This window comes from Streptomyces sp. Z26, assembly GCF_003665095.1.
Classification (GTDB): domain Bacteria; phylum Actinomycetota; class Actinomycetes; order Streptomycetales; family Streptomycetaceae; genus Streptomyces; species Streptomyces phytohabitans.
In genome coordinates, this window is record NZ_RCHV01000002.1 from 2520687 (window position 1) to 2578357 (window position 57671).

At 73.8% G+C, this 57671-nt stretch carries 46 protein-coding genes, 1 pseudogene and 1 CRISPR repeat array (2 of these 48 cut by a window edge); of the genes and pseudogenes, 24 read left to right on the forward strand and 23 right to left on the reverse strand.

The features are described from left to right. The 3 genes from D7M15_RS11140 to D7M15_RS11150 all read left to right on the forward strand — a co-directional run. A protein-coding gene (locus D7M15_RS11140) for an HlyD family efflux transporter periplasmic adaptor subunit (RefSeq protein WP_121517368.1) crosses the window boundary here: on the forward strand, window positions 1–238 show its 3' end. It extends 569 nt beyond the left edge of the window; 238 of the gene's 807 nt are visible here — the last part of the coding sequence; its start codon lies beyond the left edge, outside the window; its stop codon occupies window positions 236–238. A 215-nt stretch (window positions 239–453) separates the two neighbouring features. Beyond that, window positions 454–2634: an NHLP family bacteriocin export ABC transporter peptidase/permease/ATPase subunit gene (locus D7M15_RS11145; protein ID WP_276314485.1), complete on the forward strand. Its 2181-nt coding sequence runs from the start codon at window positions 454–456 to the stop codon at window positions 2632–2634. A 192-nt stretch (window positions 2635–2826) separates the two neighbouring features. Next, the gene (locus D7M15_RS11150; RefSeq protein WP_121520596.1) at window positions 2827–5748 is read left to right on the forward strand and encodes an NHLP bacteriocin export ABC transporter permease/ATPase subunit; all 2922 of its coding nucleotides are present in this window, start codon (window positions 2827–2829) and stop codon (window positions 5746–5748) included. Between the two features lie 118 nt (window positions 5749–5866). Here the strand turns inward: D7M15_RS11150 and D7M15_RS11155 are convergent, their stop codons facing one another. After that, the gene (locus tag D7M15_RS11155; RefSeq protein WP_121517369.1) at window positions 5867–6721 is read right to left on the reverse strand and encodes a TetR/AcrR family transcriptional regulator; all 855 of its coding nucleotides are present in this window, start codon (window positions 6719–6721) and stop codon (window positions 5867–5869) included. A gap of 137 nt (window positions 6722–6858) precedes the next feature. On the opposite strand from D7M15_RS11155, the gene D7M15_RS11160 reads away from it, so the two are divergent. Continuing rightward, window positions 6859–8082 carry a DUF418 domain-containing protein gene (locus D7M15_RS11160; RefSeq protein WP_121517370.1) on the forward strand — a complete coding sequence of 408 codons (1224 nt, stop codon included), beginning with the start codon at window positions 6859–6861 and terminating at the stop codon, window positions 8080–8082. Window positions 8083–8373: 291 nt separating this feature from the next. Further along, window positions 8374–9921 (forward strand): AMP-binding protein, encoded by a 1548-nt coding sequence (locus D7M15_RS11165; protein ID WP_121517371.1) that lies wholly within the window; start codon window positions 8374–8376, stop codon window positions 9919–9921. 263 nt (window positions 9922–10184) lie between these two features. Here D7M15_RS11165 and D7M15_RS11170 read toward each other — a convergent pair whose 3' ends face one another. After that, entirely contained in the window at window positions 10185–10631 is a 447-nt protein-coding gene (locus tag D7M15_RS11170; protein ID WP_121517372.1) for an ATP-binding protein, read from the reverse strand. 308 nt (window positions 10632–10939) lie between these two features. Here D7M15_RS11170 and D7M15_RS11175 point away from each other — a divergent pair, with 308 nt between their 5' ends. The 5 genes from D7M15_RS11175 (at window position 10940) to D7M15_RS11195 (ending at window position 16308) form a co-directional block, all read left to right on the forward strand. Continuing rightward, window positions 10940–11812, forward strand: a complete 873-nt coding sequence (locus D7M15_RS11175; protein ID WP_121517373.1) for a helix-turn-helix transcriptional regulator — start codon at window positions 10940–10942, stop codon at window positions 11810–11812. Beyond that, window positions 11809–12060, forward strand: coding sequence for a DUF397 domain-containing protein (locus D7M15_RS11180; RefSeq protein WP_121517374.1), 252 nt, complete (start codon window positions 11809–11811; stop codon window positions 12058–12060). Before D7M15_RS11175 ends, D7M15_RS11180 begins: the two co-directional genes overlap by 4 nt. Window positions 12061–12137: 77 nt before the next feature. Beyond that, window positions 12138–12971, forward strand: a complete 834-nt coding sequence (locus tag D7M15_RS11185) for an SAM-dependent methyltransferase (protein ID WP_121517375.1) — start codon at window positions 12138–12140, stop codon at window positions 12969–12971. Between the two features lie 489 nt (window positions 12972–13460). Beyond that, entirely contained in the window at window positions 13461–13781 is a 321-nt protein-coding gene (locus D7M15_RS11190) for a hypothetical protein (protein ID WP_121517376.1), read from the forward strand. Window positions 13782–13950: 169 nt separating this feature from the next. Continuing rightward, entirely contained in the window at window positions 13951–16308 is a 2358-nt protein-coding gene (locus D7M15_RS11195; RefSeq protein WP_121517377.1) for a LuxR C-terminal-related transcriptional regulator, read from the forward strand. Window positions 16309–16753: 445 nt separating this feature from the next. On the opposite strand, the gene D7M15_RS11200 is transcribed toward D7M15_RS11195, so the two are convergent. After that, window positions 16754–17623 (reverse strand): helix-turn-helix transcriptional regulator, encoded by an 870-nt coding sequence (locus D7M15_RS11200; RefSeq protein WP_121517378.1) that lies wholly within the window; start codon window positions 17621–17623, stop codon window positions 16754–16756. Between the two features lie 272 nt (window positions 17624–17895). Here D7M15_RS11200 and D7M15_RS11205 point away from each other — a divergent pair, with 272 nt between their 5' ends. Together D7M15_RS11205 and D7M15_RS11210 are read left to right on the forward strand one after the other, a co-directional pair. Further along, window positions 17896–18696 carry an SDR family oxidoreductase gene (locus D7M15_RS11205; RefSeq protein ID WP_121517379.1) on the forward strand — a complete coding sequence of 267 codons (801 nt, stop codon included), beginning with the start codon at window positions 17896–17898 and terminating at the stop codon, window positions 18694–18696. A gap of 82 nt (window positions 18697–18778) precedes the next feature. Beyond that, complete coding sequence (locus tag D7M15_RS11210; protein WP_121517380.1) at window positions 18779–18994, forward strand: tautomerase family protein; 216 nt, start codon at window positions 18779–18781, stop codon at window positions 18992–18994. 52 nt (window positions 18995–19046) lie between these two features. Here the strand turns inward: D7M15_RS11210 and D7M15_RS11215 are convergent, their stop codons facing one another. The 8 genes from D7M15_RS11215 to D7M15_RS11250 all read right to left on the reverse strand — a co-directional run bounded on the left by D7M15_RS11215 (window position 19047) and on the right by D7M15_RS11250 (window position 26862). Further along, the gene (locus D7M15_RS11215; RefSeq protein WP_121517381.1) at window positions 19047–20006 is read right to left on the reverse strand and encodes a nuclease-related domain-containing protein; all 960 of its coding nucleotides are present in this window, start codon (window positions 20004–20006) and stop codon (window positions 19047–19049) included. Between the two features lie 171 nt (window positions 20007–20177). Further along, entirely contained in the window at window positions 20178–20774 is a 597-nt protein-coding gene (locus tag D7M15_RS11220; protein WP_165906233.1) for an ATP-dependent Clp protease proteolytic subunit, read from the reverse strand. 323 nt (window positions 20775–21097) lie between these two features. Continuing rightward, the gene (locus tag D7M15_RS11225) at window positions 21098–21880 is read right to left on the reverse strand and encodes an FHA domain-containing protein (protein ID WP_121517383.1); all 783 of its coding nucleotides are present in this window, start codon (window positions 21878–21880) and stop codon (window positions 21098–21100) included. Window positions 21881–22242: 362 nt separating this feature from the next. Next, entirely contained in the window at window positions 22243–23022 is a 780-nt protein-coding gene (locus D7M15_RS11230; protein WP_121517384.1) for an ABC transporter permease subunit, read from the reverse strand. Next, a complete protein-coding gene (locus D7M15_RS11235; RefSeq protein ID WP_121520598.1) occupies window positions 23019–24011 on the reverse strand; it encodes an ATP-binding cassette domain-containing protein in 993 nt (330 codons plus the stop codon). The genes D7M15_RS11230 and D7M15_RS11235 overlap by 4 nt, the downstream gene beginning before the upstream one ends. Before the next feature lie 102 nt (window positions 24012–24113). Continuing rightward, the gene (locus D7M15_RS11240) at window positions 24114–24791 is read right to left on the reverse strand and encodes a response regulator transcription factor (protein WP_121517385.1); all 678 of its coding nucleotides are present in this window, start codon (window positions 24789–24791) and stop codon (window positions 24114–24116) included. After that, the gene (locus tag D7M15_RS11245) at window positions 24788–26059 is read right to left on the reverse strand and encodes a sensor histidine kinase (protein ID WP_346428796.1); all 1272 of its coding nucleotides are present in this window, start codon (window positions 26057–26059) and stop codon (window positions 24788–24790) included. The genes D7M15_RS11240 and D7M15_RS11245 overlap by 4 nt, the downstream gene beginning before the upstream one ends. Before the next feature lie 182 nt (window positions 26060–26241). Then, entirely contained in the window at window positions 26242–26862 is a 621-nt protein-coding gene (locus D7M15_RS11250) for an L-threonylcarbamoyladenylate synthase (RefSeq protein WP_121517387.1), read from the reverse strand. 481 nt (window positions 26863–27343) lie between these two features. On the opposite strand from D7M15_RS11250, the gene D7M15_RS28425 reads away from it, so the two are divergent. Beyond that, entirely contained in the window at window positions 27344–27517 is a 174-nt protein-coding gene (locus D7M15_RS28425) for a hypothetical protein (RefSeq protein ID WP_165906234.1), read from the forward strand. A 240-nt stretch (window positions 27518–27757) separates the two neighbouring features. Here the strand turns inward: D7M15_RS28425 and D7M15_RS11255 are convergent, their stop codons facing one another. Next, window positions 27758–27940 carry a hypothetical protein gene (locus D7M15_RS11255; protein WP_121517388.1) on the reverse strand — a complete coding sequence of 61 codons (183 nt, stop codon included), beginning with the start codon at window positions 27938–27940 and terminating at the stop codon, window positions 27758–27760. A gap of 461 nt (window positions 27941–28401) precedes the next feature. Here D7M15_RS11255 and D7M15_RS11260 point away from each other — a divergent pair, with 461 nt between their 5' ends. Both D7M15_RS11260 and D7M15_RS11265 read left to right on the forward strand, forming a co-directional pair. Continuing rightward, window positions 28402–30765: a PEP/pyruvate-binding domain-containing protein gene (locus D7M15_RS11260; RefSeq protein ID WP_240649240.1), complete on the forward strand. Its 2364-nt coding sequence runs from the start codon at window positions 28402–28404 to the stop codon at window positions 30763–30765. Next, entirely contained in the window at window positions 30762–31703 is a 942-nt protein-coding gene (locus D7M15_RS11265; protein ID WP_121517389.1) for a hypothetical protein, read from the forward strand. Before D7M15_RS11260 ends, D7M15_RS11265 begins: the two co-directional genes overlap by 4 nt. 84 nt (window positions 31704–31787) lie before the next feature. Here D7M15_RS11265 and D7M15_RS11270 read toward each other — a convergent pair whose 3' ends face one another. The 3 genes from D7M15_RS11270 to D7M15_RS11280 form a co-directional block, all read right to left on the reverse strand. Then, on the reverse strand, window positions 31788–33047 hold the full coding sequence (locus D7M15_RS11270) for an extracellular solute-binding protein (RefSeq protein WP_240649245.1): 1260 nt from the start codon (window positions 33045–33047) through the stop codon (window positions 31788–31790). Between the two features lie 422 nt (window positions 33048–33469). Next, window positions 33470–34507 carry a PP2C family protein-serine/threonine phosphatase gene (locus D7M15_RS11275; protein ID WP_121520603.1) on the reverse strand — a complete coding sequence of 346 codons (1038 nt, stop codon included), beginning with the start codon at window positions 34505–34507 and terminating at the stop codon, window positions 33470–33472. A 214-nt stretch (window positions 34508–34721) separates the two neighbouring features. After that, window positions 34722–34952, reverse strand: coding sequence for a hypothetical protein (locus D7M15_RS11280; RefSeq protein WP_121517390.1), 231 nt, complete (start codon window positions 34950–34952; stop codon window positions 34722–34724). A gap of 144 nt (window positions 34953–35096) precedes the next feature. Between D7M15_RS11280 and D7M15_RS11285 the strand changes: the two genes are divergently transcribed. Beyond that, window positions 35097–35339 (forward strand): DUF397 domain-containing protein, encoded by a 243-nt coding sequence (locus tag D7M15_RS11285; protein WP_121517391.1) that lies wholly within the window; start codon window positions 35097–35099, stop codon window positions 35337–35339. Window positions 35340–35610: 271 nt separating this feature from the next. Continuing rightward, window positions 35611–36519, forward strand: coding sequence for a helix-turn-helix transcriptional regulator (locus D7M15_RS11290; protein ID WP_121517392.1), 909 nt, complete (start codon window positions 35611–35613; stop codon window positions 36517–36519). A 110-nt stretch (window positions 36520–36629) separates the two neighbouring features. Here the strand turns inward: D7M15_RS11290 and D7M15_RS11295 are convergent, their stop codons facing one another. Further along, window positions 36630–37439: an SAM-dependent methyltransferase gene (locus D7M15_RS11295; protein ID WP_121517393.1), complete on the reverse strand. Its 810-nt coding sequence runs from the start codon at window positions 37437–37439 to the stop codon at window positions 36630–36632. 279 nt (window positions 37440–37718) lie between these two features. On the opposite strand from D7M15_RS11295, the gene D7M15_RS11300 reads away from it, so the two are divergent. Beyond that, entirely contained in the window at window positions 37719–39278 is a 1560-nt protein-coding gene (locus tag D7M15_RS11300) for an ATP-dependent DNA ligase (RefSeq protein ID WP_121517394.1), read from the forward strand. A gap of 60 nt (window positions 39279–39338) precedes the next feature. Here D7M15_RS11300 and D7M15_RS11305 read toward each other — a convergent pair whose 3' ends face one another. After that, window positions 39339–41183, reverse strand: a complete 1845-nt coding sequence (locus D7M15_RS11305) for an MFS transporter (RefSeq protein WP_240649621.1) — start codon at window positions 41181–41183, stop codon at window positions 39339–39341. A gap of 118 nt (window positions 41184–41301) precedes the next feature. Then, window positions 41302–43905: a D-alanyl-D-alanine carboxypeptidase gene (locus tag D7M15_RS11310; protein WP_121517395.1), complete on the reverse strand. Its 2604-nt coding sequence runs from the start codon at window positions 43903–43905 to the stop codon at window positions 41302–41304. Window positions 43906–44115: 210 nt separating this feature from the next. Between D7M15_RS11310 and D7M15_RS11315 the strand changes: the two genes are divergently transcribed. From D7M15_RS11315 to D7M15_RS11325, 3 genes are all read left to right on the forward strand, one after another. Further along, on the forward strand, window positions 44116–44922 hold the full coding sequence (locus tag D7M15_RS11315; RefSeq protein WP_121517396.1) for a GPP34 family phosphoprotein: 807 nt from the start codon (window positions 44116–44118) through the stop codon (window positions 44920–44922). Between the two features lie 305 nt (window positions 44923–45227). Next, window positions 45228–46088, forward strand: coding sequence for a helix-turn-helix transcriptional regulator (locus D7M15_RS11320; protein WP_121517397.1), 861 nt, complete (start codon window positions 45228–45230; stop codon window positions 46086–46088). Window positions 46089–46234: 146 nt separating this feature from the next. Continuing rightward, a complete protein-coding gene (locus tag D7M15_RS11325; RefSeq protein ID WP_121517398.1) occupies window positions 46235–46441 on the forward strand; it encodes a DUF397 domain-containing protein in 207 nt (68 codons plus the stop codon). A 160-nt stretch (window positions 46442–46601) separates the two neighbouring features. Here D7M15_RS11325 and D7M15_RS11330 read toward each other — a convergent pair whose 3' ends face one another. From D7M15_RS11330 to D7M15_RS11340, 3 genes are all read right to left on the reverse strand, one after another. Continuing rightward, on the reverse strand, window positions 46602–47720 hold the full coding sequence (locus tag D7M15_RS11330; protein WP_121517399.1) for an ADP-ribosylglycohydrolase family protein: 1119 nt from the start codon (window positions 47718–47720) through the stop codon (window positions 46602–46604). 238 nt (window positions 47721–47958) lie between these two features. Beyond that, entirely contained in the window at window positions 47959–50586 is a 2628-nt protein-coding gene (locus tag D7M15_RS11335; RefSeq protein ID WP_121517400.1) for a bifunctional FO biosynthesis protein CofGH, read from the reverse strand. A 147-nt stretch (window positions 50587–50733) separates the two neighbouring features. Then, window positions 50734–51213 carry a nitroreductase family deazaflavin-dependent oxidoreductase gene (locus D7M15_RS11340; RefSeq protein ID WP_121517401.1) on the reverse strand — a complete coding sequence of 160 codons (480 nt, stop codon included), beginning with the start codon at window positions 51211–51213 and terminating at the stop codon, window positions 50734–50736. Between the two features lie 357 nt (window positions 51214–51570). Between D7M15_RS11340 and D7M15_RS11345 the strand changes: the two genes are divergently transcribed. The 3 genes from D7M15_RS11345 to D7M15_RS11355 all read left to right on the forward strand — a co-directional run bounded on the left by D7M15_RS11345 (window position 51571) and on the right by D7M15_RS11355 (window position 54652). Next, window positions 51571–53127: a CehA/McbA family metallohydrolase gene (locus D7M15_RS11345; protein ID WP_121517402.1), complete on the forward strand. Its 1557-nt coding sequence runs from the start codon at window positions 51571–51573 to the stop codon at window positions 53125–53127. A gap of 146 nt (window positions 53128–53273) precedes the next feature. Further along, window positions 53274–53912: a dihydrofolate reductase family protein gene (locus tag D7M15_RS11350; RefSeq protein ID WP_121520607.1), complete on the forward strand. Its 639-nt coding sequence runs from the start codon at window positions 53274–53276 to the stop codon at window positions 53910–53912. Window positions 53913–54088: 176 nt separating this feature from the next. Continuing rightward, the gene (locus D7M15_RS11355) at window positions 54089–54652 is read left to right on the forward strand and encodes an EF-hand domain-containing protein (protein WP_121517403.1); all 564 of its coding nucleotides are present in this window, start codon (window positions 54089–54091) and stop codon (window positions 54650–54652) included. Window positions 54653–54860: 208 nt separating this feature from the next. Then, window positions 54861–55499: direct repeats of the CRISPR family, unit length 28 nt; unit sequence GGTCCATCCCCGCGTGCGCGGGGAGCAG. Between the two features lie 330 nt (window positions 55500–55829). Here the strand turns inward: D7M15_RS11355 and D7M15_RS11360 are convergent. Both D7M15_RS11360 and D7M15_RS11365 read right to left on the reverse strand, forming a co-directional pair. Further along, window positions 55830–56563 (reverse strand): annotated as a pseudogene (locus D7M15_RS11360) (alpha/beta hydrolase). A gap of 443 nt (window positions 56564–57006) precedes the next feature. Beyond that, window positions 57007–57671, reverse strand: partial view of a cytochrome P450 gene (locus D7M15_RS11365; RefSeq protein ID WP_121517404.1) — the final stretch only. Its footprint extends 817 nt past the window's final position; only the last 665 of its 1482 coding nucleotides appear in the window; the start codon falls outside the window, past its right edge; the stop codon is at window positions 57007–57009.

Genomic DNA, 57671 nt, shown 5'->3' on the forward strand with positions numbered 1-57671 from the left:
CCCGCGCAGCCGCAAGCAGATCACCGGGTTCCTCGGTGACGAGGAGTTGGCGGAGCAGTTCTCCAAGGACGGGCCGCCGGTGACGGTGGTGGTACGGCTCGACACGTCGGACGCGGGCAAGTCCGGTTACCGCTGGTCGTCGCCGCCCGGCCCGCCGTTCGCCCTCGGTTCCATGACCCTGACCCGTGCGGCGCTACGGCTCCCGGACGAGCACCCCGTCGACTGGCTGCTGCCGTGAGCGCCCCGCCCGGCCCGGAGCAGCCGCCCGCGCAGGGGCAGGCACAGGCGCGGGGGCAGGCACAGGAGAAGGCGGAGACGCGGTCGCGGGCGGACGGACGTTCCCCCGCACCGGAGACGCCGCCCGCGCGCGCGGCGAACGGTCAGCGGGGAAGGCGCCGTTCGCGCGCGCTGTCCGCGGGCGCACGTCCGGGCGGCGGCGCCCCGGCCCGCCATGTGCCGGAGCCGGTCGCGAAGACGCGTCGGCAGAAGACCGTCCGCACGCCCACCGTCCTCCAGATGGAGGCGGTGGAGTGCGGAGCGGCCACGTTGGCCATGGTGCTCGCCCACCACAGGCGGTACGTGCCGCTGGAGGAGCTTCGGATCGCCTGCGGCGTGTCCCGCGACGGTTCCCGCGCCAGCAACATGCTGAAGGCCGCCCGCGGTTACGGCATGCAGGCCAAGGGCATGCAGATGGAACCCGCCGCCCTGGCGGAGGTCCCGGCACCGGCGATCCTGTTCTGGGAGTTCAAGCACTACGTCGTGTACGACGGGATGGGCCGCCGTTTCGGGCGGCAGGGCGTGCACATCAACGACCCCGCGGCGGGCCGCCGTTTCGTGCCGATGGAGGAGTTCGACACCAGCTTCACGGGTGTGGTGCTGACCATGCGGCCCGACGAGGGCTTCCGGCGCGGCGGGCAGAAGCCGGGCGTCCTCGGGATGATGCCGCAACGGCTGCACGCGATGACGGGCACCATGTTCGCCGCGCTGCTCTCCAGTCTGCTGCTCGTCCTGGTGGGGGCGGCGATGCCCGCGCTGAGCCGCACGTACATCGACTCGTTCGTCATCGGGAACCGTACGACCCTCCTCCCCACCCTCTTCGCGTGCATGGCCGCGGGGGTGGCGCTCACCGTCGTTCTGACCGCCCTCCAGCAGATGAACCTGCTGCGGGGACGTGTCATCTCGTCCACCCTCAGCAGCGCGCGTTTCCTGCGGCATCTGCTGCGGCTGCCCGTCGCGTTCTTCTCCCAACGCAGCCCCGCCGACCTCGTGCAGCGCCTCCAGTCCAACGACAGCGTGGCGGAGACCCTTTCGCGGGATCTCGCGACGGCGGGTGTCGACGCCGTGGTGGTGGTGCTGTACGCGGTGCTGCTGTGGACGTACGACCCGCAGCTGACCGGGGTGGGCATCGCGTTGGCGCTGCTGAACGTGGTGGCACTCCGGATCGTCGTCGGCCTGCGGGCGACCCGTACGCAGAAGTTGCGCGCCGACAACGCGCGCCTCACCAACACCTCGTACACCGGCCTCCAGCTCATCGAGACGATGAAGGCGACGGGGGCGGAGAACAGCTACTTCCGGCGCTGGGCCGGGCAGCACGCGGTCACCCTGGAGGAGCAGCAACGGCTGGGTGTGCCCAGCGCCGTGCTGGCGGTGGTGGCGCCGACGCTGGCGACGCTCAACAGCGCCTTCATCCTCCTCATCGGCGGGCTGCGGGCGGCGGAGGGCGCGGTCTCCGTCGGGCTGCTCGTCGCGTTCCAGGCGCTCGTCGTGCGTTTCACCGCGCCCATCACGCGGCTGAACTCCGTCGCGGGCCGCATCCAGGACTTCGCCGCCGACCTGGCGCGGCTGAAGGACGTCGAGACGTTCCCCGAGGACTCCCTCTACACGCGCGACGATCCGGGCGGCGGCACGCGACGGCTGCGGGGGCAGGTGAGTCTGGAGGACGTCGAGTTCGGTTACAGCCCGCTCGACAAGCCGTTGCTGACCGGTTTCTCCCTGACGGTCGGCCCGGGGCAGCAGGTGGCGCTGGTCGGGGCGTCCGGCAGCGGCAAGTCGACCGTGTCGCGGCTGCTGTCGGGGCTGTACGCGCCCTGGCAGGGCACGATCCGCGTCGACGGGCAGCGGCTGGAGGAGGTCTCGCGGGGCACGCTCGCGTCCTCGGTGTCCTTCGTCGACCAGGACATCTTCCTGTTCGAGGGCACCGTCCGCGACAACGTCGCCCTGTGGGACCCGTCGATCACCGACGACAGCGTCACGGCGGCCCTGCGCGACGCCGCCGTGTACGACGTCGTGGCCGCCCGCCCCGGCGGCATCCACAGCAGGGTGGACCAGGACGGCCGCAACTTCTCCGGCGGGCAGCGGCAGCGCCTGGAGATCGCGCGCGCACTGGTGCGGCGGCCCAGCGTCCTCGTCCTGGACGAGGTGACGAGCGCGCTGGACGCCGAGACCGAGCAGTTGGTCATCGACAACCTCCGCCGTCTCGGCTGCGCGCTCGTGGTGATCGCGCACCGGTTGAGCACCGTGCGGGACAGCGACGAGATCGTCGTCCTCGACCGCGGGGCGGTCGTGGAACGCGGACGGCACGAGCAACTGATCGCGGCGGCGGGGCCGTACGCCCGACTGGTCACGGAGCAGTAAGTGATCCCCACTCCCCCGTCCGGCGCGGCCGGGCACGAGAACGCGCACCCTGCGGGCGGGTACGCGGACGGTACGTACCCCGGCGGTACGTACCCGGCAGACACGTACGCGAACGACGGGTACGCGGAAGGCGCGTACCCGGACGGCGCGCCTCCCGCGGACACGTACACAAACGCGCACTGGCAGCAGACGGTGCTCTCGGCGCTGGGCGGACTCGGCACGCCCGTCGACCACTCCGGACGCGGCAGCGTCCCGCTCGAAGGGCCGCACGTGCTGTGGCTCGTGGTGTCGGGCGCCACCGACCTTTTCGCCGTGGACGCGCGGGAGGAGGGCAACTGGCACTTCCTCGGCCGCCTCGGCCCCGGCACCCTCACCCTGGGCCCGCTCCAGGGCCCGCGGCACACGCTGATCACCCGGCCGCTGCGGGGCTGCGAACTACGACGCATCGGCCTGCGGGAACTGCTCACCCCCGCGTACGACACCCAGGGCGGCTTCCCTCCGGGGAACCTCGCGACGGAGGCGTACGGAAACGGGTACGACAGCGGGCAGTACGACCTGAGCGGCCTGGACACCGGTGGCGCCACCGGCACCGCGGGTGCCCCGCTGTCGCCGCTGGAGACCGCGTTCGCGCTCGGTGTCGGGCAGAGCCTGCGCGTCCTGGTCGAAGCCCCCATGGAGGCGATGAACGGCGGGGACGGCTCCGGCGTCGCGGGCGGCTTCGGGCACCCGGGCGACCCGGGGTACCCGGGCACGGCGGACGGCCACGAGGCGCTGAGCATGGAGCTGATGCCGGGGAGCGTGCGCTACGGCGCCGAGTTCGCCCCGGGCGCCGCGGGCGAGCTGCTCATCGACGGCACGACCTGGCAGCGGCTGGTCAACCAGCAGTACCGGCTGCTGGACGCCCTCGACCGCTGGATCGAGCACCGCGAACGCGCCCACGAGGACCGTACGGCGGCGGGCCTGGAAGCGGGCGAGGCCGTACGCGACGAGGCGAACCGGGCACTCGTCGAGTCCGTCCGCTCGTCACGCGGGCCGACCGGCGGCGGCTCCGCCGCGGGGACCGACGCGACCCTCGCGGTCTGCCGCCGGGTCGCGCGCGCGGCGGGCATCACGCTGTCCGCGTCGGAGGGTTCCCTCGGCGGGGACGAACGTACGGACCCGGTGGAACGCGTCGCCCTGTCCTCCCGTATCCGTACGCGCCCCGTCTCGCTCTCCGGCGAGTGGTGGCGCCGGGACTCGGGCCCGCTGGTGGGGCACCGCCGGTCGAGCGGCTCGCCGGTGGCGCTGCTGTGGCGTCGCGGCCGGTACGAGGCGTACGACCCGGACGGCCGCCGTACGCGGCTCAACGCGGCGTCCGCGAGCCGGATCGCCGAACGGGCCGTCATGTTCTACCGACCGCTGCCCGACCGGCCGTTGAGCGCCTGGCGTCTGGCCCGCTTCTGCCTCCAGGGCACCCGCCGGGACCTGCGCGACCTGGCGCTCGGCGGGCTCGTCGCCGTCGCCCTCGGCGCACTCGTGCCCCTCGCCACCGGCCGGGTGCTCGGCGTCTACGTGCCGAACGCCGAGACCGACCTCATCGTGCAGGTGTCCCTCGCGCTGGTGGTCAGCGCCCTGGTGTCCGCCGTCTTCATGCTGCTCCAGAACCTGTCGATCCTGCGCATGGAGGGGCGCATCGAGGCCACCCTGCAACCCGCCGTGTGGGACCGCCTGCTGCGGCTCCCCACCCGGTTCTTCGCGGAACGCTCCACGGGCGAACTCGCCAGCTCCGCCATGGGGATCAGCGCCATGCGCCGTGTGTTGTCAGGCGTCGGCCCCGTGGCCGTGCAGTCCGGCACGGTCGGCACCATGAACCTCGCTCTGCTGCTGTACTGCAGCGTGCCCCTCGCGCTGGCGGCGATCGCGCTGCTGGCCGTGGTCGCCTGCTCGTTCCTCGTCATGGGGCTGTGGCAGGTCCGCTGGCAACGCCGACTGGTGCGGCTGAACAACCAGCTCAACAACCAGGCGTTCCAGACCCTCCGCGGCCTCCCCAAGCTGCGCGTCGCGGCGGCGGAGAGCTTCGCGTACGCGGCGTGGGCGCGGGAGTTCGCCCGCAGCCGGGAGTTGCAGCAGCGGGTGGGGCGCGTCAAGAACCTCACAACCGTGCTGAACGCGGTCTATCTGCCGTTCTGTTCGCTGGGTGTGTTCATGTTGCTGGCCGGCCCGGCGCGCGGCTCGCTGTCCGCGAGCGAGTTCCTCACGTTCAACACCGCCGTGACGATGATGCTCACCTCGGCCACGCAACTGACGGGGGCGCTGGTGTCGGTGGCGGCGGTGCTGCCGATGTACGAGCAGGTGCGGCCCGTGCTGCGCGCGCTGCCCGAGGTGTCGGGACGCAGCACCCTGCCCGCCACGCTGACGGGCCGTGTGGAGGCCCGCGGTCTGACGTTCCGCTACTCCCCGGACGGGCCGCTCGTCATCGACGACGTGTCCCTCCGGGTGGAGCCCGGCGAGTTCGTGGCCGTCGTCGGGGAGAGCGGGTGCGGCAAGTCCACCCTGCTGCGGCTGCTCATCGGCTTCGACGCCCCGGTGTCCGGCAACGTCCTCTACGACGGGCAGGACCTGTCCGCGCTGGACCAGGCGGCCGTACGGCGGCAGTGCGGCGTGGTGCTCCAGAACGCGCAGCCGTTCACGGGCTCGATCATGGACTGCATCCGCGGCACGGAGTCGTACACCGCCGAGGAGGTGTGGGCGGCCGCCGCGATGGCGGGGCTGGCGGAGGACATCAAGCGCATGCCGATGGGGATGCAGACGATGCTGTCCGACGGCAGCGCCGTGTCGGGAGGGCAGCGTCAGCGCCTGATGATCGCGCAGGCGCTCATCCGCCGCCCCCGCGTGCTCTTCTTCGACGAGGCCACCAGCGCCCTCGACAACGAGGCGCAGCGGGTCGTGATCCGCAGCACCCAGGAGCTGCGTGCGTCACGTGTCGTGATCGCGCACCGCCTGTCGACGATCATGGACGCGGACCGGGTGCTCGTCATGTCGGAGGGCCGGATCGTCCAACAGGGCACCCCCGCCGAACTGCTGGCGGACCCCGCAGGCCGCTTCCGCGAGCTGGTACGGCGCCAGCTGCGCTGACCGGCGTACGGGAGGGGCGGCGGCCCGTACGGTGCCTCCCTCCGCGTCCGGTGTCGTGTCTCTCCGCGGCTGCCTCGCCGGGGGTCTCGCCGTGCCCACTGTTTCCGCTGTCCTCGCGCTACCCGTCCGCGTCCCGCGCGTCGGCCACGGCGACGGCGATGCCGTCGAGGAGCCGTTCGAGGCCGAAGAGGAAGTCGGGGTCGCTCGCGGGGTCGTCGTACGCGCCGTCCCGGACCGCCTCGAAGAGGCCCGACGCCAGCAGCCGCGCCATCTGCGGGAAGCGGTCCGGGGCGATCAGGCGGGAGAGGGCGCGGGCGTGGACGCGCTCGGCCTCCGCCTGGTCCATGTCCGTACCGCTGCGGCCCTCGGCCTGCTCCTGGGACAGCAGCGAGGTGTGCCGTACGTAGCCGCTGACCAGGGTCAGCGCGCCGACCTTCGCCCCCCAGTCCAGTCCGGTGCCGCCGAGCGCGCTCAGCCCTGCCTCCATCCACGCGACCTCGTGGGGGCCCGACGGCGGGCCCGTGAGGGGCAGCCGCGGGAGCCAGGGGCGCCGGTGGTTGACGAGGCGCTGGGCGACGGCCCAGCGGCGCAGGTCGCGGCGCCACGGGGGCCGTCCGGTGGACGGGTCCGCGGGGGCCGCGTCCGGGTCCGGCGTGTCAGCGGTCTCCACGGGGGAGGGGGTCGCGGCGCTCAGGGCGTCGGGTGGGTCGCCGAGGGCGAAGTCACGCATGAGGGCGAGGAGTTCGTCCTTGGAGCCGACGTGCCGGTAGAGGGACATCGGGGAGACGCCCAGCTGCTTGGCGATCTTCGGCAGTGTCGCGGCGCCGAGCCCGTCGCGGTCCGCGAGGGCCACGCCCGCGCGGACGACCCGTTCGGTGTCGAGGGCGGCGGGCCTGCCGAGGCCCGAACCCGTGGCCGGGAGCCGCCACAACCGTACGAGGGCGGCGGGCGCCCTCTCCTCGTCGGCAGGCATCGCTCTCCGTTCCTCGGTGTCCCGACTCCCCCGATTCCTGCGGGACATCATGGCGCACTTCTTAGTTTCTCTCATATAGTTTATAAGATACATTAAGTGAGCCCGGCACATCCGCCGCTCCGCACCCGGAGGCCCCGATGCCCCTGTCCGCCCCTGCCCGTACGGAGCACCTCGTGCGCGGGCCCGTCCGCCGTACGGAGCGCGCTCTCGCGCCCGATCTCGCCCGTGGCTCGATGCTGCTGTTCATCGCCCTGGCGAACGCGGCGGTGTTCACCTTCGCCAGCCAGCCGGGCGCCGAGCCGTCACCGCACGGGTGGGAACGCCCGTTCAACCTCGCCATGTTCGTCTTCGTCCACGCCCGCGCCTTCCCGATGTTCGCCGTCATGTTCGGCTACGGGCTGGTGCAGCTCGCCCGGCGCCAGGAGGCCGCGGGAGCCTCTCCCGCCTCCGCGCGCGCGGTGCTGCTCCGGCGGAACGGGTGGCTGCTCGCGTTCGGCCTCGCGCACGCCGCGCTGCTCAACTTCGGTGACTTCCTGGGCGCCTACGGCATCGTCGGCGTCCTCGTCACCCTGCTGATCCTGCGCCGCGGGGAACGCGTCCAGCGCGTCGTGCTGTGGCTGTGGTCACTCTCCGCGGTGTACGCGGCCGCGCTCGCCGCCCTCGCCGGGTACCGCGCCGCGCAGAGCGGCCCGGGGGCGGCCACCGTCCCGGAGGGCGCCGTCGACTCGCTCTCCGCGCCGGACTACGCCACGTCGGTGGCCGACCGGCTCGCCGAGTGGCCGGTGCACACGCTGACCGTCCTGCCGATCCTCGTCATCGTCTGGCTGGGTGCCTGGGCGGCGCGTCAGCGCGTGCTGGAGGAGCCGGCCCGGCACCGGCGCCTGCTGCTCGGCACCGCCGTGGCCGGGCTCGGTGTCGCCTTCGCGGGCGGTGTCCCCCTCGGCCTGGTCTCCGCCGGGTACGCGCACGTGGACGAGGCCACCGCGGAGTCCTTCACCCGGCTCTACGAGGTGTCGGGCCAGTTCGCGGGTCCGGGTTACGTGGCGCTGTTCGGACTGCTCGCCCTCCGCCTGACCCGCACCCGTACGGCCGGGGAGCAGCCGCGCGCCGTACGGGCCGTCGCGGCCCTCGGCCAGCGGTCGCTGAGCGGCTACCTCTGCCAGTCGCTGGCCTGGGTGCTGCTCCTGTCGCCCTTCGCCCTCGCACTCGGCGAGCGCACCGGGGAGCCGACCCTGGCCGCCGCGCTGAGCGCCGTGCTGGTCTGGCTCGCCACGGTCGCCGGGGCGGACGCGCTGGGGCGCCGCTCCCTGCCGGGCCCCGCCGAGAAGCTGCTGCGGCGGCTGACCTACGGGCGGAGGTGAGCCGTCGCCACGGGCGGCCACCCCGGTCCGCCGCCCCGAGCCGTCTTTCCGGAGCCGCCACCCCGGAGCCCCCGGACCGTCGCCCGTACGGACGTGAAGCACGTACCGCGCGCGCGGTGCGGGCGAAGTGCCCGACGGACGGCGGAACGCACGCCCGTACGGACGCCACCGTGGGCCGCACCCCCCGAAGCCGCACCTCCCGACGCCTCCACCTCTCCGGTGTCCTGTGCGAAGGTGGCCGGGATACGCGACTGCCCGCCCGTACGACGAACCGCGCCAGCCGGAGGTCCCGTGTTCGTGCCGTTGAGCGTCCCCGACTTCATCGACCGCGCCGTGCAGGTCTACGGCGACCGCACGGGTGTGGTGGACGAGCCCGACCAGCCGGCGCCCTCGCTCGGAGAGCTGACGTACGCCCAGCTCGGCTCCCTCGCCCGGCGCCAGGCCGCCCGCCTGGACGAGCTGGGCGTGCGCCACGGCGAGCGGGTCGCGGTGGTCAGCCACAACAGCGCGCGGCTGCTCACGTCGTTCTTCGGCGTCGCCGGGCACGGACGGGTGCTGGTCCCGGTCAACTTCCGGCTGAGTCCGGACGAGGTCGCGTACATCGTCGAGCACTCCGGCGCCCGCGTGCTGGTCGTCGACCCGGAGCTGCGGGACGCGCTGAAGGACGTACGGGCGGAGCACGCGATCGTCCTCGGTGACGACGACGCGCTGTACGCGCCCGAGGGTGTCGAGCCGGAGCCCTGGGAGCCGGACGAGTCCGCGACCGCCTGCATCAACTACACGTCGGGCACGACCGCCCGCCCCAAGGGCGTCCAGATCACCCACCGCAACATCTGGACGAACGCGGTCACCTTCGCACTGCACACGACGGTGAGCGACCGGGACGTGTATCTGCACACCCTCCCGATGTTCCACGCCAACGGTTGGGGCATGCCGTTCGCGATGACCGGTCTGGGCGTCCCGCAGATCGTCATCCGGAAGATCGACGGGACGGAGATCCTCCGCCGGATCGAGCGGCACGGCGTCACCGTCCTGTGCGCGGCCCCGGCCGTGGCGGCGGCCGTGCTGGAGGCGGCGCGGAGCTGGCGGGGCGAGATCCCCGGCCGCGACCGGGTGCGGATCATCATGGCGGGGGCGCCGCCGCCCACGCAGACGGTGGTGCGCGTGGAGCGGGAGCTGGGCTGGGAGTTCATCCAGATCTACGGTCTGACCGAGACGTCGCCGCTGCTGACGGTGAACCGTTCGCGGGCGGAGTACGACGGCCTGTCGCCCGAGGAGCGCGCCACGAGGCTGACGCGGGCGGGCGCGCCCGCGCTCGGCGTACGGCTCTCCGTCGACGCGCCGGACGAGAGCGGCACGGGCGAGGTGCTGGCCCGCTCGAACGTCGTGCTGGAGGGCTACTGGCAGCAGCCCGAGGAGACCGAACGGGCGCTCCGCGACGGCTGGTTCCACACCGGGGACGGCGGAGCGGTCGAGGGGGACGGCTATCTCACGATCAGCGACCGCAAGAAGGACGTCATCATCACCGGCGGCGAGAACGTGTCGTCGATCGAGGTCGAGGACACGCTGTTCTCCCACCCCGCCGTCTCCGAGGTCGCCGTCATCGGTGTGCCCAGCGAGAAGTGGGGCGAGACGGTCAAGGCGCTCGTCGTGCTGGCGCCGGACACGTCCGCCTCGGAGGCCGAGCTGATCGCCTGGTGCAAGGCCAGGGCGGCGGGCTACAAGGCGCCGACGTCCGTCGAGTTCCGTACGGAGCTGGCCCGTACGGCGACGGGGAAGCTCCAGAAGTTCAAGCTGCGGGCGCCGTACTGGGAGGGCTACGACCGCCAGGTGCACTGACCGGCACACCGAACGGGAACGGCGTGCCCGCGCGCGGGCACGACTTTCGCGCGGACGGGCCTCACATGGGCACGCCTGACCATGGGCACGCCTGACACGGGCACACCTCACGCGGACACTTCTGCGGAAGACCGCGTGCCGGAACGCGACCTCCGTAAGGTGCGCGTTCGTACGGCGCGCGTTTCTCCGGCGGCACACGGCGTGGCCGCGTTCCGTGCGGCCGCGCCATGTGTGTGCGTCCGTGCCGTCCGCCGTCGCCGCGTTCAGTACGAGGTCGTCAGCGTCGCCCACACGGCGTTCCCGCCGGTGAGCGCCGACCTGTCGACCCCCCACGAGTCCGCGATCTCCTGGACGAGCAGGAGCCCTCGGCCGCCCTCGTCGTCCGGCCCCGGCGCGCACCGGGAGAGGGAGCCGCTGGAGTAGTCGTGGTCGTGCACCTCCACCCGGAGGCAGCGGTCGTTGACGAGTCCGACGCCGCACAGGAAGTGCGCGCTGGGCGTGTGCCGTACCGCGTTGGTGGCCAGCTCGGAGACGAGCAGGACGGCGTCCTCGCGCAACTCACCGGGCAGGCACCAGGCGGTCAGGGGTGCGGTCAGCGAACGACGGGCGACCCCGACGCTGGAGCGGTGTGCCGGTAGCTTCAGCCAGTGGGTTCGTTCCGTGTTCCCGACGTCTAACAGCTGGGGGAGGGAAGTCGTGTGGGATGACACCGTTGTCGCCTTCAATCGGGGGGCGCAGTCAGGAGACAGGGCAGGTGAGCCACGGGCCTACCGGACGGGGGGTGTACCGGTGCGGGCCCGTTCACCGATCACGAGAGCACGCCAACTCGACGCGGATCGCGACAGGTTGGCGTGTACGCGCTCACGCAGGGCGTGGTCACTCACAGAAGTCACTATGCTCGTAGCCCAGTTCATACTGCAACCGTCTCCCTGATAATTTCAGCAGGACGGTATCCTTCTAGCAGCATCATCAAGTCGCTGTCAGACTCGTACGGGTGACGGCCCCTCAGGAGGTAGGCGTGAACGAATCTCGTTCGGGCACGGGCGGCAGCGCACCCACCGTCCTCCGGATGATCCTCGGACGCCGCCTCCACGACATGCGACAGGCCGCGGACGTGTCCCTGGAGGACGCGGCCAAGACACTCCGCGTGAAGCCCCTGACCATCCGTCGGCTGGAGAAGGCGGAGGTCGGCCTCAAGCCCCTCTACGTCGAGAAGCTGCTGGAGACCTACGGGGCGGAACAGCAGGAGATCGACGAGTTCGTCGACCTGGCCGAGCGCGCCAACGAGCCCGGCTGGTGGCACGCGTACCGGGACGTGGTGCCCAACTGGTTCACCGCCTACGTCAGCCTGGAGACGGGCGCCAAGACGCTGCGCACCTACGAGCCGCACTACGTCACCGGGTTGCTCCAGACCTACCCGTACGCGCGTGCCGTGCTCGGCGGCGGCTTCCCCAACGAGAACGACGAGGACCTCGAACGCCGCGTCGATCTGCGGTTACGCCGCCAGGGACTGTTGGAGAAGTCCGACGCCCCGACGCTGTGGGTCGTGATGGAGGAGGCCGTGCTGCACCGCGCGGTCGGTGGTCCGGAGGTCATGCGGGAGCAGATAGACCGGCTCCTGGAGGTCTCGGAACTGGACCATGTGAGCGTCGACGTCGTGCCGTTCTCCGCGGGCGCGCACGTCGGGGCGTGCGCCCCCTTCACCTACTTCCGGTTCGAGGAACCGGAACTTCCCGACGTCGTCTACAGCGAGATCCTCACCGGCTCCATGTACCTGGATCAGCGCTCCGACGTCGTCGCTCATCTGGAAGCGCACAACCGCATGTCCCTGCTGACCTCGTCCGCGGACAGCAGGGCGGTCCTGAACCGCATGCGCAAGGAGTACTCATGACCATCATGGACGGCCATGTCTACAACGGGATGCCTGCGCTGCTCCTGGGCGAGCAGGGCTGGGAGTGCCCGTGGAGCGGTCCCAACGGGGGCCAGTGCGTGGAGACGAAACAACTCGCGGACGGGCGTGTGGCGTTGCGCCAGTCGACCGATCCCACCGGTCCCGCGCTCATCTACACGCCGCAGGAACTCGCCGCGTTCGTCGCGGGGGTCAAGAGAGGGCTGGCCGACCATCTGACGGCCGGCTGAACCACCGACGAGCGGGAAGGAACCGGCCCCGGCCGCGGCCTCCCCGGCGCACCACGCACACCGCTGAAGGGGATGAGATGACCAACCGCCAGGCCGCCCGGGACATCGACACGAGCAGGCCGCACTCCGCCCGCATGTACGACTACTACCTCGAGGGCAAGGACCACTTCGAGGTGGACAAGCAGGCCGCCGAGGCCGTCGCCGTCGCGTACCCGGGGATCTTCGTGTGCGCCCGCGAGAACCGCGCGTTCATGCACCGCGCGACCCGGGTCCTGGCCCGCGAGCACGGCATCCGGCAGTGGCTGGACATCGGCACCGGCATCCCCACGGAGCCGAACCTGCACCAGGTCGCGCAGTCCGTGGTGCCCGAGGCCCGGGTGGTGTACGCCGACAACGACCCGCTGGTGCTCAAGTACGCGGAGCGCCTGATGCGCAGCACGCGTCAGGGCCGCACCACGTACATAGAGGCGGACGTCAACGACCCGCAGACGCTCCTCGACGCCCCCGAGCTGGGCGAGATACTGGACACGCGGCAGCCGGTGGCGCTGTCCCTGAACGCCCTCATGCACTTCGTCACCGACGACCAGGACCCGTACGGCATCGTCGAACGGTTGCTCGCCGTGCTCCCGTCGGGCAGCGCGCTGGCCCTGAGCCACTGCACGCCGGACTTCGACCCGGACACCTGGGCGAAGGTCACCGACATCTACACCGGCTCCGGTACGCCCGTGCGGTTCCGCCCGCAGAGGGACGTCGCGCGGTTCTTCGACGGCCTCGACCTGCTCGACCCCGGGATAACCGTCGGTCACCGCTGGCGCCCGGACGCCGTGGACGGCGCCGCCGCCGAGAACGCCGCACCCGCGCCCTCGGACGCCGAGGTCAGCCTGTGGGTCGGCGTGGGCATCAAGCCGTAACGCCCCTGCGGAGTCGTTACGGTCGTCCGCGCGCGCGGTGGGCACGAAGTACGCGAGGGGTCAGCGCACGCGCAGCACGGTCTTGCCACGCGGACCGGTCACCGCCCGTACGTCTCCGCCGAGGGCGCGCGCGGTGCCTCGTCCAGGGGCAACCCGGCGCCGATGACCGGGCGGAGGGTGCCCTCGGTGACGAGCCGGGCGAGCGCGGCGAGACGTTCCGGCTTGCGGTCGAGGCGGTGGTTCGCGCTCCGGACGCGCCCGTCCGCGAGGAGCGCGCCCCGCGACGGCGGCGGCCACTCCCGGGGTGACGGCGCCGCCGCCGACGGTGTCGAGGACCGCGTCCACGCCCTCGGGCGCGAGCCTCCGCAGGGCGCCTCCGCAGTGCGCCCTCCAGCGGCTCCCCGCCGCGTACGACCACCTCGGTCGCGCCCAGCTCCCGTACGCCACCCGCGGCTCGACCGCGACCACCCGCTGCCCGGTGCGGTCGAGGTGTGCCTGACCGACCTCGGGGTGCGCCCGGCGGAGGTCGACGGCCTGGCGGAGCGGCAGATCGACGGCGGGGCGTGGCGGACCTCCCGCAGCTGCTCACGCTCGTCGGGCTCGGTACGGCGCGTGCGGTCCTCCCGGCGTCGCTCGCCGCCCGCCGCCCGCAGCGGGCGGTGGCGTACGTGCCCCGGGGTGGACCGCCCGCCCGCCACGCTGGTCGTGGCCTGGCCGGAGCACTCGCGGAGCCGGGGCGTGGCCGCGCTGGTACGGGCGGCGCCGACGGTCGCGGAGCGGCGGGGCACGGGGGCGTCCGCCGGGGCGTGACGCCCGGTCGTCCGCCGGGAGCGGGAGCGGTGTCCGCGCGCGAACTCCCGGCGCGCGCCCGTACCACCGGCGCCCGGGTCGGCGCCCGGATACGCCGCTCACGCCTTGTTCACGCTCCGAATCCGCTTACGTACGCTGTGCTGGGATCGATTTCTCACTCGGGAGTGGCATGGGATTCGGGTTCGGACAGCGCCGTGGCGGGGAACTCCCCGCGGAACTCACCAGCTTCGTCGGGCGCCAGGAGGAGATCGCTCTCGTCGGCGACGAGTTCGAGCGCGGCCGCCTCGTGACCCTCGTCGGCCCCGGCGGCGTCGGCAAGAGCCGTACGGCACTGCGCGCCGCCGCCGCGCTCGCCCCGCGCTTCCCGGACGGGGTGTGGCTGGTCGAGCTGTCGGCCCTGCGCGACCCCGGCCTGGTCCCGTCGACGCTCGCCGCCGTGCTGGAACTGCCCGAGCAGTCCGGCATGGAGCCGCTCGACGCGATCGTGGCGCACCTGCGGGAGCGACGGCTGCTGATCGTCCTCGACACCTGTGAACACCTCCTCGACGCCTGCGCGATGCTCTCCGACATCCTGCTCCGCGACGCCCCGGACGTGAGCGTGCTCGCGACCAGCCGCCAGCCCCTCGACGTACCGGGTGAGCACTGCGTGTACATCGCGCCGCTCGGTCCGGACGACGGGCTGGAGCTGTTCGTGCAGCGGGCCGCGGCGGTCGTGCCGGGCTTCACCGCGACCGACGACAGCGGGGAGCGGTTGCGCGCCCTAGTGGCACGGCTCGACGGCATCCCGCTCGCGCTGGAGCTGTCGGCCGTGCGGCTGCGCGCCGTGCCCCTCGCTGAACTGGTGTCCCGGCTCGACCACCGCTTCGAGGTGCTGACCGGCGGCCGTCGTACGGCACGGGACCGGCACCAGACACTGCGTACCGCCATCGACTGGTCGTACGAGCTGTGCACGCAGGAGGAGCGGGTGCTGTGGGCGCGGCTGACCGTGTTCGCGGGCTCCTTCGAGCTGTCCGCGGCGGAACAGGTGTGCGCGGGCGACGGGCTGACGCGGGAACAGGTGCTGGAGACGCTGATCGGGCTCGTCGACAAGTCCGTCGTGCAGCGCGTCGGCGCGCAGGGCGGGCGCTACCGGCTGCTGGACACCATCCGTGAGTACGGCGCCGACCGGCTGGCCGCGGCGGGCGGCGCGGACGCCGTACGGGAACGGCACTTCGCGTACTACCAGCGGTTGTGCTCCCGCTTCTGGGACGAGCTGCTGACGCCCGCACAGGTGGCGCTGCACCGCGCGGTACGGGACGACGCCGCGGACCTGCGGGAGGCGCTGGCGTTCGCGTACTCCGCGCCGGGGGAGGGCACGGAGTCCGCGGAGGGAGGGGTGGCGGGGCGCGGAGGGGAGGACCGCAGGGCGGCCCAGGGCCTGTGGATGGCGACGCAGCTCGGGCTGTACTGGCGGGCGGCCGGGATCCTCTCCGAGGGGCGGCACTGGATCGACAAGGGCCTCGCCCTCGTCCCGGAGGACTGCGCGGAACGGGCGTGGGGACTCTTCATGACCGGTGTGTTCGCCATGTGGACGGCGGACCTGGCGACGGCCCCGGTACGCATCACGGAGGCGCACGCCGTCGCCCGGCGGTCCGGCACGGAACGGGTGGCGCTGTTCACCGACGGGTATCTGGGCGCGCTGACCGCGCTCGGCCTCCTCGACGGCGACCCGGCCGCGGGGCTGGCGGAGCTGGAACGGGCCCGGCTGCGCATCGTCGCGGCGGACGACGGCCTCGGCATGGCCGTCATCCACAACGAGGGCGCGCTGCTGCGTGCCGTACTGGGCGACACCGCGGGCGCGTTGGAGCTGTGCGCGCTGGGGCTGGCGTACCTGGAGGACACCGGCGACCGCCAGTTCTACGCGTCCACCATGGCGGTCCGCGGCATCTGCCTGTGGCTGGCGGGCGAGCACGACGCGAGCGCGGAGCCGTTACGGCTGGCGCTGGAGGCGGCGGGCGAGATCGGGGAGGTCCTGGTGGCCGCGCTGGCGTGCCTGGCGCTGGCGTGGCACGCGGCGCGACAGGGGCGGTACGCCAGGGCGGGCTGGCTGCTGGGCTACGCGGAGAACGCGCGGCGGCTCAGCGGCGACCCCCTGGGCATGCTCCCCTCGCTGCTGGAGCAGCAGCAGTCGATGGGGAAGCAGGTGCGGTCGGCGCTCGGGGGCGCGGCGTTCGACCGCTGGCGCGCGGCGGGCGCGCGGATGTCCGGTACGGACGTGCTGGAGGCGGTGCGCGCCGACGTCGACGAGCCGCCCGCGGCCCGCCGCGAGGCCCCCGTCCCCCGGGCCCGGCGGCGGCCCGCCACGGAGGTGCTGACGCGGCGCGAACGGGAGGTCGCCGCGCTGGTGTCGCAGGGCCTGTCCAACCGCGAGGTCGCGGAGCGGCTGGTGATCTCCAAACGGACCGCCGACGCGCACGTCGAGCACATCCTCGCGAAGCTCGGCATCACGTCCCGTACGGACATCCCGGCGGCGGTCCCGGAGGGGTAGGCGACACGGCGCGGAGGGTACGTACGTCCGCCCGCCGCCATACGTACGCGCTGCGCCCCGACGGAGCCGTATACCTACGCGAGCGCGCGGTCCCGCCCACGCGTACGTACCCGCGCACCGCGCGCACAGTGGTGTCGTACGCCCCGTACGTGCGCGGCGGCACCGCGTAGGTATACGGAGTTGCCTCGTTGACGGGCGCGCGCATACCGATGTTCCGGTCTTACCGATGCGGCCGGACCACCCACCCGGCAGGCTTGGACCGCCGCCCGGGGGACCGGGCAGACGGGCACCGGCACTGTTGGTCAACCCCACGGCTGTCATGGCGAGGCGCCCGCGCTGTCTGCCCTCGGGTGGTGCGCCAGCGGGCCGCTGCCCCGGAGGAGGGGCAGCCGCCTGCCGCGTGCCGTACGGGCGGTGGCACAGGCGCCGGGCGCGTGGCCGGTGGTCAGCCGCGCTCGCCCGGGGAGGCGTTCTCGGACGCCATGTCCTGGGTGCCGATGACGGAGAGCAGTTCCAGCTGGGCGGCCCCACGGGTGCCGGGCGGCGCCGTGAACCACAGCAGGCGCTGACGCCCGTCCTCGCTGAACAGGCAGTGGCAGTCGACCTCCACGACCCCCAGCGAGGGGTGCGCGATCCGCTTGTGGTCGCTGCGGCGCAGCCCCACGTCGTGCGTGTCCCACAGGCAGGCGAACTCCTCGCTGCGCCGCCGCAGTTCGCGGACCATCCCGGCCACCGCGCTGTCACGGCCGCGCCGGGCGGCGACCGCTTGGAGGTCCGCGACGAACACGCGCGAGTGCTGCGGGTGGTCCTCCGGCGGGTAGAGGCCGCGGGCGGCGGGGTCGGTGAACCAGCGGTGGACGAGGCTCGCCCGGGGGCCGCTCACCGCCGGAGGACGGCCGACGAGCGCGGTGGCCAGCTCGTTCTGCGCGAGGGTCTCGTGCAGGTCGGTGATCACCTGCGCGGGAGTGGTGTCCAGCCTGTCCAGCAGGCCGAGCAGCGCGGGCTGCGCGTGCGCGCCGGGGCCGTGCGCCGTGTGCGGCAGCGGCCGGTCGGCCAGGTGGAAGAGGTGGTCGCGCTCGTCGCCGCCGAGGCGCAGCGCGCGGGCGAGCGCGGCGAGCACCTGCGCGGAGGGCTGGGCGCTGCGGCCGCGTTCCAGCTCCGTGTAGTAGTCCGCGGACAGCCCGGCGAGCTGCGCCACCTCCTCGCGGCGCAGCCCCGGCACCCGGCGGCGCGGCCCGGTGGGCAGGCCGACGTCGTCCGGGCGTACGCGGTCGCGACGGGTACGGAGGTAGGCGGCGAGCGCGGGAAGGTCCACACCCCCATCGTGGCCCCCGTCGCGGGGCGGAGCCAGGGGTTGCCGACCCCCGGGTGGGCGCAGCCGTGGCTGATCCGGCCGCGGCGGTCGAAGGTGGGTGGGGAGCGGACGACGGGCGGCGGACACCGGCCGCGCACGGGACCGCGGTATCGCGGCCACCGGCGGGGCGACCGTACGGCCTGCCGGTCCGCGTCCGTCCGTCCGTCCGTCCGCACACGCGGACACGCACCGCCCGAGCACGTACGGGCCCGAGCACGTACAGGAGTGACCCCATGACCGTTCCCGCCCCCACCCCCTCCCCTTCCGCCGACAGCCCGCACGATGTCGCGCTCCCCCCGCGCGGGGAGCAGCGGGTCGCCGTCGTCACCGGCGGCTCCCGCGGCATCGGCCGCCGTACGGTGCTGCGGCTGGCCGAGGACGGCTTCGCCGTCGTGGCCGGTTACGCCGGTAATCGCGAGCTGGCCGAGGACGCCGTCGCGGAGGTCGCCGCCGCGGGCGGCCGCGCGGTCGCCGTACGGGCCGACGTCGCGGACGAGCGGGCGGTGGCGGAGCTGTTCGGCACCGCCGAGGCGGAGTACGGCGGCGTCGACGTCGTCGTGAACGCCGCGGGCCGCATGGTGACGACCACCGTCGCGGAGCTGGACCTGGACGACCTCGACGAGCTGCACCGTACGAACATCCGCGGCACGTTCGTGGTGGCCCGGCAGGCGGCGCGCACGGTGCGCGCGGGTGGCGCGGTCATCACGTTCTCCACGTCCGCGATCGGCCTGGCCATGCCCGGTTACGGCGCGTACAACGCGAGCAAGGGCGCGGTCGAGGCGCTCACCCTGGTGCTGGCGCGCGAGCTGCGCGGCCGGGACGTCACCGTGAACGCCGTCGCGCCGGGGCCCACCGCGACCGACCTGTTCCTCGATGGCAAGGACGAGGCGACCGTGGCCCGGCTGGCCGCGCAGCCGCCGCTGGAGCGGCTCGGCACGCCCGAGGACATCGCGGAGGTCGTCGCCTTCCTCGCGGGCCCGGCCGGGCACTGGGTCAACGGCCAGGTGCTGCGCGCCAACGGCGGCATCGTCTGAGCCTGGCTCCCGAGCCCCCGGCCCCCACTCCGTACGCGCGCACCCGCGCCCGTATCCGCACCCACACACACGGAGGACATAAATGCCGTTCGCCACTTTCCGCGTCCCCGCGGGCAGCCTCACCCTGGAGCAGAAGGAACAACTGATCACCCGCACCACCGACCTGTACGCCGAGGTGTACGGGGAACGCGCCCGCGCCACCACCCTGGTGCTCGTCGAGGAGGTCACCGACGGTGGCTGGGGCATCGGGGGCGAGGTGCTGACCCTCGCCCGTCTGCGGGGAACGCCGGAGGGATGAGGCGCGCGACGCGGAGGGGTGAGGTGCGGAGCGCGGCAGGAGGGCGTACGGGTCAGGCGTCCGTCCACGTACGGCGGTCCCGTGCCGCCGCGTGCACCTCGTCGATCCGCTGCGGGGTGAGCACGCCCGTCGCGGCGACCAGGGCGGCCAACTGGCGCCTCTCCACGGCCCGCACGTCGAGCAGCGCGGGCTCCACCCGCACCTCCGCCGCGTCCACGAAGACCAGCAGCGGGGTGACCTCGACGGCGGCGCCGCAAGCGCGGGACAGGGCACGCGCGGCACGGCGGGCGGCGTCGCGGGTGACGCGTACGTAGGGGTGGCTCCGGCCGCCGATCTCCACGTCGTCCTCGCCCACCCGCACCTCCGCCCGCGGGTGGTACTCGGTGTCGGCGCAGAAGACCCCGCCGGGGCCGATCAGCAGGTGGTCGATGACGTCGTCCCCCGGCAGCGGCACCGAGTGCAGGGCGTGCCAGCGGGGCGGGCAGCGCCGCCGCAGTTCGGTGGCGACGGCTCGCTGCGCGCGGAGGGCCTCCTGCCAGGGGTCCGTCTCGCCGCGCAGGCGCAGCAGCCGGCGCAGACGCAGCACCGTGCGGTCACCGCCGAGGGCGTCCAGCTTGGCCTCCAGTGCCTCGCCGGGACGGTTGCGGGCGAGGTCGCCGCCCTCGTCGCTCCTGCCGGGGTCCGCGCCCCGCTGCGCCCCGGCCGCGTCGGTGCCGGGGCCGGTCCCGGAAGTGCCCGTCCGCGCGCGGGGAGGCGCGCCCGCGGCGCCGGGCGCCGTAGGGGACGTCGTACGGCCACGGGACGTCGTACGGCGCGGCGCCGCCGCCTCCGGGCCGCGCGCGGCGAGGTACGGGCCGAGGGCCTCCAGGGCGGCGGCCCGGCGGCTCTCGACGAGCACGGTGACCTCCCCGCTGCGGCAGTCGAGCCACGCGACGGCGGCGCCCTCGACCGTGCTCACGCACAGCCGTTCGTGCCCCTGCCGCTGCCACCGGGAGACATGCAGACCGCTCATCGTCCCCACCACCCCAAGTCGACCGCCGTACCGGCTGCCTCCCGTCCATGGGAGCAGCCGCCGGTCGCGCGGCACAAGGAGACTCTGCGCCAAGGGGGACTCCGCGCCGACGGGGCGCCGTACGACGGCGGTCGGCGGGCACCGGGCCGTCGGGTGGCGGGAGACGCGCCGTCAGGTGGCGGGCGTCGCCGGGCGGCCGCCGAGCGTGCCGGAGGCGCGGTCCAGTACGGCGTCGATCAGGCCGTACTCCTTGGCCTCCTCCGGCGTGAACCAGCGGTCGCGGTCCGAGTCGCGGACGACGTTCTCGACCGGCTGTCCGCTGTGCAGGGCGGTCAGTTCGGCCATCTCCCGTTTGGTCTCCACCAGTTGCCGGGCGTAGATCCGGACGTCCGAGGCGGACCCGGCGAGGCCCGCGGAGGGCTGGTGCATGAGGATGCGGGTGTGCGGCAGCGCGAACCGTTTGCCGGGGGCGCCCGCCGTCAGCAGGAACTGGCCCATGGAGGCGCAGAACCCCATCGCGATGGTGACGACGTCGTTCGGGATGTAGTGCAGCGTGTCGTACACCGCCATGCCCGCCATGACCGAGCCGCCGGGCGAGTTGAGGTAGAGGAAGATGTCGTCGGCGGAGTCGGCCGCGAGCATGAGGAGTTGCGCGGTGACGCGGTTCGCGACGTCGTCGTCGATCTCCTGGCCGAGGAAGACGATCCGGTCGTCCAGCAGCCGCTGGAACACCGGGTCGGCGTACGCGGCGGGCGCCGGTGCCGCCATTCCGCGGGGCTTTTCACGGGCAGGGGAAAGCATGGTGGCGACCATCGGTCTACTCCCGTTCTCCACGAGTCCCGGAATTCCGGGGGCCGGTCCTTTCGGCGGCGCGAACGGGACGGGAAAAGGGAAATTCCCGCTCGCTTTCCGTGAAGCTAGCACGTGCGCGCCGGCGTGCGAACGGGCCGGAACTGCCGCGTACGCGCGGTTCGCTGACAGCGGAGGGCCACGGCGCGCCTACCACCGGACGTCCGGAAACCACCGGCGTTTCGCGGTGGGCGGAGGAATTCACCGCACCGCGAAAAAGCCCGTCCTTTCTCCGACTTCCGTCAGAACGCGAGGTCTTCGGGATCGTCGTCGATCAGGCGGAGATCCGGCGGCACCAAAGTCGTGGATTCCACGAGGCCCTTGAGCAGGTTGTGGATGAGGTTGTCGTCGCAGGGCCCGCCGGAATCGGCTCCCTGGAGGAGCGTCTGCGGGAATCCGCCGTCGTTCAGCCGCTGCCGTACGACCCCCACCCGGTAGTCGATACGGCGCTCGCTCCAGGAGGCGCCCACGCTCAGGTAGTTCAGCTCCTCGGCGGCCTGGCGGTACGAGAGCGGGCGGGGCGCCTCCTCGTGACGCAGGTACCGCTGGCCGAGGACGACCAGCAGCAGCCGCTCGTCGTCGTCGAGCGGCCAGCGCTTCGGGGGCGGCGTGCCGGCACGCCGCCGCGGTCCGAGCCGCTGCTGGTCGGCGCCCGTCACGTACAGCTCCACCAGGTGCTCCCGGAGGCCCGAGCCCTCGACGAACAGCGGCGTGTAACCCTCCGCGAGCGGCACCGGGTCCGTGCTGCCGTGCATCAGCCTGCCGCGCGGGAGGCGTACGAGCTGCTGTCCGGTGTTCCGCAGCCACCACCGCCGGTCGTCGTACCGCAACTCGCCGTGCCGACGGCTCACCCGCAGGTCGCCCTCCCCGACGCACAGGTCGACGTCCGGCTCCTCCCCCCGGCCGAACCGCACGGTGCGCCCGGCACGGGGCACGACCTGGATGCCGCCGCCGACGGAACGCGCGTGGAGCGTCCCCGCGCTGGCGGGCGCGACACCGCGCGCCAGGCTGTCCGAATCGTGCATCGCCGTCCTCCTCGGTGCCGTGGGGACGCGCCCTCCCCCGTGATGTCCACACTGTGCCGCACCCGCGACGGGACCCCTCCCCCTCGCGTACGGCCCGGGGCGCGAACGGCCAGGACGGTGACCGCGGTTCGGCGGCGGCCCCGCGCGCGAGGTCGCCGCCCATGCGGCACAGCTCCCCCACGGGCCGCGAGCCGCCGAGGACGGGGTGCAGCACCGCCACGGCGGACCGCCCGCTCTGGTGCGCGTACGCCCGGTGCACCACCCGTACGAGGCACGGGTCGCCCTCGACCGCCTCCCCGACGACGCTGAGGGACCCTCGGCCCGGTCCGCGGCGGGAGGGAGCACCGCGGGCGGAGGGCGTCTCAGACGTCGCGGGCGCGCAGTGCCACGGCCGCCGCCAGCAGCAGCGCCGCCGTACAACCCGCCACGAGCAGCAACGACGGCCAGGCGCCCAGCGACCCGACGGCGTCGGCGGTCGCGTCCGACGTCTGCGTGAGCTTCTCCAACGCCGCCGTGGGCGAGAAGCCCGCGACCCACGGCTCGGCCGCGCCGAGCAGCGGGCCGAACACCGACGGCAGCACCAGCAGCCCGAGCACCGCGCCGACGGACCCCGCGGAGTGCCGTACGAGGGTGCCCACCGCCAGCCCGAGCCACCCAGCGAGGACGAACGACGCGGCCACCCCGAACAGCGCCGGAAGCGGCTCCCCCGCCGGGTGCGACGCGGGCAGCAGCGCGCCGCCCAGCACGTACGCGGCTCCGCACGACACGAGCGCGGGCACGTACAGCACGGTGGCGAGCACCGCGCCCTTCGCCGCCAGCACCGTGCCGCCTCGCGGGCAGGCGGACAGCGTGGCGCGCAGGGTGCCCGCGGTGTACTCGCCGCTGACCGTCAGCGCCCCGGCCACGGCCGCCAGCATCTGCGCGACGACGGACAGGGTGAGGCTTCCCCCGAGCACCGTGTCGTCCGGTTGGAGGCTGCTGGTGGCCGCGACGAACACCGCGCCCAGTACGGGCACCAGCGCCGTCGCGACCGTCGTCCACAGCAGGGAGCGGACGCTGACGAATTTGATCCACTCGGCGGCGTACGCCTGCCGGAAGCCGGCGCGGGGGTGGGCGGCGGCGAGCGGTGTGCGCGTGGTCATCGGACGTGCCCCTTTCCCACGGTGGTACGGGTCCGGGTACGGGAGCGCGCTGACGCGGCACCGCCGTCCCCGTTGGCGCCGCCCGTGCCGTACTCGACGGACGACCGGGCCAGCTCCGTGTAGACCTCCTCCAACGAGGAGAGTTCCGGCGTCAGTTCGTGCACGGCCACGCCGTGGTCGCGGGCCAGGTCGCCGATGGCGGAGGCGCCGGGCCCGACCACCCGCCAGCCGCCCCGCGCGTCGAGCCGCACGGTGGCGCCCCGCTCCTCCAGCAGCTCCCGCATCCGTTCCGGTTCCGGTGTCCGCACGAGCGTGTGCGCGCCGGCGCGCGCCGGGCCGGCCGCGAGGAAGTCGCGCATCGGTGTGTCCGCGAGGAGGCGCCCCCGGCCGATCACGACGAGGTGGTCGGCCGTCAGCTCCATCTCGCTCATCAGGTGGCTGGAGAGGAAGACCGTGCGTCCCTCCGCGGCCAGGGATCTCATCAGGTCGCGCACCCAGCGGATGCCCTCCGTGTCGAGGCCGTTGACGGGTTCGTCGAGGATCAGCACCTCCGGATCGCCGATCAGGGCGGCGAGGCCCAACCGCTGGCCCATGCCGAGGGAGAAGCCCTTCGTGCGCCGACGGGCGGTCGCGGGCGGGAGACCGACCAGGTCCAGCACCTCCGCCACGCGGCCGCGCGGGATCCCGTTGCTCGCGGCGAGCGCGGCCAGGTGCCCGTACGCGGAACGCCCGCCGTGCACGCCCTTCGCGTCCAGCAGCGCGCCGACGGACCGCAAGGGGGCGCCGAGCCGCCGGTAGGGGCCGCCGCAGACGGTCGCGGTGCCGGAGGTCGCCGTGTCGAGGCCGAGAACCAGCCGCATGGTCGTGGACTTGCCCGCTCCGTTCGGGCCGAGGAAACCGGTGACCCGGCCCGGCCTTACCCGGAAGGTCAGCGCGTCGACGGCGGTCCGCCCGCCGTAGCGCTTGGTGAGTTCGGTCGCTTCGATCATGTGGCCGACGGTAGGGACGGTGCCCCGTGCGGACATCCGCCGGCGGGAGTCGGCTGCTGCTCCCACCGGCGTACGGGCCGGGGCACCGCCCCGCGTGCGCCCTCACCGCTGCTCTCCGGGCCGCACCAGCCCCGTCTCGTACGCGAGGATCACCAACTGCGCGCGGTCCCGCGCCCCCAGCTTCGTCATCGCCCTGCTGACGTGGGTCTTCGCGGTCAGCGGGCTCATGGTCAGGGCGCGCCCGATCTCCTCGTTGGCGAGCCCCGCGGCGACCAGCGCCATCACCTCACGCTCCCGGCCGGTGAGCACGGCGAGCCGCTCCGCTCCGGCCGCCTCCGGCGCCCTGAGCCGCGCGAACTCCTCGATCACACCGCGCGTGACCGCCGGTGCGAGGAGGCTCTGCCCGGCGGCGACCGTGCGGACGGCGGCGCGCAGCCCCTCCGGCTCGATGTCCTTCAGCAGGAAGCCGGCGGCGCCGTGGCGCAGCGCCTCGAAGACGTACGCGTCCACCTCGTACGTGGTCAGCATGATCACCCGTACCCGGTCGAGTTCCGGATCGGCCGCGATCCGGCGGGTGGCCTCGATGCCGTCCACGCCCGGCATGCGGATGTCCATCAGCACCACGTCGGGGCGCGTCGTGCGGACCGCCTCCACCGCCAGCCGGCCGTCACCGGCCTCCGCGACGACCACGAGGTCGTCGGTCAGGTCGAACAGGGCGCGGAACCCGGCGCGTACGACGGTCTGGTCGTCGGCGAGCACCAGCCGTACGGGCCCGGTCACGGGGCACCGCCGTCAGCGGGCAGGGAAGCGCGTACGCGGAAGCCGCCGCCGGGCGCCGGGCCGCACGCGAGCGTGCCACCGACGGCGGCGGCACGCTCGCGCATGCCGACCAGACCGAAGCCGGTGGCGGTGCCCGGATCCGCGCCGGTGCCGTGCTCCGCGCGCGCGGAGGTGGCGGGCGCCGCCGCCGTGCCGTCGTCCACGACCTCCACCACCAGGTCCCCGCCCTCGCGCCGAACGGAGACGGCCACGTGCCGGGCCCGGGCGTGCCTGACCACGTTGGTCAGCGCCTCCTGCACGATGCGGTACGCGGCCAACTCCGTGATGGGCGCCAACGGGCCGACGTCGTCCGGCTGCCGCAGCACCGCCTCGACCCCGCTGCCGGTGAGGCGCGCGACCAGCTCACCCAGCTCTGCCAGGCGCGGCGCGGGCGCCGTCGTCTCGTCCGCGTCCTCCCGCAGCACGCCCACCGTGGCGCGCAGCTCGCGTACGGCCTCCCGGCCCGAGTCGCGGACCTGGACCATGGCCCTGCGCGCCACCTCCGGGCTGCCGTCCAGCGCGTCCAGGGCGACGGCGCTGTGCACGGTCATGGCCGTCACCGTGTGCGCGACGACGTCGTGGAGCTCGCGCGCGATCCGTACGCGCTCCTCCCGTACCCGGCGCGCGGCTTCCCGTTCCCGCTCCGCCTCGGCCTGCGCGACGCGGCGCGCGTACTCGTCGAGGAGCTGCCCGCGCGTCCGTACGACCTCGCCCAGCAGCAGGGGCACCAGGGGCCACAGCATCTCCAGCACCGGCAGGCCCTGCGGGTTGACCACGTCGCGGCCGACGCGGAGGGCGACGGCGCCGGACAGCGACGCCGCCACGAGCGCCGTCCACAGCGTGCGGCGGCGGTCGCCGCTTACGGCCACGGTGTAGAGCGCGACGATCACCGGCAGGTTCAGCAACTCGCCGATGTGCCCGTACAGCGCCCAGCCCGCGCAGGCCGCGCCCGTCACCAGGGCCGCGAGAACGGGGTGGCGGCGGCGGACGGCGAGTGCCAGCAGGGAGACGGCCAGCAGGCTCCAGGTGAACCGGTCCGCCTGCCGGTAGCCCGGCTCGTTCACCGCCGCGTCGGCACCCGTGAGCAGGCCGACGAGCAGTACCGGCGCCAGGTCCACGACGAGCGACGGGAGGGGCGGCGGCGCGGTGACGCCCGTACGGGACCACGCCCGGTCGGCGAGGTGACGCAGGCGGCCGAGAAGCGCGGGACTGCGGGCGGGGGCGGTCACACGGCTCACGTTAGGGGCGGCCCGGCGCGGCCGCATACGCCACGGGGAGTAGACCCGGCGACGGCGGTCGGCGAGAGCCAGTACCGTCGCGCGGTCCGGGCCCGTGAGCGAGGGTCCGGCCGCGGGAGCGGGCCGTCGGAACCGGCCACCGGGCGACCGGCCCGCGGCGCCGCCCGCCGGACTCAGCCGAAGCGCTCCGGATCGCCCGCGCCCCTGCGGACGATCTCCGCCTCGCCGCCGGAGAAGTCGATGACCGTGGTCGGTTCGGTGCCGCAGTCGCCGGAGTCGAGGACGGCCTCGACGACGTGGTCGAGCCGCTCCTTGATCTCCCAGCCCTGGGTCAGCGGCTCCTCCTCGTCCGGCAGCAGCAGCGTGCTGGAGAGCAACGGTTCGCCCAGCTCCGCGACGAGGGCCTGGGCCACCACGTGGTCGGGGATGCGTACCCCGACGGTCTTCTTCTTGGGGTGCAGCAGCCTGCGCGGCACCTCCTTGGTCGCGGGCAGGATGAACGTGTAGCTGCCGGGGGTCGCGGCCTTGATCGCCCGGAACACGTCGTTGTCCACCTGCACGAACTGCCCCAGCTGCGCGAAGTCCTGGCACACGAGCGTGAAGTGGTGCCGGTCGCCCAGCTGCCGGATCGTACGGATGCGGTCGATGCCGTCGCGGTTGCCGAGCTGGCAGCCGAGGGCGAAGCAGGAGTCCGTCGGGTACGCGACGAGCGCGCCGTCGCGGATGCTGTCGACCACGTTGCTGATCGTGCGGCGCTGCGGATTGTCGGGGTGCACGTCGAAGTACTTGGCCATCCGTCGAGCCTACGGCCTGTGCCACGGCGCCGACGGCGCGACAGGGGCGCACGGGAGGCGGGCTTCGGCCACGCGTGCGCCCGGCACTGGCGTGCGTAAGGGGGCGCACGGGGGTACGAGTGTGCCGTGTGGCACAGTCCCCGGTCATGCCCGGCGGTCACGAACCCCGGTCACGGGCGCCGTTTTCGTGACGTTCCCCACGGTACGGGCGCTTCTTCGGGGGCGCGGCGTACGGCAGCGTGCGCCCCTCACGCGCCTGTGGCGCAGCCCGTCCGCCGCGGCTCCCTACCCGAGGTAATCCCCGTTCAGCGCACGTCAGAGCACTGCGGGCGACCGCCCGACAGCTCGTCCACGGGGTGCGCGGGGCGTCCCCGGCGCCGCCCGCCACACGGCGGCGCGGGGCGCTCACCTCCGTATCCGGGGCGTCTTGTCCTGAACGCGGTGGGTGAGATCACCGGTTCTCTCCCCTAACCTTGACCACATGTCCCCTACTCCTTCACCGGCCCCGGCCGCGTCGCGGCTAGTCCTCGACGAGGCGAACGCGGCGATACGCGCGTTCGTCGCCAACCGCAAGGTGTGGACCCCCGCTGACCTCGAGGAGCTCGCCAGGCTCCGGCGCGCGTGGATGGCCGCGGCGAAGAGCGAGAGCGTCTGAGCCGACCGGTCGGCGCACGCGGGAGCGTGGGGGCGCACGGGTCACGGGGACCCCGGTGCGGCCACGCCTCGCGGCTCCGCGACGGGGCACCGACTCCCGGGAGCGCCGCGTACGCGCACGTACGCACCGGCACACCCTCGTAGGCTCACGCGCCCACCGTGCGGGCGTGGACCGGGCGACCGGGACGACCCGGGCGCCCGCGCCACCGCGCCGCTCCGGGGCCGCTCCGCCGATACGGCGTCACCGCACCGATTCGCGCGCCAGCAGGTCGCGCTTCAGCCAGTCCGGCGCGTCGGCCCGCGCGCCGAACCAGCGCCCGCAGGGCAGGCAGGCGTAGTTCCCCCGCATGGGACCGGAGATGGTCTCTATGCGCCGTACGAGTACGGGCGCCTTGGCGGCCTGCCCGCAGCGGCAGCAGGTCATCGGGGGACCTCCGTACGGACGGTGTGTTTCGTTCGCATGTCACGCTCCTGACGGGAGTGACGGCGGATCAGGTCTCGGGGTTCCCTCCATCGAGGTTACTGGCGCGTAGCACCCCGCGCCATCACCCCACCGTCAGCCCCCGTTTCCCCTCTGTCACGCCCGGACGACGCCAGGCGCCATCCGCGTTCTCGCCAACCGCGCGCGCGGGAGCGGTACTTCACCTCGAGGAATCGCGCGCCCGTCCACCGAAACCCCCGGTCGGGGGCGTGCTCGGCAACCGACGGGAGCGCCCCGGACAGGTACCCGCCCTCCCCACTTCGCCCCGGGCGGTGCACACTTGGGGAAAAGCACCCGGTCGATCCCGACGACTGCTCGAAGGGGTCCTTCCGCTTCCCGGGCCGCGAGGCGAGGGCGCGCAGCCGATTCCCCAGGCCGCCGCCACGAGAGCGGAGGTGGATGCCGTGGTGGAAGCCGTGCGAGGAACGGACACCGACCGGGTGGCCGTCGTGGCGCTGGACGCCGCACGGGCGCGGGACGCGGAGCTGGTCGGCCCCAAGGCCGCCAACCTGGCGCGCGCCGCGGCGGCCGGGCTGCCCGTCCTGCCCGGTTTCGCGCTCGTCCCCACGCGTCTCGCGCCGGACGCTCCGCACGGCGAGCGCGCGGTGCGCGCCGCCTGGCGGGCCGTGGCCGGTACGGACGGCGCCCCGCGTACGGAGAACGCGCGGCCGCTGGTGGTCCGTTCGTCGTCCGTGCACGAGGACGGCACGGGCTCCTCGATGGCGGGCCGGTTCACGTCCGTGCTGGACGTACGCGACTGGGACGCCTTCGGCGCCGCCGTCCGTACGGTGCTGGACTCGGCGGCGACGTACACCGAAGCGGACACCGGCACCGGCACCGAAACCCCCCGCCCGGGACACGGGATGGCCGTCCTGGTGCAACCGATGCTGCGGGCGGTCGCGGGCGGCGTGCTGTTCGGCGCCGACCCGGTGGCGGGACGTACGGACCGGATGCTGGTCAGCGCGGTGCACGGTGGCCCCGACCGGCTGGTCGACGGCAGCACGCAGGGCACGCGCTACCGCCTCACCCGGCACGGGCGGCTGCTGGAGACCGACCCGGGCACGGCCGCGGGCCCGTACCCGGGCGGGGAACGGGCCGCGGGTGACGCGCGAGCGCCGCTGGACGGACGGGCGTTGCGGCGACTCGTACGGCTCGCGCGGCGGGCCGAGTGGGTGTTCGGCGGGCCGCAGGACATCGAGTTCGGCTTCGGCGCGGACGGCGCCCTGTGGCTGTTCCAGTCCCGTCCGATCACGGCCGTCGCCGCGCTCCCCCCGCGCGGTGCGCGCCTGCTGGGCCCCGGGCCGGTGGCCGAGACCTTCCCGCGCGTGCTGCAACCGCTGGAGGAGGACCTCTGGCTGACGCCGATGGCGCACGGCCTGGCCGTCGCCGTGGACACCGCAGGAGCGGCGCCCCGCGCACAGCTGCGGCGGGTGCCGCTGGCCCGTACGGTCGACGGCCGCGCGGCGGCCGATCTGCGGCTGCTCGGCGCCGCTCCCCCCGCCCGTCCCCTGCTGCGCCTCGCCAACCCCGCCCACGGCACCCGGCGGCTGCTCGCGGCCTGGCGCACGGGGCGGCTCCGGAACGCGCTGCCGCTGCTCGCGGTGGACCTGATGGCGGACGTCGACCGGCAACTGGCCGAACTGCCCGGTCCCGCCGAGCTGTCCGGCGGTCAGCTCCTCGACGCGCTCTCCTGGGGACGCGCCGTCCTCTCCCCGCTGCACGCGCAGGAGTCGCTCGCGGGCTCCCTCCTCGGGCGCGGCACCGGTGCCACGGCGGCGGGTGAGGCGCTGGCCGTACTGGCGGAGACGCGCGCGCGGACGTCCCGTTCCGCCGGTGCCGGCACCGGCCCCCGCCAGGGCGCGTACACGCGGGAAGGTGACGCCGAACTGATCGCCCGCCACCCCGTCCTGCTCGCCCTGCTGCCGCCCACCCTCGGCGCGCGCGACCCGCTGCCCGCGCCCTCCGGGTGGTCCGGTGTGCCGCGCGGGGTGGCGGCCCTCCCCGTACGGGAGGGGCTGCGGCTGCGGGTGCGCTGGGTGCAGGAGATGCAGCGGGGGGTGGTACGGGAGTTGGCGCGGCGGCTGGTGGCCTCCGGTGCGCTGCCCGCGCCGGAACGCGTCGCCCTGCTGCGTTGGCCGGAGCTGTCCGCGGCCGACGCCGCCGGGCTGCCCGCGGACCTCGCCGAACGGCTGCCCCGGCCCGGTCCGCGCGCCCTCCCGGCGGCGTTCCGGCTGGCGGGCGGGCGCCCCCGCGCCGAACCGGCGGCGGGCGGCGGCCAGGCCGGGCGGACCGGCGGGCGCGGCGCGGGCGGCGGGCTGGGCACCGGCACGGCCTGGGACGGCCGGGGGGCCAGACCGGCCGACGCGGTGCTGGTCGTACGGGTGCTGGACCCGTCGTTGGCCGCGCTGCTGCCGGGGCTCGCCGGGCTGGTGGCGGAGACGGGCAGTGTGCTGTCCCATCTCGCGGTGCTGGCGCGGGAGCAGCACGTGCCGACGGTCGTGGACGTGCCCGGCGCGCCCGACCGCTTCCCGCCCGGCACGGGACTGTCGGTGGACGGTACGACGGGCGCGGTGGAGCGTACGGACGGCGCGGCACCCTTGGGCACGCGCCCCACGCCCGACGCGGCCCCGGAGGCCTCCCGCGCGCGCGTGGCCGCGTCCCCGCGTCCGCACCCCCACCCGTACGGGCCGCCGCGCAGGCCACCGCACGCACCCGAGCACGACGGGGGAGGTACGGGCGGCGACGCGCGGAAGGGGGCCGCGGCATGAGGCACCTCGCGTACGTCCTCGGCGGGCTGACCGGGGCGTCGGCCGCCGGGTACTTCGCCGTGTACCTCCACCGCTGGGAGTGGCAGCGCGCGCTGATCAGCGGGACGCTGCTGCTGGCCGTCGAGGTCATGCTGGTCTGCGCGGTGCTGCTGAACCGGATCGCGCGCCTGGAACGGCGGTTGGCCGAGTCCGAGACGCGTACGGACGACGTGCTGCGGCGGCTGGAGCAGACGCGGCGGGGTGGGCCGGACGCGCCCCGGCGGTTCCGCTGGCTGGAGCTGCCGGGTACGGACGGGACGCGGGACTCGTACGTCTTCGTGCCCGTGCTGATGGCCACCGGCGCGGTGTTGTCCGGCGTCGCCTGGGTGGTGCAGCGGGTGGCCGCCGCCACCGGCGGCCCCGGCGCGGAACGGCGGCTCGCGCGCCGGCTCGCACGGCTCACCGCGCCGCCGGGCGGGATACCCGCCGGCGCCACGCTGGAGGAACGGGCGGCGGTGCCGCCGTCCCGCCCGCTCCGTACGGCCGCGGTCGGGGCCGCCTGCGCGCTGGGGGTACTGCTCACCGGGCTGCTGGTCGGCGGGCTGGCGAGCGCCACCCAGACCCGCCCGCAGGCGCGGCCCGCGTCGGCCGCGACGACGGTGGTGTTCCGGGTGGAGGTACGGGGCGGAAGCGCGCGGACGGAGGGCGCGCGGGAGCGGCTGGCGGCGCGCGAACTGTGGGAGAGCTGCCGCCGCGCGACCTCCGTGTCCAACGACCACGCGGCGCTGGCGTGGCTGGACGGCGACGTGTGGGCGGGGACCGTACGGCCCGCGCTCACCGGGCACGACCTGATGCGGCTGCGCGGCTGCCTGAACGACGCCACCGCGAACCGCGCGCGGGCCGAGGTGCTGGGCGGCGGCCAGGCCGGACGTCCGCCGGGCGGCGGGGCGGGCCGGTGACGACAGGAGCGGGGCGACGGTCACCTCACGGGAGAACGGTCCCCCCCCCTCACGCCCGGGAACCGCGTCCCTCCGCGCGCGCCGCTACGATCCGCCCGCGACCTCCGTCGCCGTCGCGCTGCGCTGGATCTCCCCCAGCACCTCCGCCGGGTCCCCGTCCTCGGCCACGGCCGTGCCCACGGACTTCCGCAGGGCGCGCGCCGTCGGCGTCCACGACGTCTTGCCGACGGGGTAGAGCGTCGCGGTCGGCAGCCGGTCGAGGAACTCCCACAGCGGCTCGTGCGCGTCGTCGTCCCGCATGGCCTGCGACGCGGACGTGGTGACGGGCAGCAGGTCGTACTGGTCGGCGTACTCGACGACGTGCTTCCGCTGGTACAGGAAGTCCAGGAACGTACGGATCTGCTCCTGGTGGCCGCCCTGCTTGAACGCCGTCATCCAGTCCGCCACGCCCGTCGTGGACTTGGCCGGGCCGCTGCGGCCGGGCAGCGGGGCGATGCCGTAGTCGACGCCGCTCTCCAGGGCGCGCTGCATCAGCGTGGGCTGCCCGTTGAGCATCGCGACGTCGCCGTCCATGAAGTCGGCGTACGCGAGGTCGCGGCTGGTGGCGGCCGGGTCGGGCTGGGTGAGGCCGGGCTTCACGAGCTTGTCGCGCAGCCACTCGAAGGTCTGCGTGTTCTGCGGGGAGTCGATGTCGTACGCGCCGCCGTCGTCCGAGTAGCCGCCACCGCCACCGAGCATCCAGTTCAACGTCTCGGCCTCCGCGTCCGCCGGGCCCAGCGGCAGCCCGTACGGCGTCTTCACGCCCGCCGAACGCAGCTCCGCCGCGTCCTTGCGCAGCTCCTCCCAGGTGGTGGGCGCGTCCTTGATGCCCGCCTCCGCGAAGAGGTCCTTGTTGTAGAAGAGGGCGGTGGTGCTGGCGACGAACGGCAGCCCGTACTGGATGCGGCGCACGGTGCCCGCCTGCGCCAGCGAGGACACGAAGTCGCCCTGTACGGCGGTGGAGAGGACCTCGTCGGCGCTGTACAGCTCGCCTTCCTCGGCGTACCCGGCGAACGAGCCGCCCGTCAGCGCCAGGTCCGGCGCCTCGCCCGCCTCGACCATCTCGGCGACCTTCCGGTCCACCCGGTCCCGGTCGACGATCTCGACCTTCACGTCGATGTCCGGCGACGTGAACTGGAACTCGCCCACCAGCTTGTCCCAGTACCTCTTCGAGCTGTTCCCGGACCGGTCGCCGTGCTCCACCGCGACGACGTGCAGCTCGCCACCGCCGCCCTGGGTGTCCTCACCGCCGCACGCGGTGAGGGTCGTCGCCAGCAGACCGGCCGCCAGGGTCGCCGCGACCACTTCCGTTCTCCGTCGCTGCACTGCCAGCCCCCGCCTCTGTTCCGTAACCGAACGCCGTGCCGGAATCTCCGTTTTTGACCGACACGGGGCCTGGAGTCTGCCGTTCCGCGCAGGGTGACGTCCAGGTGACCACACGTATCGCTTCGGTATCGCCATCCCGGGCAGAACGCGCATTCCCCGCGCGTGACGGCGTGCCGCGCGCCCGCTTCCACCACGCGCGCCGACGGGCACGACAAGGCGCCCCGGTCCTGCCTGTGCCCGTTTCGGCTTCGGGCGCGCCCGTTCGGCATCCGTCCCGCCCGAACGCGTACGCGCGCGGCGCGCACCAGCGCCGTACCGCACGCGCTTACCACGCGGGCGGACGCCCGTAGCCACCCGCGCGCACCCCACCGCGGCGCGCCCCGCGGGCCGCGACGGCCGCGCTACACGTCGCGGTGGCGGAGCAGCAGCATCGCCGCGTCGTCGCGCAGCGGGCGCTCCACATGGGCGACGAGGTCGCGCCGGATGACGTCGAGCGCGTGCTGCGGGTCGGGGTCCTTGAGCATCGCGGCGCGCTCGGCCAGCGGGTAGAAGCGGTTCTCCGGGTCGCGCGCCTCAGTGACCCCGTCGGTGTAGAACAGCAGCTGGTCGCCCGGGGTGAACGTCAGCCCGTACGGCTGCGGCTTCAGCCCGTCGATCGCGCCCGCCCCGCCGGGGGCGTCGAACGCGCCGAGCGCGCGCAGGCCCAGCGGCGGCGCCGGATCCGGCGGCTCCGCGAACTCGACCGACCCGTCGGCCCGTACGAGCAGCGGCGGCGGGTGGCCGAAGTCGAGCAGGGCGACCGTGCCGTCCGGCCGGAACTCGGCGAGGACGGCCGTCACGAACTTCTCGTCCGACAGGTGCCGACCGAGCGCCCGCTCCAGCCGTTCGCCGACGGCGACCAGCTCGGCCTCGTCGTACGCCGCCTCCCGGAACGCGCCGAGCACGACCGCGGCCGTCTCCACCGCGTCCAGCCCCTTGCCCTGCACGTCGCCCACGATCACGCGTACGCCGTCGGGTGAGATCGCCACCTCGTACAGGTCGCCGCCGATCCGGGCCTCCGCGACCGCCGAGGTGTACGAGACGGCGACCCGCAGCGGGCCCGCGGTGAGCGGCACGGGGCGCAGCAGGACGCGCTGCGCGACCTCGGCGATGCTGCGGACGCTGGCCAGCTCGGCCTCGTGGCGCTGCCGTCGGGCGGTGGCCACCAGACCCGCGGCCGAGACCCCGACGACGCCGATGACGGCGGTGTTGCCGCGCCGGTCCGCGAACTGGCCGTTGTACACGCTGAGCACGAGGCACAGCCCGAGGGCCAGCACGCCGATGCCCGCGGTGCGGCGCACACCGCCGGTGAGCCCGGCGAAGGCCGGACCGAGGGAGATCAGCGGCAGGAAGCCCGCCCCGGCGCCCGCGAGGACGTCGACCACGGCGACGGTCCCCATCGCGGCGAAGGGGAGCCAGGACAGTACACCGCCGATTCTGAACCGGGAAACGTCGCCCAAGGGAATCTCCGACGGATCGGCACAGGCCGCCAGCGCGGCTGGACGGCACCAGCTTTGCAGCGTTCAGGCGCGGTGCACAAAGCTTTCGCGGAGTTCCTTCACCCCGGTGCGCCCCCGGTCGCTCCCGTGCGCTCCCCGGAGCCTCAGGTGTGGGTCAACTCCCGTGGCCGGTGGGGTCAGTGGTGTCCGTGGGGCTGCTGTTGCGCCCCGTACCGCCGTCGGCCGTTCCCGTGGCTCCGGCCGTTCCCGTCGACTGCGCCGCCAGATCACGCAGCCACGCGGGCTCGCTCGCTATCTCCAGCAGCAGCATGAGGCGCATCAACGGGTCCTCCCAGTCGCAGGACTGGTCGTCCTCGTCCGTGCCGAGGGGCGTGTGAAGGGCCATCACGAACTCCGCAACAGATCGGGGGTGTCGCACTCGTCGAGCGGGGGACGGATCCGGACGCCATCATCCTCCCACGTACGCACGTCTGCAAGCACATCTGTAAGAACAGGTGCAAGCACACTCTTGTGTGGGAAGGTTCGGGGCATGCACATCGACCACGGCATGCAGGACCCGCGGCTCCAGGGCGTCGTATGGCGCAAGAGCCGGCGGAGCAACCCCAGTGGAAACTGCGTCGAGCTGGCCCAACTGGGCGGCGGCGGAGTAGCGGTACGGAACTCCCGGCACCCCGCGGGCCCGGCCCTCATCTACACCCCGGCCGAGATCACGGCATTCATCCAGGGAGCCAAGGACGGGGACTTCGACGACTTCCTCGGCCCGGGAGACTGACGCCCCGGACCGGACGGCAGTCCCCTCCTCCCACCGACGTCACACAGCGGCCGGGGTCACGCCCGCCGGGTCGGCCGACACGGCCCGGCCCGGGGCGGCGCCCCGGCCACCGACCACGGCGCGCGCCCCCACGCACGCCCGGTTCCGGCCCACCCCGTGCCGGAGCCGGTGCGCGGGGGCGCGCGCCCGTCGCACACTCCGCTGTACGCCCGGTCGAGCGAGTGCCACACTGGGCGAACACTCAACCACCCAGGGGAGCAGGGCAGTCGCGATGACAGCCGGTCCGGAGCCTGAGAACCGTTCGTCGGTCAGCCGAATCCTCGACCACCCGCGCGGCGGCCCGACGATCCTCCGCATCGTGCTCGGCACACAGCTGCGGCGGCTGCGCGAGGCCAAGCGGATCAGCCGCGAGGCGGCCGGGGAGGCGATCCGCGGCTCGCACGCGAAGATCAGCCGCCTGGAGCTGGGCCGCACCGGCTACAAGGAGCGGGACGTCTACGACCTGCTCACCCTCTACGGCGTCCACGACCCGGAGGACCGCGAGGAGTTCCTCGCGCTGGCCCGGCAGGCGAGCATCCCCGGCTGGTGGAACAAGTACAGCGACGTGCTGCCGTCCTGGTTCGAGCAGCTGCTCGGCCTGGAGGAGGCCGCGTCGGTCATCCGCACCTACGAAGTGCAGTTCGTGCCCGGCCTGTTGCAGACCGAGGAGTACGCCCGCGCGTGCGTGAAGCTCGGCCATCCGCGGGCCGACGAGCGCGAGGTGGAGAAGCGCGTCGGGCTGCGCGTGGAGCGGCAGCAGGTGCTGACCCGCTCGCACGGGCCCAGGCTGTGGGCGGTGCTGGACGAGGCGGCGCTCCAGCGCCCGTTGGGCGGCGCCAAGGTGATGCGCGCACAGATCGAGCATCTGCTGTGGGCCGCGCGGCAGCCCAACATCACGCTCCAGATCGCGCCGTTCGCCCTCGGCGGCCTCGCCGCGGCGGGTGGCCCGGTGACGATACTCCGCTTCCTGGAGCCGGACCTGCCGGACATCGTCTACATGGAGCAGCTGACCTCGGCGCTCTATCTGGACAAGCTGGAAGAGGTCGAGAACTACATGGTCGTCATGGACCGGCTGTGCGCGACGGCCGACGCCCCCGCCAAGACGGTCGCGTTCCTGGAAGGTCTGCTCGACCGCTTCTGACCGGCCGCCCGGCGTACGGGTGTCGGTCCGGTACGGGTGTCGGGTACGGCACCGGGGTCGACGCGCCGTACGCGCCGCTCCCCGGCCGCCCACCGACCGCCCGCCGACCGCTACGGGACGCGGGCCACGCCCCCGAACTCGTACCACTCGTCCGTCAGTTGACGCAGCGCCAGCTCCGAGTCCGGCCGCCAGTCGTTGATCTGGCCGAGTCCGGGGTCGAGCACGTCCAGTCCGTCGAAGTACCGCTCGACCTCGTGCGCCTCGCGCACCCGGCCCCAGTTGCCGTGGGTGCTCTCCGCCATGAAGTCGGTGACGAAGTCCCGCGTCTTCCGGTCCTCGCTCACCAGCTGGTTTATCACCAGGAAGCTGCCGCTCGGCAGCCGCTCCCGGACCCGTTCGACCAGCTCCTGCGGGTGCGGGTCGGGGAGGCAGTGCATGACCGACACGAACAGCGCGGCCACCGGCTCGTCCCGCCGTATCAGGCGCCTGACCTCCGGGTGTTCGAAGATCTTGTCCGTGTCGCGCATGTCCGCCTGGAGCACGGCCGTACGGTCGTCCTCCTGGAGCAGGGCGCGGCCGTGGGCGAGGACGATCGGGTCGTTGTCCACGTAGACCACGCGGGACTCCGGGTCGATGCGCTGCGCGACCTGGTGGACGTTGTCCTGCGTCGGCAGACCTGATCCGTGGTCGAGGAACTGCCGCACGCCGTGGTCCTCCGCGAGCCGCCGCACCACGCGCTGGAGGAAGCGCCGGTTGTTTATCGCGAGCGGCTTCGTGCTGGGCACGACCTTGTCCAGCTCGGCGACGGCGGTGCGGTCCACCGCGTAGTTGTCCTTGCCGCCGAGATAGAAGTCGTACATACGGGCCACGCTGGGGACGGTCACGTCGACCTCGGACTCCGTCGTCCCGTCGTCTCGCATGTTGACCTCGACTTTCCGCCACGACTCCGCGTGGCCACGCCGTCGCGCAGAATCTTCCCACGGGCGCCCACGTTGACGCCACGTCAAGTAGCTGACCACACGCGCGAATTGAGTCGCACGCGCCCCCCTGGTCACACCTCACCGCACGCCCCGCGCGCCGTCGTACGCCACCACGTCCCACCTCGTACGACCGCACGCCCGCCCGCACCACCGGCCGCCCGTACGCACCACCGCGCGCCCCGGGCGACAGACCCGGCCACCGGGGCGACTATGGGACGCATGCTGCTGGCAGACATCGCACGGACGTCGCTGGAGGTCACGGCCACCTCAGCGGGGACGGAGAAGGTCGCGCTGCTCGCCGGACTGTTCCGCGCGGCGGAACCGGCCGAGGCGCCGGTCGCGATCACCTGGCTGGCCGGGCGGCTGCCACAGCGGCGCATCGGCGTCGGCTGGCGCACCCTCGTGGACCGGCCCCCGCCCGCGCCCGCCCCGCGGCTCACCCTCCGCGAGGTCGACGAGGCGCTGAGCGCGATCGCCGCCGTCTCCGGCAAGGGCGCGCAGGCCGAACGGAAACGCCTGCTGCACGCCCTGCTGGCCGCCGCCACCGCGCAGGAGCAGGACTTCCTCGTCCGCCTCGTCGGCGGCGAGCTGCGGCAGGGCGCCCTCGACGCGTTCGCCGTGCAGGGCCTCGCCGCCGCGTCCGGCGCCGACCCCGACGCCGTACGCCGCGCCGTCATGCTCGGCGGTTCGCTCGGCGCCGTGGCCGAGGCGCTGCTCGCGCGCGGCCCGGACGCCCTCGGCGCCTTCCGGCTGGAGGTCGGCCGCCCGGTGCAGCCGATGCTGGCGCAGTCCGCGAAGGACGTCGACGAGGCCCTGGACCGGCTCGGCCCCGGGCCGGTCGCGGTGGACGAGAAGCTCGACGGCATCCGCGTGCAGGTCCACCTCGACGAGCGGGGCGTACGGGTCTGGACCCGCACCCTCGACGAGATCACCGACCGGCTGCCCGAGGTCACCGCCGCCGCCCGGGAGCTGGTCGCGGGCGGCGTCACCAGCGCCGTGCTCGACGGCGAGGTGATCGCGCTCGGCCCGGACGGGCGCCCGCGCCCGTTCCAGCGGACGTCGTCCCGGGTCGGCTCCCGTACGGACGTGGAGGCCGCGCGGGCGGCCCTGCCGCTCTCCCCCGCCTTCTTCGACGTGCTGCTCCTCGACGGCCGCGACCTGCTGGACCTGCCCGCCGCCGAGCGCCACGCGCAGCTCGCGCGCGCGGTGCCCGAGACGCTGCGCGTACGGCGGGTGGAGGCGGCCGAACCGGGGCGCGCGGACGTACGGGCGGCGGCCCGCGCGTTCGCCGAGGACGCGGTGGCGCGCGGCCAGGAGGGCGTCGTGCTGAAGGCGCTGGACGCGCCGTACAGCGCGGGCAGGCGCGGGGCGTCGTGGCTGAAGGTCAAACCGGTGCACACCCTGGACCTGGTCGTGCTGGCCGCCGAGTGGGGCCACGGCAGGCGCACCGGGAGCCTGTCCAACCTGCATCTGGGCGCGCGCCGCCCCGACGGCTCGTTCGCGATGCTGGGCAAGACGTTCAAGGGACTCACCGACGAGCTGCTGCGCTGGCAGACGGAGGCGCTGCGCGGGCGGGCGACGGTGACGCGTACGTGGGGCGTGGAGGTGCGGCCGGAGCTGGTCGTGGAGGTCGCGTTCGACGGGGTGCAGCGTTCGACGCGCTATCCGGCGGGGGTCACGCTGCGGTTCGCGCGGGTGGTGCGCTACCGCGAGGACAAGACGGCGGCGGACGCCGACACGGTGGAGTCCGTGACCGCGCTGCTGCCGCCCGGGGACTGACCGGGGCATCCCCCGTACGGGCGGCTGCCGTGCGGAGGGCGCCCCCGCGCGCGTCGGTCCTCAGTCCTCCGTGCCGTCCGGGCAGGGCGTGCCGCGCGGCAGCCGGTACGGCGCCGCCAGCCGGTACGTGCCCGCGCGGGGGGCGTCCAGCACCGTCCACTCGTCCTTGACGGGCTCCTCGCCCTCCTCCCCGCCCTCCGCGTCGGCGGGGTCGGGCACCACCGTCGTCGGCTCGCTCGACATGGGCTCGGCGGGGCGCAGACAGCCGTTGCGGTTCCCGGACAGGTGCTCCGGTGGCTTGACGCGTCGACCGTTCTCGTTGACGAGGCCGAGCCACGGCGACCAGGGCACCCGTACGAGCACCTGGCCCGGCGTCCTCACCTCGACCGTGACACCGCCCGACTCGGAACGGGAGTCGCTGGCGGGGGGCGCCGCGAGCGGCAGCGGGTCGGTGACGCGGTACAGCTCCCAGTTCTCGTCCGACCAGACCTTGCGGAGGTACGAGGGCTCCGACCGTACGAGTCGGGCCTCGCCCTCGGCGGCGATGTCGGGCTCGTCGGAGGAGAGGACCACGTAGCGGACCGCCCAGCGGCGGAGCCACTCGTGGTAGCGGTCCGAGTCGAGGTCGTCGCTCTCGTAGAAGATCGGGTTCCGCTCGGTGTCCGCCTGCCGGTTCCAGCCGCGGGCGAGGTTGACGTGCGGGGTGAAGGCCGACGCCTCCCGGTGGCTCGACACCGGCACCACCTCGACGCGCCCCCGGTCCGCGTCGACCTGCTTCAACTGGTGCACGAGCGGGGCGAGATCGTGCGCCCACGCGGCGGCCGGGGTGGTGTTCACGACGTCCCACGTGGGCTTGAACAGCTGCCAGCCGCCGACCACCACCAGCGCCATCACCAGCGCGACCCAGCGCCGCGAGCGGTGCGTGACCATCGGCAGCAGCGCGACCAGCGCGACCACCCCGAACATCAGCCCCAGCCGCTCCACGTTCGCGCCGACCTGGGACGGGAAGACCCAGGTCGCGAGGATGCCCGCGGTGTAGACCTCGGCGCCCCGGCGGACGACGCGCCAGTTCGGCGGCGCGAGGAACCGTACGGACAGCGACGAGACCAGCGGGAACGCCGCCGACCACCACGGCATCGGCATCTGCCCGGTGAACGGGAACAGCAGCGCGCTCATGCCCACGACCAGCGGCGGCGGCACCCCGATCGCCGCCGCGGCGGGCCGCCGGTGGCTCAGCGCGAGCGCCGCCCCGACCACCATCAGGAACAGGCCGGAGACCGGGCTGCCCGCCGTGGCCAGCGCCGACATCAGCGCGGCCGCCGCGCCCCGGGTCTTCCGCAGGTGCCGCCAGCGGTCCGGGCAGGCCCACACGACGGCGACGGCGGCGAGCGCGAAGCACGTACCCATCGCGAAGGTGACGCGCCCCGACGCCGCGTTGCACGCGAACGCGACGGCACCGCACAGCGCGGGCGCCATCGGCCGCCGCACGGCGCGCGCGCGGACGAGTATCAGCGCCAGCAGGCCCGCGGACAGCACGCCGGACAGGATCAGCATGGGGCGTACGCCGAACACCGCCATCAGGTACGGCGAGATCACGCTGTACGAGACGGGGTGCATGCCCCCGTACCAGGCGAGGTTGTACGCCGAGTCCGGGTGCCGCCCGACGAACTCCGCCCACGCGTCCTGCGCCGCCAGGTCGCCGCCGCCGCTCGCGATCAGCCACAGCCACAGCAGGTGCAGCACGGCGGCGAACAGCATCGAGGCGTTGACCGGCGCCCAGCGTCCGGTCAGGAACGTGCGGCGGAGGACGCCCGGAACCCGGGGCGGGGACGGCGTACCGGAAGTACGTATGCCGTCTTCACCCTCGTCGTCCGCGTCCACGGCCCGGATACGTGGCGGCCTCATGGTCGTCACTGCGCCCTCTTCTCCCCCCGAGGCACCTGAAGTCGGGCCAGGTTACCGACCCCGGCCCGACCACCGCTCACGGATGGAGACGGTGCACAGGTCCACACGGTTCAGCGGTTCACAGGAACCGGGTGAGCTTCGCCCCGAATCCGGGCTCCGCCAGGCCCTCCTGGAGGGCCACCGGCACCTTCACCTGCCCGGGTCCGTCCCCGGCCGTCAGCACGCCCACCTTCTCACCCGCGTCGGCGGTGTGGGGTGCCCCGTCCTCGTCCTCCTCCAGTCCCAACTCCACCTTCAGACCGGGCCAGCCGATCGCGGTGACGTCCTCGGTGGCGACGACCGGTGTCTTCCCGCCGAGTTGGTCGTCCACGTGCCCGACGACGTCACCCTTCTCGACCACCTTGCGGGCGGCGAGCGCGTCCCCGGCGGCGACCAGCAGGTCCTTGCTGACGGCGTTGGCGGTGTCGATTATCGGCGGCTTGTGCTGCCCCAGGACGGCGCCGACGATCAGCTGCGTGGTGTCGCCGATCTTCTTGTGGCCCGCGAAGAGCAGGTTGCCCCCGGCGACGGTGGTGCTGCCGGTCTTGATGCCGATCGCGCCGTCGAACGGGACGAGGGTGTTGTAGTTCCGCCACTTCTTGCCGGACGGGTCCGTCCACTCGGGCAGCTTGGTGATCTCCACGAGCGCGGGGATCTCCATCACCTTCTTGGCCAGTTTCACCTGGTCCTCGGCGGTGCTCCTGGTGGACTCCTTGAGCCCGCTGGGGTCCGTGTACGTGGTGTCGGACATGCCCAGCTCCTCGGCGGCCTTGTTCATCTCCTTGACGAACGCCGTCTCGGAACCGTCGCTGTGCCAACGCGCCAGCAGGCGCGCGATGTTGTTCGCGGAAGGGATCATCAGCGCGGACAGGGCGTCCCGTTCGCTCAGCTCGTCGCCCTCCTTGACGGTGTCCAGCACGGACTCGCCGCCGTTGCCCTCACCGAGCTTCCCGTCCTCCTCGGCCTTCTTGTCGACCTTGATCGACGGGCCGGGCGAGTTCTTCTTCAACGGGTGCTTCTTCAGCACCACGTACGCCGTCATCGTCTTCGCCACGCTGCCGATCGAGACGGACTTCCGCCCGCCCTTCGAGCCGAGCACGCCGAGCCCGGAGACCTCGACGAACGCCTGGCCCTCGTCCGGCCACGGCATCGCGGGCTTCGCGCCCTCGAAGGCGTACGAGGCAGGTGCCGTCAGCGACAGCGACACGTCGGGCAGGGGGCGTACGGACTGAGCGATCACGAAGACGATCGCGAGCAGGGCGGCCAGCGGCGTCCAGATCTTGACCCGGCGTACGGCGGTCCGCATCGGTGTCTCGGGCGGCGGCGGCTTGTTGGTGAGCTGCGCCAGGAGGTCGAGCGGCGGCGGGTCCACCGCGGGCTGCTGGGTCGTCTCGGACGGATCGGCGGGGGCGGCCCCGGTGGTCCCGGCGGCCTGGGCGCCGGTGTCGGCGCCCTCGGGCGGGGCCGAGGGCGCCGGCGGGGTCGCGGGGGGCGCCGACGGGGGCAGGGCGGCTCCCGTGGCGGCACGGGGGTCCCCGGCGGGCTTCGCGGGCGCGTCGGTGGCCTTCGCCCCGGCGGAGGACCGGTCGGGGAGGTCGGGCTTGAGCGGGACGAACTGACTGGTGCGCTCGGCGTCCGACTCACGGCCCGTGGGCGTCGACGTGGTGCCGCTGCCCGGGGGCAGGCGGAACGCGGTCGTGGGCTGGTCGATCCGGGCGTCGGCGGTGTCGGACGCGTCCGCGTCCCCGGCCGCGTTCCCGGCCGGGTCGTCGGCGTCGTCGCGGGACGTGCCGAAGAAGGCGGCGGTCATCCGCTCCGCCCGCTCCCGCGCGCTCTCCGCGGTGTCCTCGGGGCGCAGCACCCCGAACATGGCGGTGGGGCGGTCCGTACCGGCGACCCCGCGGGGGTCCGCGGCGGGCGGACGTACGGGCTCTGCGGCGGCCGAACCGGCCTCCGTACGCGGCGACTCGGGCTTGCCGGCCTTCTCCGCGGACGCGTCCCCCGCGCCCTTGCCCGCGTCCTTGTTCTCGCCGTTCTCGCCCTTCCCTGCGTCGGCCTCCGGCTCGTCCGAGGACACCCAGGCGGCCACCGCGTCGCGCAACCGCGCGTCGCCCCCGCCGGTTCCGCCCCGCTCACCGTCCGCGTCGTCCGCGTCGTCCGTACGGTCGCCGCCGCCGTCGCCGTTCCGGTCGGCGTCCGCCGTGTCGCGCACGCCCAGGTCCGTCGTCGCGTCCTTGCCGGGGGGCCGCTCGGCGTCGCCGCCGTCGTCCGCGCCCGCGTCGGCGGGCACGTCGCGTATGCCGAACACGGTGGTCGCTCCGGACCCCGCCCCCGACCCTCCCGACGGTTCCGCTCCGGCTTCCGCTTCCGCGTCGTCCGCGTCCCGCTCCGGTGCGGCGCCCGCCTCGGAGGCGGGCTCAGCCGCAGCCTCGGGCGTCGCCGCGGCCTCCGCTTCCGGCTCCGTACGGGATTCCGTACGCGCCGCCGCCCGCGACCGGTCGCCCGGCTTCGCGTCCGGCTCCCCGCCCGGTTCCTCCTCCGGTGCCGCGCCGGTCGCCGGCGCGGTGTCGGGCGCCCCGGTCTGCCGCTTCGTGCTCCGGGTCGAGGGAACCGGCGGAGTGTGCTCCGTCGTCTTCCCCGACGACTTCTCCCGATCAGACCTGTCGGGGGACTCGCCCGCCACCAATGCCTCCAGATGTTCGCCGCTCGCCGTACCAGTTAACAGTGTCCTGCGTACGGGGCCCGACCGACCGCGATCTCCGCCACGCGGGGCCGTCCCACCCAGCAGACGAGAACGACATACCTACTGGTTCCCGTACATTCCGACCAGGCACTCTCGACAGACCATTGTGAGAGGGGTCACCCTGTCATTCATCCACGCGGGGAGGCATGGATGGGCAGGAGCCGCAGAACAATCCCGGAGGAGCTTCTGCTGCTGGCACTGGACCCGACCACGGGTACCACTGCGCAGCCGCAGTCGCTCGACCTCGGCCTGGCCGGGGCACAGCTAGTCGAGCTGGCTCTGGCAGGACGGATAGCCCCAGACGGGGATCGTATCGCCGTGGTGATGCCGCGGCCGACAGGAGATCCGACTCTGGACTCCGCACTGGAGTTGCTGCGCAGGCGCGGCAGTCCGGTACGGGCGGTCCACTGGATAGGCGGGCCCCGGCTGGGGCTGCGCCAGACGTACCTCTCGCACCTGGAGCGCTGCGGCATGGTCCATGCCGTGTCGGGCCAGATGTGCGGGGTACTGCCGACGACCCGGTACCAGGCCACGGAGTCAGCCGTGAGCCGGGAGATCAGGACGCGGCTGGACAACGCGATCCGCACCGGCGTACCACCGGACCCGCGGACCGCCGCGCTCGCCGCCCTGGCCCACGCGGTCGGACTCGGCAAGCACCTCTACCCCGGAAACGAGGGGCGTTCGTGCCGCTCGCGCCTCCGGGATCTGATCAGGCACGACCCGATGGGCGGCCTCGTCGCGCACGCCGTGATGGACGTGCAGAACGGTGTGGCGGCGCAGCCGCGGCGCGCACCGGGCGGCGGCGGTGGTTCCGGTGGCCGCGGGTCGGCACCCGCGGTGCGGGCGACGGCGTCGCCGTCGGCCGGACCGGTCCCGCACCCACAACCGCACCAGGTGACCGAGCAGTCTCGGCGCCCGGCGCAGGTGGGCCACATGGCGCGGGCGGGAGCCCGCTGACGCCTGACGCCTGACGCCCGGACCGTACGGGCACCCGCCGGGCGCGGTGACGCGCCGCCGCCCGGCGCCGGTTGACGGACCCGCGGAACGCCCCGGGCCCGCGCCCGGAACCCGCCACGAGGCGGTCCGGGCACACGACGGAACCGCGTACGCGCGGGGTGGCGATCCGGCCATGGCGGTACGGCCGGATCGGCACCCCGCGCGTGCTCGTTCCGGCACCCTCTGTTGCCAATTCCCAGCGCGGCCACGCATTGTGGTGGCACCCTGCTCATAAGTAGTCGTACTTAACGCGGAGGTGCTGTTCTGTGGCGTCCAACGTCAACCCCACCGTGCGTCGGCGTCGCCTGGGCCAGGAGCTGCGCAGGCTCCGCGAGCAGCGCAACATGACGGCGGAGGAGGTGGCCGACCGGCTGCTGGTCTCGCAGTCGAAGATCAGCCGCCTGGAGAACGGCCGCCGCAGCATCAGCCAGCGCGACGTACGCGACCTCTGCGGGGTCTACGAGGTCGACGACCACCGGATAGTCGACTCCCTGATGCAGATGGCCAAGGAGTCGCGGCAGCAGGGCTGGTGGCACGCCTTCGGCGACATCCCGTACAGCGTCTACATCGGGCTGGAGACGGACGCCGCGTCACTGCGCGTGTACGAACCGCAGGTGGTGCCGGGCCTGTTGCAGACGCCCGCGTACGCCGAGGCGGTCATCGCCGGGGCGCTCCCCGAGGCGTCCGTGGAGGACGTCGAGAAGCGTGTGCAGGTGCGTATGCGGCGCCAGGAGCGGATCGCGGAGTCGCGGTATCCGCTGCGGCTGTGGGCCGTGCTGGACGAGTCGGCGCTGCGCCGCGCGGTCGGCGGGCCGCAGACCATGGTGGGGCAGTTGGAGCACCTGCTGGAGGTGTCGCGCCAGCCGCACGTGACGATCCAGGTGATGCCGTTCGCGATGGGGGCGCACCCCGGCGTGAACGGGCAGTACGCGATCCTGGAGTTCCCCGACACCGCCGACTCCACGGTGATCTACCTGGAGGGGGTCACCAGCGACCTGTACCTGGAGAAGTCGAACGACGTGCAGAGCTACAGCGTGATGTACGAGCATCTGCGCGCCCAGGCGCTGAACGCGGACCAGACGCGGGAGTTCATCGAACGCGTCGCCAAGGAGTACACCCGGGGCTGAGACGGGGAGGTTACTCCTCGTCACATGCCCTGGGAAGAGCTGTTTGGAATATGCCACTCGGTCGGGTGAACGACCCCTCACATGCCCGGATTCGGCGCGTACCGTCGAGCAGTCGAGCAGAGCAAACTCGAGGAACCGGAGCAGACATGGCAATTCAGCTGGGCACGTCGAGCACCTGGATCAAGTCGAGCCACTCGGGCGGCAACGGCGCCTGCGTCGAGGTCAAGTCACCCACCACGGAGGCCGTCGCCGTACGCGACTCGAAGGCCACCGACGGCCCCTCGCTCAGCTTCGCGCCGGAGGCGTGGTGCGGGTTCGTGGCGTCGGTGAGCGGGGAGGACGGGGGCCGCTAGCGGCGTCCGTGCCGCGTACGCGTGCGGGCCGTTCCACGGCCGCGGCACGCGCCGTCCGGGGCCCTCTCGACCGACCGCCGTCTCGGCCGAGAGGGCCGCACGGCCCCGCCCGTACGGGCGGACATGCCCCGCCCGTACGTGCCCCGCGCCGGATGCCCGCCTACGCCCGCGGGTAGCGCGCCAGCCACGCCGGTGAGGACGCCGCCGGGGAGTGGAGCGCCGGGCCCTGCGTCATCTCCATCGCGAAGTCGTCGGCCAGTTCGAGGATCGTCGCCCGCCCCTCCAACTCCGCGACCCAGCCCGGCGGGAGCGCCGTCTCCCCGTGGATGGTGCCCAGCAGGTTCCCGCAGACGGAGCCCGTGGAGTCGCTGTCGCCACCGTGGTTCACCGCCAGCAGCAGCCCGTGCTGCACGTCCTCGGCGACCAGCGCGCAGTACACGGCGATCGACAGGGCCTCCTCCGCAGTCCAGCCCTCCCCCAGCGCCTCGACCCGTTCCGCCGTGGGCATGCCCTGCCGTACGGAACCCAGCGCCCGCTTCAACGCGTCCGTGGTCTCCTCGTGCCCCGGCCGGGCGGCGAGTTGGGCGAGCGCGCGCTGCACGGCGTTGTCCAACGAGTCGCCGCGCGCGAGGGCGTGCACGATGGCCGCGTACGCGCCCGCCGCGAGATAGCCCGTCGGGTGGCCGTGCGTCTGGGCGGCGCACTCGACGGCCAGTTGGAAGACGAGCTTGGGCTCCCAGCCGACGAGCAGACCGAAGGGTGCGGACCGCATCACGGTGCCGCACCCTTTGGACTCGGGGTTCTTGGGCTTGTCGACGGTGCCCATACGGCTGTCCGCGAGGCCCGTCAGACAGGCGTTCCCGGGAGCGCGGCGCGCGTACAGCCACTCCTCGCGGGCGAGCCAGCCGTCCTCCTTCTTCCGCTCGTCCGGCCCCCAGTCGCGCTGGGTGGCGGCCCAGCGCCGGTACGCGGAGTGCACGTCCGTCGGCGGGTGCCAGGCGCCCGTGTCGCGGCGCACGTGGGCGCGTATCAGCCCGTCCACGGTGAAGAGGGTCATCTGGGTGTCGTCGGTGACGGCGCCCCGACGGCCGTACGCGGGCACGTAGTCGGTGACACCGGCGGCGCCGTGCCGCTCCCGGATCGCCTGCAACGAGTCGAACTCGACGCCCGCCCCCAGCGCGTCCCCGATCGCCCCGCCCAGCAGACAGCCGCGCACCCTGCTGCGGAAGTCCTGCTGCTCCGCGCGGCCCCAGATCGCGTCACCGTCCGAAGCGGCCACTGCGCCCCTCCCCTGCTCGCCCTGTGTCGCAGTCCGCGAGCGGTGCGACTGCCGACGGGCACTCTAATCGACGGACGCCCCGTGATCACGGGCTTCGGCGGGCCCGCGGTCGGCATCCGGCCAGCGCCCCGGCAGGTGCCACGGGGCGCCGCGCCGGGGGCGGTTCGGGATGTCGGCCCCTTCGGCCGGCCGGTGGGGGCGACCGTCGGACTGCCGCGTACGGCGGCGGACCGCGCCCTCAGTCGTCCACCACCGGCAGCAGCTCCGGGAGATGGCCGTCCGAGGCGAGCGCCGCCCGCTGCCGCTCCTCCGGCACCGTGCCGTACGTCGTCGTGCGCGGGCGCGACGGGCGCCCGGCCGCGTCCGCGATGGCGACCAGGTCCCGTACGGAGCGGTACGAGCCGTACGACGAGCCCGCCATCCGGGAGATCGTCTCCTCCATCAACGTGCCGCCCAGGTCGTTGGCGCCGGAACGCAGCATCTCGGCCGCGCCCTCCGCGCCCAGCTTCACCCAGCTGGTCTGGATGTTGGTGATGTGCGGGTGCAGCAGGAGCCGCGCCATCGCCGTGACCGCGCGGTTGTCGCGCGCCGTCGGGCCGGGCCGGGCGATGCCCGCCAGATACACCGGGGCGTTGGTGTGGATGAACGGCAGCGTCACGAACTCCGTGAAGCCGCCCGTCTCCTGCTGGATGCGGGCCAGCAGCCGCAGATGCCCCAGCCAGTGCCGCGGCTGGTCCACGTGCCCGTACATCATCGTGGACGAGGACGGCAGCCCCAGCTCGTGCGCCGTGCTGACCACCTCGACCCAGGTGGCCGCGGGCAGCTTGCCCTTGGTGAGGATCCAGCGCACCTCGTCGTCCAGGATCTCCGCCGCCGTGCCCGGGATGGAGCCGAGCCCGGCCTCCTTCGCGGCGCTCAGCCAGTCCCGTACCGACATGCCGGTGCGCGTCGCGCCGTTGACGACCTCCATCGGGGAGAAGGCGTGCACGTGGATGCCGGGGACGCGCTCGCGCACGGCGCGGGCGATGTCGAAGTACGCCGTGCCCGGCAGGTCCGGGTGGATGCCGCCCTGCATGCACACCTCGACGGCGCCGACGTCCCACGCCTGCGCGGCGCGGGCGGCGACCTGGTCGAGGGAGAGGGTGTACGCGTCGGCGTCCGTACGGCGCTGGGCGAACGCGCAGAAACGGCAGCCCGTGTAGCAGACGTTGGTGAAGTTGATGTTCCGCGTGACGATGTACGTCACCTCGTCGCCCACGGTGTCCCGCCGCACGTCGTCGGCGGTGCGGCACAGCGCGTCCAGCGCGGGGCCGTCCGCGTGCAGCAGGGCCAGCGCCTCCGCGTCGGTGAGGCGCGTCGGGTCGTCGGCGGCGGTGGCGAGCGCGGCGCGCACGTCGGCGTCGACCCGCTCGGGGGCCATGCCGGGGGCGGCGCGCTCGCGCAGGTCGGCCCAGTCGCCGTACACCTCGTCGAAGTCGGCGCGGCGGTCCGCGGTGCGGCCCTCGGTGTCGATGGTGCGGTGCAGGTCCGTACGGCCGCTGCCGCTGCCGCCGTCCGCGCCGAGGCCCTCGTCGGGCTCCTGCCAGGGCCGCCCCACCACGGGCGCGTCCTCGCGGGCGAGTCCGGTGTCCGGCTCCGCGAGCGCGGTGACGTGCGGGAGCAGCCGCGGGTCGAGCCAGGGCTCGCCGCGGCGGACGAACTCCGGGTAGACGCTGAGCCGTTCGCGCAGCGTGAAGCCGGACTCGCGGGTCCGCTCGGTGAGCCGGTCGAGCTGCGGCCAGGGGCGTTCCGGGTTGACGTGGTCGATGGTCAGCGGGGAGATGCCGCCCCAGTCGTCGATGCCCGCGTCGAGGATCATCGCGAACTCGCCGTCGACCAGGTTCGGCGGCGCCTGGATGCGCGCGGACGGGCCGAGGACGAGCCGGGCGACGGCGATCGCCGCGACCAGTTCGGTGAGTTCGGCGTCCGGGATGCCGCGCATCGCCGTGTCGGGCTTCGCGCGGAAGTTCTGCATGATGACTTCCTGGACGCCGTGGTACGCCCGCTGCACCCGGCGCAGCGCGAACAGCGAGTCGGCGCGCTCCTCGTACGTCTCCCCGATGCCGATCAGCAGGCCGCTGGTGAACGGCACGTTGGACCGGCCCGCGTCCTCCAGCACCCGCAGCCGTACGGCCGGTTCCTTGTCCGGCGAACCGTGGTGCGGGCCGCCGGGCTCGCTCCACAGCCGCTCGGCGGTGGTCTCCAGCATCATGCCCATGGACGGCGCCACCGGCTTGAGCCGCTGGAAGTCCGTCCAGCTGAGCACGCCCGGGTTGAGGTGGGGCAGCAGCCCGGTCTCCTCCAGCACCCGGATGGCCATGGCGCGGACGTACGCCAGGGTGTCGTCGTACCCCTCGGCCTCCAGCCACTCCCGCGCCTCGGGCCACCGGTCCTCCGGCTTGTCCCCGAGGGTGAACAGGGCCTCCTTGCAGCCGAGTTCGGCGCCGCGACGGGCGATGTCCAGCACCTCGTCCGGCGACATGAACATCCCGTGCCCGGCGCGGCGCAGCTTGCCGGGCACGGTGACGAACGTGCAGTAGTGGCACTTGTCCCGGCACAGCCGGGTCAGCGGCACGAACACCCCTCGGGAGTACGTGACGACGCCCGGTCGCCCGGCCTCCTCCAGCCCCGCGTCCCGTACCCGCCGCGCCGCCGCCGTCAGCGCCGCGAGGTCGTCGCCGCGCGCCTGGAGCAGCACGGCGGCCTCGGCGACGTCGAGCGCGACACCGTCGCGGGCCCGGCGCAGCGCGCGACGCATGGCGTTCGAGGTGGGCCCGGGGCCGGAATCCGCCGCTTCCGGCCTTCCTGCCTGCGCATTCGTGGTCATCAGTCGAGCGTAGCCCCGGCGGGCCCGGCGAACCGGGGCGCGCACGGCGGGCGTTCGTCACAGCGGCGGCCCGCGCCGTACGCCCCGCCCCGGACGTGCGGGACGGACCGTACGGCTGCCGGGGTCGGGGCCGGGGTGGTGGCCACGTCAGTGCGGCTCGGCGGCCGGTTCGAGGACGAAGACGGGGATCTCGCGCTCCGTCTTCCGCTGGTACGCGTCGTAGTCCGGGAAGGCCGCGACGGCACGCTCCCACCACGCGGCCTTCTCCGCGCCGGTCACCTCGCGCGCCACCATGTCCTGGCGCAGCGGCCCGTCCTGCAACTCGACGCGGGGGTCGGCCAGCACGTTGAAATACCAGACGGGGTGCTTGGGCGCGCCGCCGAGCGAGGCGACCACCGCGTACGCCCCGTCGTGCTCGACGCGCATCAGCGGGGACTTGCGGATCTTGCCGCTCTTCGCGCCCACCGTCGTCAGCACGACCACCGGCAGGTCCCGACGCGCCGCGTCGTCCGGCCCGACCAGGCTCTCCAGCGTCGTCCCGGCCGTGCCGCCGGAGCTCTCGTACAACTCCACCTGGTCCCGGACCAACTGCTGCGTGCTCGGCTCGTACTCACCCTTGAGTGGCATGTCTGTCGCCCGTCTCCCTCGTCTCGGAACACCCCGTCGAACGTGGCGGAAGGAGCCAGCGGTGAACGCCCCTCCCGTACGGAGAACGTCGCGGGCCGCCCGGATCATCCCCGTCACGGACCCGAGTCACCCGTCCGTGGGACGGACCGGTCCGGGCTGACGCGCGCGGCACCGTTCCGGCGGTCGAGCGGGGTCGTCGCCGCAACTCGCGCGCCGCGTGCCGTTCCCCCGCGCGCCATGCGGGAGTACAACCATCAACCATCCGCACCGCGCGTACCGCGTACCCGTACCCGCGTACCCGTCTGACCCCGGTCCGACCCCGGTCCGACCCCGGTCCGACCCCAGGAGGCCCACGGCATGAACCGGCGCACCGCACTGAAGCTGTCCGCCGCCACGGGAGCGGCGGGCGTGCTCACGCTCGACACCGTGGCCTTCGCGAGCCCGCCGGAGGACGGCGCCGCGGGCGGCGACCCCGGGGGCGGGGACCGTACGGGCAGTACCCGCACCGTGCGCGGCCATCTGCCCACAGGGGCGCCGGACTACGTGTACCTGCCGGTGGAAGTCCCCCGGGGAGTGCGGGAGTTCGCCGTCTCCTACACGTACGACAAACCCGACGTCCCCGCCGGCACCCCCGGCAACGCCCTGGACATCGGCGTGTTCGACGAACGCGGCACCCGCCTCGGCGGCCCCGGCTTCCGCGGCTGGTCCGGCGGCTTCCGTACGGAGTTCGCCCTCAGCGCCGCCGCGGCCACGCCGGGCTACCTGCCGGGTCCCGTACGGCGCGGCACCTGGCACGTCGTCCTCGGCCCGTACACCGTCGCGCCCCAGGGCATGGACTACGAGGTGACGATCACCCTCCGCTTCGGCCCGGAGGAGGCGACGGCGCCGCCGGTGTACCCGCCGGAACGCGTGCACGGGCGCGGCCCCGGCTGGTACCGCGGGGACTGCCACCTGCACACCGTGTACTCCGACGGGCAACGCACGCCCGCGGAGGTCGCCGCCGCCGCGCGGGACGCCGGGTTGGACTTCATCGTCAGCACGGAGCACAACACCACGTCCGCGCACAGCGCCTGGGACGGGCTGTGGGGACGCGGCGACGGCACAGGCCGCGAACTCCTCGTCCTGTGCGGCGAGGAGATCACCACCCGCAACGGCCACTACCTGGCGCTGGGCACCGACCCCGGCACGTTCGTCGACTGGCGCTACCGCGCGCGCGACGACGCGTACGCGCGCTTCGCCCGCCGCGTGCACAACGCCGACGGGCTCGTGGTGCCCGCCCACCCGAACTGCCCCTTCGTCGGCTGCCAGTGGAAGTTCGGCTACGAACACGCCGACGCCGTCGAGGTCTGGAACGGCCCCTGGACACCCGACGACGAACTCGCCCTCGGCGCCTGGGACAACGCCCTCGTCTCCGGCGACGACTGGCTGCCCGCCACGGGCAGCAGCGACGCGCACCGCGAGGGCCAGGACGTCGGCCTCCCGCACACCGTGGTGCACGCGGCGGAGCTGTCCCGGCGGGCCGTGCTGGAGGGCGTACGGAAGGGGCGCAGCTACCTCGCGGAGTCCTCCCGCGTCTCCCTGGCGCTGACCGCCACCGGACCGCGCGGCGAGCACGCGGGCATCGGTGAGCGGCTCCGCGCGACGGCACCGGACGCGGAGGTGACCGTACGCCTCGACGTCACGGGCGCCCCCGCGCGCGCGGCGGTGCGACTCCTCACCGACCAGGGCGAACTCCACGCGGAGCAGCTGCCGTCGGGGGCGGGGGCGGTCACCTGGCGTACGACGGTGTCCCTGGCGGCGTACGTACGCGCGGAGGTACGTCACCCGGTCGCGGACGGCGACACCTCCGGGCTGCCGGGGGCGATGTCCGCCATGACGAACCCCCTGTGGCTGACGGGGCCCGACGGGCGATGACTTTCCGTTCCACCGACCGTCCGCACCTGTGAAGCCCTCCCTCCGCGGAGTCGACGCGTCCGCGCGCGCGGAGGCCGAAAACGGTGCGCCGGGGGGCGTACGGACCGTGTGGGACGGGACAGTGGAGCGTCGTGGAGGAGCAGGTCATGGGCAACGTCATCGTGGACATCTCGATGTCCCTGGACGGCTACGTCACGGGGCCGCGCCCCGGTGTGCGCAACGGGCTCGGCGACGGCGGCGAGCGCCTGCACGACTGGGCACTCGGCCGCCGTACGGAGGGCGACCAGGCCGTACTCGACGCCACGACGGAGGCCACGGGCGCGGTGGTCATGGGACGCCGCACCTTCGACGTCGTGGACGGCCCGGACGGCTGGAACGACGACATGGGGTACGGCGGCGAGCGGGACCAGTCGGCGGCGCCCCCGGTGTTCGTCCTGACGTCCTCGCAGCCGCCGACCGTACGACTCGCGTCCCTTTTCACGATCTGCACGGAGGGCACCGAGAACGCCCTCCGCAGGGCACGCGCGGCGGCGGGCGACAGATCCGTGGTGATCATGGGCGGCGCGGACGTGGCCCGCCGCTGCCTCGACGCCGGACTGGTGGACGAGGTACGCCTCCACCTGGCACCGGTGGTACTGGGCGGCGGGACGCCGTTGTTCGGCCGTACGGGCACGGAGCCGCCCGTCGCGCTGGAGCAGACGGACGTACGGGCCACGCCGTACGCCACGCACCTCACGTACCGCGTGCTGGGACGGGACCGGGGCCGGGGCCGCAGCCGGGCCTGAGCGGGGAGCGTGGCGCGGGAGCGGCGGGTGAGGCGGGCACGGGGGCGCGTACGGCGCGGGGGCGCGCGGGAACGGCTCGCGACATCGCGGGCGCGGGGCCGCGCGAACCCGGGCGCCGTTCCGCGCGCGCGGAACACGGAAAGCCTCTCCTCAGTCCTTGAGCGAGGAGAACCGTGATGGCCAGTGAGTTCCAGCGGAACAAGATCCAGGCGATGTTCCAGACGTTCGACACGGACGGCGACGGCCGCCTGGACGAGGCCGACTTCGACGCCCTCGCGGCCCGCTGGCGCGAACTGCCCCGCGTGGCGGCGGAACCCGAACTGGCCGCGCGCGTGGACACCGTCGTCCTGGGCTGGTGGCGAGACCTCTCCGCCGCCGCCGACACGAACGGCGACGGCAACGTCGACCTGGACGAGATCCTCGCCATGGTCGACCGCCTGCCCGACATGCGCGACGCGGTCACCGCCACCGCCGACGCCCTCTTCGACGCGGTCGACGAGAACGCCGACCACCGCATCTCCCGCGCCGAGCACCAGCGGCTCGTCGACACCTGGCACGGCCGGAGCACGGCGACGGGCGACGTCTTCACCCACCTCGACCAGGACGGCGACGGCCACCTGTCGCGGCCCGAGTTCGCCACGCTGTGGACCCAGTTCTGGATCAGCGACGACCCGGCCGACCCGGGCAACCTCACCTGCGGCCCCCTCCCCGCCACCCCGAGGCCCCCGGACCCCGCGTAGCGGGGGCCCGGCCGTTCCGGCTCAACGACCCCACCCGCGCGGAACGTCGCCGCACACCCGCGTGCGGGGGAGCAGATGCCCGTCTCTCGCACCTCGCGCTGCCATCGGGGTCCATCCCCGCGTGCGCGGGGAGCAGAGCAGGGCTGGGAGATCGGGACCGAGCTCTTGGGGTCCATCCCCGCGTGCGCGGGGAGCAGAACGAGATCGCGGGTCCATCCCCGCGTGCGCGGGGAGCAGAGGTCGACGCGCACGCCTGGACGATCGCCTCGTGGTCCATCCCCGCGTGCGCGGGGAGCAGCGCGGCGCGTCCGCCCTCGGCCCGCATGGCGAGGGTCCATCCCCGCGTGCGCGGGGAGCAGGGGTACGGGCACACCGTGGAGTAGGTGATCGGAGGTCCATCCCCGCGTGCGCGGGGAGCAGACTGGAGAGCAGCACCATCAGGTCGGCGTCGAGGGTCCATCCCCGCGTGCGCGGGGAGCAGTGTCTTGGGCGTCACGCCGAACCGTTCGGCCAGGGTCCATCCCCGCGTGCGCGGGGAGCAGTACGGGCCAGCAAGGGGGCTTCATGTCAGTGCGGGTCCATCCCCGCGTGCGCGGGGAGCAGAGTGGGCAGCTACCGGCCATCGCGCGCCCCACGGGTCCATCCCCGCGTGCGCGGGGAGCAGAGCCGCCGCCACTCCTGCATCCGCTCGGCCCCGGGTCCATCCCCGCGTGCGCGGGGAGCAGCCCGCGTCGGCCGCTGCGATCACGCCTCGGTAGGGTCCATCCCCGCGTGCGCGGGGAGCAGTCGGTGGCTCCGGCCGCCGAGGGCCAGCCGTTGGGTCCATCCCCGCGTGCGCGGGGAGCAGTCTTGCTGACCTGGGCGTTTATCCGGCGGAGAAGCCCGTTTGAGCAACTATTGGAGATTCGGACATTTCGACCCTCGGTAAGCGTCACGCCAACTGATGGGGCTACGCGGCGAGTTCACCGTCGATGCGACCGCACCCCGTACCTACTCAGTCACGCGCCCGAGCGTAGTCGTTCACGTCCGCACCAGGCCCGGAAACGCAGCAGCGTCGGGCCCCTGCCGAGAGTCCGGCAGGGGCCCACGGTGGCCGCGCGATGGCTGATCGGGCCAACTCTGAGTCGTAAGTCAGCCGAGATCAGCCGTCGTCGGCCGCCGACCCGCTGTCAGCGGCCTACTTCAGGTGCCGGTTGAAGAACTGCGCTGCCGCGGCCCCCTCGAACTCCGGAACACCGGTATGCCCACCCATGTTGGCGTGGAGCGTCTTCTCCGGTGAACCAAAAGCGTCGAACAGGTCCAACGACGCCTGGCGGTCGTTCCCTTCGTCGTCCCACTGCAACAGGACGTGCAGCGGAATGGTGACTCGGCGGGCTTCCTCGTACAGCACTGCGGGTACGAGGCTCCCTGCGAACAAGACGGCGGCCGAGACCCGTGGTTCGGCCAATGCCAGGCGGATGCCGACGGAGATGATTCCCCCGAGTAGCCCACCGGGCCACCGATCCCGGGAAGCGAGAGAAGGGCGTCGATGGCGCCCCGCCACTCAGGAACGGCCCTTTCCACCAACGGGAGGACAAGGGCGTCGACAATCTCGCCACTGACCGGTTCGCCAGCCTCCATCACACGACGCAGGTCGGCGCGGGCCTGCTCGACAGCAGGCCAACGGGGTCGGTCGCCACAGCCGGGAAGTTCGATCGTGGCGGTGGCGAAGCCGTCCGCCGCCGCGTGCAGAGCCCGCCCCACCAGGCGGGGGTACATCCGACGCAACCCGAGGGGAGGGTGGCCGAGAAGGATCAACGGAGCCGGTACGGATGCCGGTGTCGGCGTCCACAGAATGCCGGGAATGCCGTCGAGGGTGAATTCGCGTTCGAGGACGCCGTCATCGAGGCGTTGCTCAGAAGTGAACTGCATGGTCGTGCCTTTCGGGAGTGCGCTGAACGGCGCTCCCGGGCGACCTGCCTATCGCCCGACCGTGACCCCGGAGGGGAGCACCCATGTCGATACTGCGTTCACGGGTACCACCTCCTGCATCTGTCGCACGGTCGCTGGAAACGTAGCAGCGGTCGCTCTCTTCCGCCCAACGAATTTCCAGCCGAGCCCGCAGCCGGACGCCACGAGGCTGCTGTAGAGGCTCAGTTGGTCCGGCTACCGCACCAACCGCGCACTGCAAACCGTGAAGCCCCGCGTGCGCGGGGAGCAGGCGTCCATGCGGCGAGCCCACGCCGGTCGATCGGGTCCATCCCCGCGTGCGCGGGGAGCAGGCCGCACCGGCTTCCTGCCACTGCGCGAGCGCGTTTGGAGCGGGTGCGGCCGGGCTGATCCGCCGCTCAGCAGACGTTCCTTTCGCCCCGGGCTCAGGCGCGGGTCGGGGAGAGGCGGACGGGGGCCGGGCCCTTGGGTTGGAGGGTGATGCCCGCCGAGACCGGTACGTACGGGGTGTCGCCCGCCGGGTGGAGTTCGTACGCGCGGAGGAGCACCGACAGGGCGAGCACCGACTCCAGCATGGAGAAGTGCTGGCCGATGCAGGCGCGGGGGCCGCCGCCGAAGGGGAACCAGGCGTAGCGGTGGCGGGCCGCCTCCCGTTCCGGGGTGAAGCGGTCGGGGTCGAAGCGCTCCGGGTCGTCCCACAGGTCGGGGTGGCGGTGGGTGACCCACGGGGAGACGACCACGTTGGCGCCGGCGGGCAGGACGTACCCGTCGACCTCGCACGCCTCGACCGCCCGGCGGCCGATGACCGGTGCCGCCGGGTACAGCCGCATGGCCTCCTGGAGACAGCGGGTCAGGTACGGCAGCCGCGTCATGTCGGCGGCGGTGGGCAGGCGTTCGCCCAGGACGCGGTCGATCTCCGCGCGCGCGGCGCGCTGGTGCTCCGGGTGGTGGGCGAGCAGGTGCAGGGTGAACGCGAGGGAGGTGGCGGTCGTTTCGTGGCCCGCGACGAGGAAGATCAGTACCTGGTCGCGGAGTTCGTCGGCGTCGAGCGGGCGGTCCTCGTCGCTGCGGGCGCGCGCGAGCAGGTCGA

What these genes read in the sequence shown, in the direction of transcription:
- D7M15_RS11155 (WP_121517369.1), bottom strand. Translation starts at nt 6,721, where the DNA reads ATGCCTGCCGACGAGGAGAGGGCGCCCGCCGCCCTCGTACGGTTGTGG.
- D7M15_RS11160 (WP_121517370.1), top strand. Translation starts at nt 6,859, where the DNA reads ATGCCCCTGTCCGCCCCTGCCCGTACGGAGCACCTCGTGCGCGGGCCC.
- D7M15_RS11180 (WP_121517374.1), top strand. Translation starts at nt 11,809, where the DNA reads ATGACCATCATGGACGGCCATGTCTACAACGGGATGCCTGCGCTGCTC.
- D7M15_RS11185 (WP_121517375.1), top strand. Translation starts at nt 12,138, where the DNA reads ATGACCAACCGCCAGGCCGCCCGGGACATCGACACGAGCAGGCCGCAC.
- D7M15_RS11195 (WP_121517377.1), top strand. Translation starts at nt 13,951, where the DNA reads ATGGGATTCGGGTTCGGACAGCGCCGTGGCGGGGAACTCCCCGCGGAA.
- D7M15_RS11205 (WP_121517379.1), top strand. Translation starts at nt 17,896, where the DNA reads ATGACCGTTCCCGCCCCCACCCCCTCCCCTTCCGCCGACAGCCCGCAC.
- D7M15_RS11210 (WP_121517380.1), top strand. Translation starts at nt 18,779, where the DNA reads ATGCCGTTCGCCACTTTCCGCGTCCCCGCGGGCAGCCTCACCCTGGAG.
- D7M15_RS11215 (WP_121517381.1), bottom strand. Translation starts at nt 20,006, where the DNA reads ATGAGCGGTCTGCATGTCTCCCGGTGGCAGCGGCAGGGGCACGAACGG.
- D7M15_RS11220 (WP_165906233.1), bottom strand. Translation starts at nt 20,774, where the DNA reads ATGGCGGCACCGGCGCCCGCCGCGTACGCCGACCCGGTGTTCCAGCGG.
- D7M15_RS11225 (WP_121517383.1), bottom strand. Translation starts at nt 21,880, where the DNA reads ATGCACGATTCGGACAGCCTGGCGCGCGGTGTCGCGCCCGCCAGCGCG.
- D7M15_RS11230 (WP_121517384.1), bottom strand. Translation starts at nt 23,022, where the DNA reads ATGACCACGCGCACACCGCTCGCCGCCGCCCACCCCCGCGCCGGCTTC.
- D7M15_RS11235 (WP_121520598.1), bottom strand. Translation starts at nt 24,011, where the DNA reads ATGATCGAAGCGACCGAACTCACCAAGCGCTACGGCGGGCGGACCGCC.
- D7M15_RS11250 (WP_121517387.1), bottom strand. Translation starts at nt 26,862, where the DNA reads ATGGCCAAGTACTTCGACGTGCACCCCGACAATCCGCAGCGCCGCACG.
- D7M15_RS28425 (WP_165906234.1), top strand. Translation starts at nt 27,344, where the DNA reads ATGTCCCCTACTCCTTCACCGGCCCCGGCCGCGTCGCGGCTAGTCCTC.
- D7M15_RS11255 (WP_121517388.1), bottom strand. Translation starts at nt 27,940, where the DNA reads ATGACCTGCTGCCGCTGCGGGCAGGCCGCCAAGGCGCCCGTACTCGTA.
- D7M15_RS11265 (WP_121517389.1), top strand. Translation starts at nt 30,762, where the DNA reads ATGAGGCACCTCGCGTACGTCCTCGGCGGGCTGACCGGGGCGTCGGCC.
- D7M15_RS11275 (WP_121520603.1), bottom strand. Translation starts at nt 34,507, where the DNA reads ATGGGGACCGTCGCCGTGGTCGACGTCCTCGCGGGCGCCGGGGCGGGC.
- D7M15_RS11280 (WP_121517390.1), bottom strand. Translation starts at nt 34,952, where the DNA reads ATGGCCCTTCACACGCCCCTCGGCACGGACGAGGACGACCAGTCCTGC.
- D7M15_RS11285 (WP_121517391.1), top strand. Translation starts at nt 35,097, where the DNA reads ATGCACATCGACCACGGCATGCAGGACCCGCGGCTCCAGGGCGTCGTA.
- D7M15_RS11290 (WP_121517392.1), top strand. Translation starts at nt 35,611, where the DNA reads ATGACAGCCGGTCCGGAGCCTGAGAACCGTTCGTCGGTCAGCCGAATC.
- D7M15_RS11295 (WP_121517393.1), bottom strand. Translation starts at nt 37,439, where the DNA reads ATGCGAGACGACGGGACGACGGAGTCCGAGGTCGACGTGACCGTCCCC.
- D7M15_RS11300 (WP_121517394.1), top strand. Translation starts at nt 37,719, where the DNA reads ATGCTGCTGGCAGACATCGCACGGACGTCGCTGGAGGTCACGGCCACC.
- D7M15_RS11305 (WP_240649621.1), bottom strand. Translation starts at nt 41,183, where the DNA reads ATGAGGCCGCCACGTATCCGGGCCGTGGACGCGGACGACGAGGGTGAA.
- D7M15_RS11315 (WP_121517396.1), top strand. Translation starts at nt 44,116, where the DNA reads ATGGGCAGGAGCCGCAGAACAATCCCGGAGGAGCTTCTGCTGCTGGCA.
- D7M15_RS11325 (WP_121517398.1), top strand. Translation starts at nt 46,235, where the DNA reads ATGGCAATTCAGCTGGGCACGTCGAGCACCTGGATCAAGTCGAGCCAC.
- D7M15_RS11335 (WP_121517400.1), bottom strand. Translation starts at nt 50,586, where the DNA reads ATGACCACGAATGCGCAGGCAGGAAGGCCGGAAGCGGCGGATTCCGGC.
- D7M15_RS11340 (WP_121517401.1), bottom strand. Translation starts at nt 51,213, where the DNA reads ATGCCACTCAAGGGTGAGTACGAGCCGAGCACGCAGCAGTTGGTCCGG.
- D7M15_RS11345 (WP_121517402.1), top strand. Translation starts at nt 51,571, where the DNA reads ATGAACCGGCGCACCGCACTGAAGCTGTCCGCCGCCACGGGAGCGGCG.
- D7M15_RS11350 (WP_121520607.1), top strand. Translation starts at nt 53,274, where the DNA reads ATGGGCAACGTCATCGTGGACATCTCGATGTCCCTGGACGGCTACGTC.
- D7M15_RS11355 (WP_121517403.1), top strand. Translation starts at nt 54,089, where the DNA reads ATGGCCAGTGAGTTCCAGCGGAACAAGATCCAGGCGATGTTCCAGACG.